At 71.6% G+C, this 54,627-nt stretch carries 56 protein-coding genes and 1 tRNA gene (2 of these 57 only partly in view); 19 read left to right on the top strand and 38 right to left on the bottom strand.

Going from position 1 to position 54,627, the window contains the following annotated elements:
- On the bottom strand, window positions 1-1,202 hold the 5' portion of the coding sequence (locus tag ACFO9I_RS04560; RefSeq protein ID WP_379178252.1) for a 3-hydroxyacyl-CoA dehydrogenase family protein. Its footprint begins 613 nt before the window's first position; the window shows 1,202 of its 1,815 coding nt (coding positions 1-1,202); its start codon is at window positions 1,200-1,202; the stop codon falls past the left edge of the window.
- Between the two features lie 145 nt (window positions 1,203-1,347).
- Here ACFO9I_RS04560 and nucS point away from each other — a divergent pair, with 145 nt between their 5' ends.
- Together nucS and ACFO9I_RS04570 are read left to right on the top strand one after the other, a co-directional pair.
- Window positions 1,348-2,022 carry an endonuclease NucS gene (gene nucS, locus ACFO9I_RS04565; RefSeq protein ID WP_379178254.1) on the top strand — a complete coding sequence of 225 codons (675 nt, stop codon included), beginning with the start codon at window positions 1,348-1,350 and terminating at the stop codon, window positions 2,020-2,022.
- 50 nt (window positions 2,023-2,072) lie between these two features.
- Complete coding sequence (locus ACFO9I_RS04570; RefSeq protein WP_379178256.1) at window positions 2,073-2,807, top strand: class I SAM-dependent DNA methyltransferase; 735 nt, start codon at window positions 2,073-2,075, stop codon at window positions 2,805-2,807.
- Here ACFO9I_RS04570 and ACFO9I_RS04575 read toward each other — a convergent pair.
- Window positions 2,758-3,477 (bottom strand): ArsR/SmtB family transcription factor, encoded by a 720-nt coding sequence (locus ACFO9I_RS04575; protein ID WP_379178258.1) that lies wholly within the window; start codon window positions 3,475-3,477, stop codon window positions 2,758-2,760. The genes ACFO9I_RS04570 and ACFO9I_RS04575 overlap by 50 nt on opposite strands.
- Before the next feature lie 64 nt (window positions 3,478-3,541).
- On the opposite strand from ACFO9I_RS04575, the gene ACFO9I_RS04580 reads away from it, so the two are divergent.
- Genes ACFO9I_RS04580 through ACFO9I_RS04590 form a run of 3 tightly spaced genes read left to right on the top strand, consistent with a single transcriptional unit; the run spans window position 3,542 to window position 4,855 of the window.
- Window positions 3,542-3,988 carry a hypothetical protein gene (locus ACFO9I_RS04580; protein WP_379178260.1) on the top strand — a complete coding sequence of 149 codons (447 nt, stop codon included), beginning with the start codon at window positions 3,542-3,544 and terminating at the stop codon, window positions 3,986-3,988.
- A gap of 25 nt (window positions 3,989-4,013) precedes the next feature.
- Window positions 4,014-4,502: a GNAT family N-acetyltransferase gene (locus tag ACFO9I_RS04585; RefSeq protein ID WP_379178262.1), complete on the top strand. Its 489-nt coding sequence runs from the start codon at window positions 4,014-4,016 to the stop codon at window positions 4,500-4,502.
- 32 nt (window positions 4,503-4,534) lie between these two features.
- Window positions 4,535-4,855: a DUF952 domain-containing protein gene (locus ACFO9I_RS04590; protein ID WP_379178264.1), complete on the top strand. Its 321-nt coding sequence runs from the start codon at window positions 4,535-4,537 to the stop codon at window positions 4,853-4,855.
- On the opposite strand, the gene ACFO9I_RS04595 is transcribed toward ACFO9I_RS04590, so the two are convergent.
- Window positions 4,852-5,337: a SixA phosphatase family protein gene (locus tag ACFO9I_RS04595; RefSeq protein ID WP_379178266.1), complete on the bottom strand. Its 486-nt coding sequence runs from the start codon at window positions 5,335-5,337 to the stop codon at window positions 4,852-4,854. The two genes, ACFO9I_RS04590 and ACFO9I_RS04595, sit on opposite strands and share 4 nt — an antisense overlap.
- On the bottom strand, window positions 5,330-6,268 hold the full coding sequence (locus ACFO9I_RS04600; protein WP_379178268.1) for an FAD-dependent oxidoreductase: 939 nt from the start codon (window positions 6,266-6,268) through the stop codon (window positions 5,330-5,332). The genes ACFO9I_RS04595 and ACFO9I_RS04600 overlap by 8 nt, the downstream gene beginning before the upstream one ends.
- Before the next feature lie 75 nt (window positions 6,269-6,343).
- Between ACFO9I_RS04600 and ACFO9I_RS04605 the strand changes: the two genes are divergently transcribed.
- The 3 genes from ACFO9I_RS04605 (at window position 6,344) to ACFO9I_RS04615 (ending at window position 9,879) form a co-directional block, all read left to right on the top strand.
- Window positions 6,344-8,161 (top strand): right-handed parallel beta-helix repeat-containing protein, encoded by a 1,818-nt coding sequence (locus ACFO9I_RS04605; protein WP_379178270.1) that lies wholly within the window; start codon window positions 6,344-6,346, stop codon window positions 8,159-8,161.
- Window positions 8,151-8,705, top strand: a complete 555-nt coding sequence (locus ACFO9I_RS04610; RefSeq protein ID WP_379178272.1) for a hypothetical protein — start codon at window positions 8,151-8,153, stop codon at window positions 8,703-8,705. Before ACFO9I_RS04605 ends, ACFO9I_RS04610 begins: the two co-directional genes overlap by 11 nt.
- A gap of 100 nt (window positions 8,706-8,805) precedes the next feature.
- Complete coding sequence (locus ACFO9I_RS04615) at window positions 8,806-9,879, top strand: alpha/beta fold hydrolase (RefSeq protein WP_379178274.1); 1,074 nt, start codon at window positions 8,806-8,808, stop codon at window positions 9,877-9,879.
- Window positions 9,880-9,903: 24 nt separating this feature from the next.
- On the opposite strand, the gene ACFO9I_RS04620 is transcribed toward ACFO9I_RS04615, so the two are convergent.
- From ACFO9I_RS04620 to ACFO9I_RS04640, 5 genes are all read right to left on the bottom strand, one after another.
- The gene (locus ACFO9I_RS04620) at window positions 9,904-10,428 is read right to left on the bottom strand and encodes a ferritin (RefSeq protein WP_379178276.1); all 525 of its coding nucleotides are present in this window, start codon (window positions 10,426-10,428) and stop codon (window positions 9,904-9,906) included.
- Between the two features lie 37 nt (window positions 10,429-10,465).
- Window positions 10,466-10,684, bottom strand: a complete 219-nt coding sequence (locus ACFO9I_RS04625) for a hypothetical protein (protein ID WP_379178278.1) — start codon at window positions 10,682-10,684, stop codon at window positions 10,466-10,468.
- Between the two features lie 29 nt (window positions 10,685-10,713).
- Window positions 10,714-11,328, bottom strand: a complete 615-nt coding sequence (locus ACFO9I_RS04630; protein ID WP_379178280.1) for a histidine phosphatase family protein — start codon at window positions 11,326-11,328, stop codon at window positions 10,714-10,716.
- A gap of 17 nt (window positions 11,329-11,345) precedes the next feature.
- Window positions 11,346-13,370 carry a protein meaA gene (locus tag ACFO9I_RS04635; RefSeq protein WP_379178282.1) on the bottom strand — a complete coding sequence of 675 codons (2,025 nt, stop codon included), beginning with the start codon at window positions 13,368-13,370 and terminating at the stop codon, window positions 11,346-11,348.
- Window positions 13,371-13,445: 75 nt separating this feature from the next.
- Window positions 13,446-13,745, bottom strand: a complete 300-nt coding sequence (locus tag ACFO9I_RS04640) for an STAS domain-containing protein (protein WP_379178284.1) — start codon at window positions 13,743-13,745, stop codon at window positions 13,446-13,448.
- 148 nt (window positions 13,746-13,893) lie between these two features.
- Between ACFO9I_RS04640 and ACFO9I_RS04645 the strand changes: the two genes are divergently transcribed.
- The 4 genes from ACFO9I_RS04645 to ACFO9I_RS04660 all read left to right on the top strand — a co-directional run bounded on the left by ACFO9I_RS04645 (window position 13,894) and on the right by ACFO9I_RS04660 (window position 16,928).
- The gene (locus tag ACFO9I_RS04645; protein WP_379178286.1) at window positions 13,894-14,466 is read left to right on the top strand and encodes a cob(I)yrinic acid a,c-diamide adenosyltransferase; all 573 of its coding nucleotides are present in this window, start codon (window positions 13,894-13,896) and stop codon (window positions 14,464-14,466) included.
- 75 nt (window positions 14,467-14,541) lie between these two features.
- Window positions 14,542-15,333, top strand: a complete 792-nt coding sequence (locus ACFO9I_RS04650; protein ID WP_379178288.1) for an ABC transporter substrate-binding protein — start codon at window positions 14,542-14,544, stop codon at window positions 15,331-15,333.
- A 37-nt stretch (window positions 15,334-15,370) separates the two neighbouring features.
- Window positions 15,371-16,171 (top strand): amino acid ABC transporter permease, encoded by an 801-nt coding sequence (locus ACFO9I_RS04655; protein WP_379178290.1) that lies wholly within the window; start codon window positions 15,371-15,373, stop codon window positions 16,169-16,171.
- 4 nt (window positions 16,172-16,175) lie between these two features.
- On the top strand, window positions 16,176-16,928 hold the full coding sequence (locus ACFO9I_RS04660; protein WP_379178292.1) for an amino acid ABC transporter ATP-binding protein: 753 nt from the start codon (window positions 16,176-16,178) through the stop codon (window positions 16,926-16,928).
- Window positions 16,929-16,938: 10 nt separating this feature from the next.
- On the opposite strand, the gene ACFO9I_RS04665 is transcribed toward ACFO9I_RS04660, so the two are convergent.
- Together ACFO9I_RS04665 and ACFO9I_RS04670 are read right to left on the bottom strand one after the other, a co-directional pair.
- Window positions 16,939-17,148, bottom strand: a complete 210-nt coding sequence (locus tag ACFO9I_RS04665; protein WP_379178294.1) for a hypothetical protein — start codon at window positions 17,146-17,148, stop codon at window positions 16,939-16,941.
- Window position 17,149: 1 nt separating this feature from the next.
- Window positions 17,150-18,328 (bottom strand): MFS transporter, encoded by a 1,179-nt coding sequence (locus ACFO9I_RS04670; protein WP_379178296.1) that lies wholly within the window; start codon window positions 18,326-18,328, stop codon window positions 17,150-17,152.
- Between the two features lie 109 nt (window positions 18,329-18,437).
- Between ACFO9I_RS04670 and ACFO9I_RS04675 the strand changes: the two genes are divergently transcribed.
- Together ACFO9I_RS04675 and ACFO9I_RS04680 are read left to right on the top strand one after the other, a co-directional pair.
- The gene (locus ACFO9I_RS04675; RefSeq protein WP_379178298.1) at window positions 18,438-19,160 is read left to right on the top strand and encodes a hemerythrin domain-containing protein; all 723 of its coding nucleotides are present in this window, start codon (window positions 18,438-18,440) and stop codon (window positions 19,158-19,160) included.
- Between the two features lie 66 nt (window positions 19,161-19,226).
- Window positions 19,227-19,955, top strand: a complete 729-nt coding sequence (locus tag ACFO9I_RS04680; protein WP_379178300.1) for a VOC family protein — start codon at window positions 19,227-19,229, stop codon at window positions 19,953-19,955.
- Here ACFO9I_RS04680 and ACFO9I_RS04685 read toward each other — a convergent pair.
- Complete coding sequence (locus ACFO9I_RS04685; protein ID WP_379178302.1) at window positions 19,952-23,308, bottom strand: BTAD domain-containing putative transcriptional regulator; 3,357 nt, start codon at window positions 23,306-23,308, stop codon at window positions 19,952-19,954. The two genes, ACFO9I_RS04680 and ACFO9I_RS04685, sit on opposite strands and share 4 nt — an antisense overlap.
- Before the next feature lie 164 nt (window positions 23,309-23,472).
- Here ACFO9I_RS04685 and ACFO9I_RS04690 point away from each other — a divergent pair, with 164 nt between their 5' ends.
- Window positions 23,473-24,882, top strand: a complete 1,410-nt coding sequence (locus tag ACFO9I_RS04690) for an FAD-binding oxidoreductase (RefSeq protein ID WP_379178304.1) — start codon at window positions 23,473-23,475, stop codon at window positions 24,880-24,882.
- Between the two features lie 3 nt (window positions 24,883-24,885).
- Here ACFO9I_RS04690 and ACFO9I_RS04695 read toward each other — a convergent pair whose 3' ends face one another.
- From ACFO9I_RS04695 to argS, 24 genes are all read right to left on the bottom strand, one after another.
- Window positions 24,886-25,341, bottom strand: a complete 456-nt coding sequence (locus ACFO9I_RS04695; RefSeq protein WP_379178306.1) for a DUF2550 domain-containing protein — start codon at window positions 25,339-25,341, stop codon at window positions 24,886-24,888.
- 111 nt (window positions 25,342-25,452) lie between these two features.
- Window positions 25,453-25,863 (bottom strand): F0F1 ATP synthase subunit epsilon, encoded by a 411-nt coding sequence (locus ACFO9I_RS04700; protein ID WP_379178308.1) that lies wholly within the window; start codon window positions 25,861-25,863, stop codon window positions 25,453-25,455.
- Window positions 25,863-27,317 (bottom strand): F0F1 ATP synthase subunit beta, encoded by a 1,455-nt coding sequence (gene atpD / locus ACFO9I_RS04705; protein ID WP_379178310.1) that lies wholly within the window; start codon window positions 27,315-27,317, stop codon window positions 25,863-25,865. Before atpD ends, ACFO9I_RS04700 begins: the two co-directional genes overlap by 1 nt.
- A 3-nt stretch (window positions 27,318-27,320) precedes the next feature.
- Entirely contained in the window at window positions 27,321-28,232 is a 912-nt protein-coding gene (locus tag ACFO9I_RS04710) for a F0F1 ATP synthase subunit gamma (RefSeq protein ID WP_379178312.1), read from the bottom strand.
- A 3-nt stretch (window positions 28,233-28,235) separates the two neighbouring features.
- Window positions 28,236-29,873 carry a F0F1 ATP synthase subunit alpha gene (atpA, locus tag ACFO9I_RS04715; RefSeq protein WP_379178314.1) on the bottom strand — a complete coding sequence of 546 codons (1,638 nt, stop codon included), beginning with the start codon at window positions 29,871-29,873 and terminating at the stop codon, window positions 28,236-28,238.
- A 58-nt stretch (window positions 29,874-29,931) separates the two neighbouring features.
- Window positions 29,932-30,762 carry a F0F1 ATP synthase subunit delta gene (locus ACFO9I_RS04720; RefSeq protein WP_379178316.1) on the bottom strand — a complete coding sequence of 277 codons (831 nt, stop codon included), beginning with the start codon at window positions 30,760-30,762 and terminating at the stop codon, window positions 29,932-29,934.
- Window positions 30,762-31,295: a F0F1 ATP synthase subunit B gene (locus ACFO9I_RS04725; protein WP_379178318.1), complete on the bottom strand. Its 534-nt coding sequence runs from the start codon at window positions 31,293-31,295 to the stop codon at window positions 30,762-30,764. The genes ACFO9I_RS04720 and ACFO9I_RS04725 overlap by 1 nt, the downstream gene beginning before the upstream one ends.
- A 59-nt stretch (window positions 31,296-31,354) precedes the next feature.
- Entirely contained in the window at window positions 31,355-31,600 is a 246-nt protein-coding gene (locus ACFO9I_RS04730) for a F0F1 ATP synthase subunit C (RefSeq protein ID WP_379178320.1), read from the bottom strand.
- Window positions 31,601-31,678: 78 nt separating this feature from the next.
- Entirely contained in the window at window positions 31,679-32,467 is a 789-nt protein-coding gene (gene atpB / locus ACFO9I_RS04735) for a F0F1 ATP synthase subunit A (protein ID WP_379178322.1), read from the bottom strand.
- Window positions 32,464-32,934 (bottom strand): hypothetical protein, encoded by a 471-nt coding sequence (locus ACFO9I_RS04740; protein ID WP_379178324.1) that lies wholly within the window; start codon window positions 32,932-32,934, stop codon window positions 32,464-32,466. Before ACFO9I_RS04740 ends, atpB begins: the two co-directional genes overlap by 4 nt.
- 9 nt (window positions 32,935-32,943) lie before the next feature.
- Window positions 32,944-33,162: an AtpZ/AtpI family protein gene (locus tag ACFO9I_RS04745; RefSeq protein WP_379178326.1), complete on the bottom strand. Its 219-nt coding sequence runs from the start codon at window positions 33,160-33,162 to the stop codon at window positions 32,944-32,946.
- Between the two features lie 273 nt (window positions 33,163-33,435).
- Complete coding sequence (locus tag ACFO9I_RS04750) at window positions 33,436-34,575, bottom strand: glycosyltransferase family 4 protein (protein ID WP_379178328.1); 1,140 nt, start codon at window positions 34,573-34,575, stop codon at window positions 33,436-33,438.
- Window positions 34,576-34,590: 15 nt separating this feature from the next.
- The gene (locus tag ACFO9I_RS04755; protein ID WP_379178330.1) at window positions 34,591-35,265 is read right to left on the bottom strand and encodes an L-threonylcarbamoyladenylate synthase; all 675 of its coding nucleotides are present in this window, start codon (window positions 35,263-35,265) and stop codon (window positions 34,591-34,593) included.
- Between the two features lie 5 nt (window positions 35,266-35,270).
- Window positions 35,271-36,116, bottom strand: a complete 846-nt coding sequence (gene prmC / locus ACFO9I_RS04760) for a peptide chain release factor N(5)-glutamine methyltransferase (RefSeq protein ID WP_379178332.1) — start codon at window positions 36,114-36,116, stop codon at window positions 35,271-35,273.
- Window positions 36,113-37,186: a peptide chain release factor 1 gene (prfA, locus tag ACFO9I_RS04765; protein ID WP_379178334.1), complete on the bottom strand. Its 1,074-nt coding sequence runs from the start codon at window positions 37,184-37,186 to the stop codon at window positions 36,113-36,115. Before prfA ends, prmC begins: the two co-directional genes overlap by 4 nt.
- Before the next feature lie 71 nt (window positions 37,187-37,257).
- On the bottom strand, window positions 37,258-37,479 hold the full coding sequence (rpmE, locus tag ACFO9I_RS04770) for a 50S ribosomal protein L31 (RefSeq protein WP_379178336.1): 222 nt from the start codon (window positions 37,477-37,479) through the stop codon (window positions 37,258-37,260).
- A gap of 112 nt (window positions 37,480-37,591) precedes the next feature.
- Complete coding sequence (locus ACFO9I_RS04775; RefSeq protein WP_379178338.1) at window positions 37,592-39,133, bottom strand: sensor histidine kinase; 1,542 nt, start codon at window positions 39,131-39,133, stop codon at window positions 37,592-37,594.
- A gap of 10 nt (window positions 39,134-39,143) precedes the next feature.
- Window positions 39,144-39,515, bottom strand: coding sequence for a response regulator transcription factor (locus ACFO9I_RS04780; RefSeq protein ID WP_379178340.1), 372 nt, complete (start codon window positions 39,513-39,515; stop codon window positions 39,144-39,146).
- 113 nt (window positions 39,516-39,628) lie between these two features.
- Window positions 39,629-41,587 carry a transcription termination factor Rho gene (rho, locus tag ACFO9I_RS04785; protein ID WP_379178342.1) on the bottom strand — a complete coding sequence of 653 codons (1,959 nt, stop codon included), beginning with the start codon at window positions 41,585-41,587 and terminating at the stop codon, window positions 39,629-39,631.
- 291 nt (window positions 41,588-41,878) lie between these two features.
- Complete coding sequence (thrB, locus tag ACFO9I_RS04790; RefSeq protein ID WP_379178344.1) at window positions 41,879-42,793, bottom strand: homoserine kinase; 915 nt, start codon at window positions 42,791-42,793, stop codon at window positions 41,879-41,881.
- Between the two features lie 3 nt (window positions 42,794-42,796).
- Window positions 42,797-43,897: a threonine synthase gene (gene thrC / locus ACFO9I_RS04795; protein WP_379178346.1), complete on the bottom strand. Its 1,101-nt coding sequence runs from the start codon at window positions 43,895-43,897 to the stop codon at window positions 42,797-42,799.
- The gene (locus tag ACFO9I_RS04800) at window positions 43,894-45,201 is read right to left on the bottom strand and encodes a homoserine dehydrogenase (RefSeq protein ID WP_379178348.1); all 1,308 of its coding nucleotides are present in this window, start codon (window positions 45,199-45,201) and stop codon (window positions 43,894-43,896) included. Before ACFO9I_RS04800 ends, thrC begins: the two co-directional genes overlap by 4 nt.
- A 7-nt stretch (window positions 45,202-45,208) precedes the next feature.
- On the bottom strand, window positions 45,209-46,615 hold the full coding sequence (gene lysA / locus ACFO9I_RS04805; protein ID WP_379178350.1) for a diaminopimelate decarboxylase: 1,407 nt from the start codon (window positions 46,613-46,615) through the stop codon (window positions 45,209-45,211).
- Window positions 46,616-46,630: 15 nt separating this feature from the next.
- Complete coding sequence (gene argS / locus ACFO9I_RS04810; protein WP_379178352.1) at window positions 46,631-48,310, bottom strand: arginine--tRNA ligase; 1,680 nt, start codon at window positions 48,308-48,310, stop codon at window positions 46,631-46,633.
- Window positions 48,311-48,435: 125 nt separating this feature from the next.
- On the opposite strand from argS, the gene ACFO9I_RS04815 reads away from it, so the two are divergent.
- From ACFO9I_RS04815 to ACFO9I_RS04825, 3 genes are all read left to right on the top strand, one after another.
- Window positions 48,436-48,510, top strand: a tRNA-Arg gene (locus ACFO9I_RS04815).
- Window positions 48,511-48,753: 243 nt separating this feature from the next.
- Window positions 48,754-49,134: a cupin domain-containing protein gene (locus ACFO9I_RS04820; RefSeq protein ID WP_379178354.1), complete on the top strand. Its 381-nt coding sequence runs from the start codon at window positions 48,754-48,756 to the stop codon at window positions 49,132-49,134.
- Window positions 49,135-49,182: 48 nt separating this feature from the next.
- Window positions 49,183-49,641 (top strand): hypothetical protein, encoded by a 459-nt coding sequence (locus ACFO9I_RS04825; RefSeq protein WP_379178356.1) that lies wholly within the window; start codon window positions 49,183-49,185, stop codon window positions 49,639-49,641.
- A gap of 30 nt (window positions 49,642-49,671) precedes the next feature.
- On the opposite strand, the gene ACFO9I_RS04830 is transcribed toward ACFO9I_RS04825, so the two are convergent.
- Both ACFO9I_RS04830 and ACFO9I_RS04835 read right to left on the bottom strand, forming a co-directional pair.
- Window positions 49,672-50,595: an LCP family protein gene (locus ACFO9I_RS04830; RefSeq protein ID WP_379178358.1), complete on the bottom strand. Its 924-nt coding sequence runs from the start codon at window positions 50,593-50,595 to the stop codon at window positions 49,672-49,674.
- Window positions 50,592-51,311 carry a hypothetical protein gene (locus ACFO9I_RS04835; protein ID WP_379178360.1) on the bottom strand — a complete coding sequence of 240 codons (720 nt, stop codon included), beginning with the start codon at window positions 51,309-51,311 and terminating at the stop codon, window positions 50,592-50,594. Before ACFO9I_RS04835 ends, ACFO9I_RS04830 begins: the two co-directional genes overlap by 4 nt.
- Before the next feature lie 146 nt (window positions 51,312-51,457).
- Here ACFO9I_RS04835 and ACFO9I_RS04840 point away from each other — a divergent pair, with 146 nt between their 5' ends.
- Window positions 51,458-54,627 carry the 5' portion of a multifunctional oxoglutarate decarboxylase/oxoglutarate dehydrogenase thiamine pyrophosphate-binding subunit/dihydrolipoyllysine-residue succinyltransferase subunit gene (locus tag ACFO9I_RS04840; protein ID WP_379178362.1) on the top strand. The gene runs 607 nt beyond the window's last position, so only the first 3,170 of its 3,777 coding nucleotides appear in the window; the start codon lies at window positions 51,458-51,460; its stop codon lies off the right edge, out of view.

A 54,627-nucleotide genomic window follows, 5' to 3' on the forward strand; every position in this document is an offset into this window, starting at 1 on the left:
TCCGCGAGGTCGTCGAGGCTGGTCGTGCCGGACACCCTCGCGAGCACCTCGGACTTGGCCTCCTCGGTCGCCTTGCCGCGCTGGATCTGCTTGTCGAAGTTGCGGGTGATCGTGGCGGTCACGCCGTCGACCTTGTCCTGCGAGCGGCCGACGAAGAGCACGTCGTACCCCGCCTTGGCGAAGACCTCGACGATGCCGCTGGCCATGGTGCCCGTGCCCACGACACCGACGGTCCGGATGTCGTGGCGCAGCTGCGGCACGTCGTCCGCGCCCGGCGTCTGCGCGTCGGCGACCACGACCGGGCTGTCCGGGCCCTCGTAGGTGTAGAAGCCGCGACCGGACTTGCGGCCCAGCAGGCCGGCGGTGACGTACTGCTTGAGCAGCGGCGCCGGCGCGTGCAGGCGGTCGCGACCCTGCTTGTACATCGTGTCCAGGATCTCGTACGCCGTGTCGAGGCCGATCAGGTCGAGCAGCGCGAGCGGGCCCATCGGGTAGCCGCAGCCGAACCGCATCGCGGCGTCGATGTCCTCGCGGGAGGCGTACTTGCCCTCGTACATCGACACGGCGTGGTTGAGGTAGCCGAACAGCAGGGTGTTGGCGATGAAGCCTGCCTTGTCGCCGCAGACGACGGGGTTCTTGCCCAGCCGCTCCACCAGCGCGGTCACGTCCTCGAGGACGGACGGCTCGGTGACCACGGTGCGCACGATCTCGACGAGGTTCTGCACCGGAGCGGGGTTGAAGAAGTGGATGCCGACCACGCGGCCGGGGTGGGCGTTCGCCGTCGAGATCTCGGTGACCGACAGCGAGGAGGTGTTGGTCGCGAGGATCGCGTCCGGGGAGACGATCGCCTCGAGCTCGCGGAAGATGCCCTTCTTGACCTCGAGCGACTCGACGACGGCCTCGACGACGAGGTCGGCCTGCGTCAGGTCCTTGATCTCGGTGGTGAGGGTGATCCGGCCGAGGATCTCCGCCTGCTCGGCCTCGGTGATCTTGCCCCGCTTCACCGCCCGGGCGGTGGAGTGCTCGAGGTGCTGGCGACCACGGTCGAGCGCGTCGTCGCTCACCTCGACACCGACCACGGCGATGCCGTTGCGGGCGAAGACCTCGGCGATGCCGGCACCCATGGTGCCGAGTCCGACGACACCGACGGTGCGGAACTCACGGGTGGCGGGAGCGGCGTTCTCGGGGGGCGTGCTCGTCATGCCCGGCATCGTGTCACGCGCCACACGGGGGCCGCACCGTGAGTTAGTTCACCCGCCGGTAACTTGTCGGCGGCGTCAGCCGCGCCACCTCACAGGGCGGGCCGGGAGGTCGGCGGACCTGGGGTCCACGGTAGATTCGTCGCCCGTGAGACTCGTGGTGGCGCGCTGTCAGGTGGACTATGCAGGGCGGCTGACCGCCCATCTCCCGATGGCGACCCGGGTGCTGATGATCAAGGCCGACGGCTCGGTCCTCGTGCACTCCGACGGCGGCTCGTACAAGCCGCTGAACTGGATGTCGCCGCCGTGCACCCTGCGCGAGGGCGTCACCGACGAGGGCCAGGTCGAGTGGACCGTCACGAGCAAGACAGACGACACCTTGCGGATCCTCCTCGAGGAGGTCCACCACGACTCCTCGCACGACCTGGGCGTCGACCCGGGGCTGCAGAAGGACGGCGTGGAGAAGCACCTCCAGGCCCTGCTCGCCGAGCACCCTGCCAGTCTCTCCCCCGGTCTGACGCTGGTCCGCCGGGAGTACCCGACCGCGATCGGCCCCGTCGACCTGATGTGCCGCGACGCCGAGGGGCTCAGCGTCGCCGTGGAGATCAAGCGCCGCGGCGAGATCGACGGCGTGGAGCAGCTGACCCGCTACCTCGAGCTGCTCAACCGCGATCCCCTGCTCGCGCCGGTCCGGGGCATCTTCGCGGCCCAGGAGATCAAGCCCCAGGCACGCGTGCTCGCCACCGACCGCGGCATCGCCTGCGCCGTGGTCGACTACGACGCCCTGCGCGGCATCGACGACAGCGAGCACCGGCTCTTCTGAGGCGATAAACCGGTGGCCCGGCGCGGACCCGGGGCACCACGATGTCCGCCATGCTCCCCAACTACTTCGACGGTGACGTCGCGAAGCGCTACGACGACCCGGACGACGTGATGTTCTCGCCGGAGGTGCTCGGCCCCACCGTGGACCTGCTCGCCGACCTGGCCGACGGCCGCGCCGTCCTGGAGCTGGCGATCGGCACCGGTCGGGTCGCGCTGCCGCTGAGCGAACGAGCCGTGCGCGTCCACGGGATCGAGCTCTCGGCGGCGATGGTCGAACAGCTGCGGGCCAAGCCCGGCGCCGAGAAGATCGACGTGGCGATCGGCGACATGACGACCACCCGGGTCGAGGGCCGCTTCGGGCTCGCCTACCTGGTCTTCAACACCATCGGGAACGTGACGACCCAGGACGGCCAGGTCGCCGTCTTCGAGAACGCCGCCGCCCACCTCGAGCCCGGCGGCCTCTTCCTCGTCGAGAACCTCGTGCCGATCGTGCAGAAGCTGCCGCCCGGCGAACGGTTCGCCGTGTTCGACCACACCGACAAGCACCTGGGCATCGACGAGTACGACGTCGCGACCCAGCGCACCTGGTCACACCACTACTCGTCCACCGACGGGGAGACCTACCACCGGCGCTCGATCCCGTTCCGCTACGTCTGGCCGGCCGAGCTCGACCTGATGGCCCGCATCGCCGGTCTGCGGTTGCGCGAGCGCTGGGCGGGCTGGGACCGCAGTCCCTTCACGGCCGAGAGCCCGAGCCACGTGTCGGTGTGGGAGAAGCCGAGCTGAGCGAGCACCCGAGGGCCGCCAGGCCCGCCGAGCCGGCCGGGGTCAGCCGAAGCGCCCGGGAGTCCGACGACCGGCGGACGAACCACCCGCCCACGACCAGCGCCTCGGTGATCGACGCGGCGAGGCCGCCGGCGAGGTGGGACCGGCGCTCCGTCCAGTCCAGGCACGGCCGGGCGAAAGTACGCCGTCGCGCGCGGGTGGCCGCCACGTCGACACCCAACCCGGCCAGCCCGGCCTCGCCTGCGGCGGTCACGTCGTACGCCTCGGACAGCCAGCCGCGTGCGAGGAGCGCGTCGTGCAGCTCGACCCCGCAGCGACCGGCGAGGTGGTCGTAGCAGGTGCGCGCGAACCCCAGCGCCTGTGCGTGACCGGACTGCCGCAGCGACGTGACGGGCCTCGGAGGCGCGACGTGCGACAGCGCCTCCAGCGCTGCCCCCACCTCGGGGCCGGCAAGCCGGTAGTAGCGGTGCCGCCCCTGGGCGACGACCTCGACGAGGCCGCCCTCGAGCAGCCGCGCCAGGTGCTCGCTCGCGGTCGACCTTCCGACGCCGGCGACGCGGGCGAGCTCGCCGGCCGCGAGCGCCCGACCTCCCATCAGGCTGTCGAGCATCCGGGCCCGGCTCGGGTCCCCGATGAGGGCGCCGACGGCGGCGAGGTCGGTGTCGTGCACCGGTCGAGCGTACGGCCGCCACGTTTCGGTCGGCGCCGACACGTCCCGCTCCTACGGTGCCGCCATGGAGAACCCCGGAGAGCAGGTCGAGTCCGCTGTCGAGCACTGCCTGGAGGTCGCCGCGACCTGGCTGGCCTGGGACGGTCACCCCCGGGTGAGCGAGGACGGCGGGCGTGTCTACACCCCGCACAAGGCAGTACGCCGCATCGCCGACCACCTCATCGACCACCTCGCCGAGATCGAGGCGCTGCTCGCCGGGGTGGACACGATGCCCGACGGGTGGCACGCCAGCCTGGTCACGCTCGAGTCCGACTGGGCGAGGTTCACCGAGCTCGACCTGGACGAGGCCCGGCAGCGGCTGCGCCGGCTCGGACGCACGGTCTCGCTGCGCCTGGCCGCCGCAGGCCCGGACGCGTGGGACCTTCCCCGCGGGGACAACTGGTCCCTGCGCGAGATCGCCCGCCACCTCACCGGCATCCGCTGGTACGCCGACCAGGTGGGCCGCCTCTGAGCGCGGGCCCGGGTAGGTTGTGCCGATGCTCGAGCTGGTGCTCCCTGACGTCGCCCGCCACGCGGCATGGCTCGCGTCCCACCGGGAATGGGGGCCCGGCTTGCACGAGGACGGGTTCGGCATCGCCGCGGACGACGACGTCGAGAGTGCCGACGGGTTCGCCGCGTGGGTGGGTCGACAGAGGTCGCTGCCTGCGGCCCGCGCATGGTGGATCGTCGACGGCGGCACGGTGCTGGGAGGCATCGCCCTGCGCACGGGGAGCAACGACACGGTACTGAGACTCGGGCACGTGGGCTACGGCATCCGTCCGTCCGCTCGCGGACGGGGCATCGCCACGTGGGCGCTCGGACAGGTGCTCCCCCACGCGCGGGCGGCAGGCCTGAGCCGTCTGCTGCTGGTGTGCCTGGCCGACAACGTGGGCTCGATCAGGACCATCGAGCGACACGGCGGGGTCGTCGAGGAGCCCGACGACCGCGGCGACGCCGTCGTGCGCCGCTACTGGATCGCTCTGTGACCGATCGCCGGCACGTGAGGCACGATGCACCGGTGCGCATCTTCCACATCGCCACCGCGACCGACTGGGAGTCGGCGCAGCAGTCCGGCGCCTACACGACCTCGACCCTCGGCGTGACCCTCGAGGAGGAGGGCTACATCCACGCCAGCCGGGCCGACCAGTGGGAGGGGGTCAGGGCGGCGTTCTACGCCGACGTGACCGAGCCGCTGGTGCTGCTCGAGATCGACACCGACCTCCTCGAAGCGCCCGTCGTCGAGGAGGTTCCGGCCCCCGGCACGACCGAGACGTTCCCGCACGTCTACGGCCCGATCCCGCCCTGCGCGGTGGTGGGCGTGCGTCCCCTGGACGGCTAGCCGGCCGGTGGCCGGCCGGAGGCCCGCAGCGTGGCGCTCCCGGGGCCGGCCTCGTCCCACTGGCCGGTCACCGTGAGCACGGCGAGGGCCGAGGTCTTCATCGGCACCCACTCCCCCGCCAGCATCGAGGCCAGGTCCTCCAGCCCGGGGTTGTGCGCCACCAGCACGACCACGTCGAGGTCCGGGTCGAGCCCGCGCACCACGTCGAGCAGCTCCTCGGCGTCCGCGGCGTACACCCGCTCGTCCAGGGTGGCCTCCGGCGGCGCGGCGAGCTCGGCAGCGACGAGCTCCCACGTCTGCCGGGCCCGGGTGGCCGGGGAGACCACGGCCAGGTCGACGTCGCCCACGTGCGTCGCCAGCCACCGACCGGTCCGGGGCGCCTGTCGTCGGCCGCGGTCCGCGAGCGGGCGGCGGACGTCGGGCTCGCCGCCCGACCAGTCGGACTTGGCGTGCCGCAGCAGCACGAGGGTGCGCTCAGGCATGGTCGCCGCCGTTCGCGACCAGCGCCGCGACTTCGTCCGCACACCCCCAGCTCAGCGTCACCCCGGCTCCGCCGTGGCCGTAGCAGTGCACGACGTGGCCGACCCGCTCCAGGCGGACCGCCGGGCGCACCGGCCGCAGCCCCACCTTGTGCCGGAGCACCTTCGCGTCGCGCAGCGCCGGCACCAGCCGGGCCGCACGATCGAGGATGAGCCGCGCGGTCTCCGGGGAGGGCGTCCGGCTCCAGTCGCCCTCCTCGTCGGTGCCACCGATGACGATGTCGTGCTCGCGAGGCACGACATAGGTCGGTCCGGCCGAGTCCAGCCACCACCGGTCCAGGCCGAGCTGCTCGACGTAGAGCACCTGGCCCCGCACCGGCACCACGGTCCGGTCCGCACCCAGCAGGCGGGCCCCCAGGCCGGAGCAGTTCACGACCACGTCCGCTCCCTCGGGAAGCGCCCGCAGGTTGAGCCGGGTCACCGTGCCCCCGAGCCCCTCCACCTGCCCCACCAGCCAGCGCAGGTACACCGGCATCTCGACCACCGGCGTGGTGAACGTCCAGCCGTCCACGTAGCCCGGCGGCGGCGAGACGACCCGCTCGAGCGCCGGCACCGCCGACCGCCACCACGGATCGCCCTGGCGGCGGGTGAGCACCTCGCTGCCGCGCACCATCCGGACGCCGGCCTCGGGCGACCCCGCGTACTCCACCGGCGCGGCGAGCGCGTCGAGGACGGCGTACGACGTGGCCGCCCACGCGGTGACCTTGTCCTGGGGCAGGGCCCGGTAGGGGTACCAGAGCGCGGCCGCCACGGCCGAGGTCGTCTCCAGGGGCAGGTCCCGGGCGACGACGTCGACCCGGTGCCCCGCCTCGAGCAGCCGCACCGCACAGGTCAGCCCCACGACGCCGGCCCCGACCACGATCACCCTGCTCATGGACCCGAGTCTGTCCTACTCACGCGTAACCCACATCACAACGGTCTCGTTGGGAGGGCGACGAAAGGACCGCACATGCGTCGACCCACTGGTCTCCTGCTCGCCCTGCTCGTGGTGTGGGGGGTGGGCGTGGCCCCGCCGGCCGACGCCCACGAGGAGCGTCCCGCCGTGTTCCCCGACGGCACCGGCCACCGTCCGTCGTTCCTCGGCTGGGACAACCCGCGGCAGCGCGTGGTCTGCAAGCCGGGCAGCCAACGCCGCATCGAGGCGATGCCGGAGGGCGCGGTCAAGCGACGCAACGAGCGGCTCCTGCGGTCCTGCCAGTTCCACTCGATCCAGACCGCGATCAACTCGATCAGCAAGCGGCGCACCTCGGTCTACGTGCTGCCCGGCACCTACCACGAGAGCAGGTGGGCGAAGCTGCGGCGCAGCAGGTACTGCTCGCACCTCGAGACCTCCTCCAAGGCGCCGCTGCTCTCGGCGGAGTACATCGGCAGCCTCTCCTCCCCCGACACCGGCGCGAAGGAGGGCACCAACGGGAGGTCCAACCCGATCGCCCTCTCCTACGCCGACCAGCGCGCCTGCCCGCACAACCTCAACCTGATCGCGATCTTCGGCGACCGGACCCCGGGCGACAAGGACATCTCCTGCGACAGCCGGTTCTGCGGCACCCAGCTCGTCGGCACCGGGCGGCGGATCACCGACGTCACCGTCGACAACCGCTTCCAGAAGCTCAACGGCATCCGTGCCGACCGGGCCGGCGGTCTCTACCTGCGCAACATGACCTTCGAGCAGGCCGAGTTCAACTCGATCTACGTGCTCGAGACCGACGGCTTCGTCCTCGACCGGGTGATCGCCCGCGGCAACGACGAGTACGGCATCCTGGCCTTCGCCAGCGACCACGGGCTGATCCAGCGTTCCGAGGCCTACTTCAACGGTGACTCCGGCATCTATCCCGGCTCCGGGTCCGACCTCAACGCCGACAACACCGACTTCGAGCCCACCCGCTACGCGATCGAGATCCGCCGCAACAGCAGCCACGACAACACGCTCGGCTACTCCGGCACCGCCGGCAACTCGATCTGGGCCCACCACAACGACTTCTTCGACAACGCGACCGGCATCGCCACCGACTCGTTGTTCCCGGGCCACCCCGGGCTCCCGCAGGACCACGCACGCTGGAACCGCAACCGGGTCTTCTCCAACAACTCCAACTACTACACGAAGTACGTCGACACCGGGATCTGCGAGAAGCCGATGAGGGACCGCGGCTACATCCACGGCACCGTGTGCCCCGTGGTGCCGGTCCCGGTCGGCACCGGGGTCCTGATCGCGGGCGGCAACTACGACTCGACCGACCACAACTGGATCTACGACAACTGGCGCAACGGCACCATGCAGTTCTGGGTCCCGGCCGCGCTGCGCGACGACTACGACCCGGCGCACCAGAACGACACGTCCAACCACAACCACACGTTCGCGAACCACATGGGCATCGCCCCGGACGGCAGCGAGCACCCCAACGGCCTGGACCACTGGTGGGACGATCAGGGCGTGGGGAACTGCTGGGAGGACAACGTCTACGCCGGTGGCAGCGGGAGCGACAACTTCACCGTCCCGCCCCCGTCCTGCGCGGACGGCGGCTCGGTGCTCGCGCCGGGGGTTCCCGTCAAGGACGCCGGGTTCCTCACCTGCAGCCAGTACGACCGTGGCGACCCCACTTGGCGGCACCCGGCCGGCTGCAGCTGGTTCGACAGTCCGGCGGAGCCCGGCACCGGCACGGCCGCCACGGACCGCGACGCGCTGGTCGCGGCGCCGGTCGTCGCGATGCTCGGGGCCCTGCTGACGGCCATGGGCCTGGCCCGGCGCCGGCGAGGCAGCCGTGCTGCGTAGGGCCGGCCTGGCCGGGGCCCTGCTGACGGCACTGCTCACCGGCGGCGGCGTCGCCGTCGCCGGCGACGGCCCGTCGCTCACCACCGGCGGTCCCACCTCGGTCAGCGGCACGCAGGCCACGACGGTGTTCCGCATCGGCGACCACACGGTCCGCCAGGTGCGGTACGCCGACGGCGGGACGCTGCGCTACACGTTCCGGGTGACCAACCGGGGCCGGTTCCCGGTCACGGTCCTCGGCCTGGCGGACCGGCAGCCGGAGTCGCGGCTGTTCACCGCCACCGGCCTGACCGGGACCGACGGCGGCGACGACGTGCGCCTGGGCGCCGGCGAGAGCCGCGAGCTCACGCTCGAGCTGCGAATGGGTGGGTGCGAGAGCCTCTCCGCCCGGGCCGGCGCCTTCGTCGACGAGGTGGTGCTGCGCACCGAGCGGGCCGGGGTGCTCCGCGACGACGTACGGCTCGACCTCCCCGAGGAGGTCCACACCGGGTCGCCGCGCGAGGCGTTCTGCCCCCGGTCGACGGCCACGTCCCGACCCCCCGGCTGAGACGCGGACCACACCGGCGCCGACGACCGACGTACCGCCGGTATGGCATCATCGGCAGGGCCACACCTTATTGACGACGATTCAACAAGGAGCTCTCCCCGTGCGCCGTCCGTCCCGACCCGCCGCCCTCGGGGCCGCGCTGACCTCGCTGGTCGCCTCCGTCCTCGTCGCGACCACCCTCACGACCCTCTCCCCCACGCCCGCCGCGGCGGACCCGGGCGGCGAGGTGGTCTCCCGCGCGGTGACGATCGACGTCGAGAACACCAACGGCACGTCGGTCGCCTGCCTGCCGGACAACAAGTCCTACGCGCTCCACGCGAGGCTCGTGGGACCGCGTCGCGAGGTGCTCGGCGCCAACGTCCCCCGGATCAACGTGCTGGTGCACGACCTGGCGACCGGATCGTGGTTCTGGCACCTGACCCGCCGCCCGGCGTACGACTACGCGGGCAGGCTCGCCGCGGCCGGCGAGACCTCGCTCGTGGTCGACCGGCTGGGGTACGGCGCGAGCCGGCTGCCCGAGGGCGACGCCACCTGCCTGGGCGCGCAGGCCGACATGCTCCACCAGGTCGTCCAGCACCTGCGCTCCGGGAGCTACCGGTTCCGGGACAGCGCCCGGGCCACCCCGGCCGTCCACCACGTGGTCCTGCACGGCCACTCGGTGGGCGCCGCGATCGCCCAGGTGGAGGCGGCCACGTTCGACGACGTCGACGGCCTCGTGCTGATGTCGTGGACCGACAGCGGCCCCTCGTCCCGCGCCGTGGACGAGGCCTCGCGCCAGTCGACGGCGTGCCTGCGGGGCCAGGACTACGTGCGCTTCGGGCAGAGCCGGAGGGACTACCGCTCGCTGCTCTTCCGGACGGCCCCCTCCCGCGTCCAGCGCACCGCGCTCGCGCACCGCGACGAGAATCCCTGCGGCGACGCCCTGAGCCTGGCCCAGATGGTCACCACCTCGACGCTGACCGCGGGCCGGGTCGAGGCGCCGGTGCTGCTGCTGTTCGGCGGCAGGGATGCGCTCAACCGGGACGGCGCCACGCAGCAGCAACGCCAGGCCTACTCCTCGTCGGTGGCGGTCAGCTCCCGCACGATCGCGGGCGCCGGCAGCGCCCTGCCCCTGGAGCGGTCCGCACCCCGGACGCGGGCGACGGTGCTGCGCTGGCTGGACCGCCTCGACTGAGCGGGGCCGCCACCGCCCGGTGGCTCAGGCCCCGGCCTGGCGGGGCGCGGTCGGGTCGGTCTCGGGACCGCTCTGCTCGCGCGCGACGTACTCCTCGATGTTCTCGATGTCACCGCGGTTGCGGGTCACGACCGCGAGCAGGTCGCTCATCGTGGCGACCTCCTCGACCTGCTCCTTGACGAACCACTGCAGGAACTGCTCGGAGGCGAAGTCGGACTCCTCGCGCGCGGTCTTGAGCAGCGAGACGATCTGCTCGGTGACGCGCTTCTCCTGGGCCACGGCGAGCTGCACGGGCGCCGCCACGTCGTCGAAGGTCGGCGTCGGCGCCTCGACGCCGGGAATGACGACGTCGGCGTCGGTGTCGAGGAGGTACTGCACCATCATCATCGCGTGCGCGCGCTCCTCGAGCGCCTGCTCGTAGAAGAACGCGGCCATCCGCGGCATGGTCTGCGCGTCGTAGTAGACCGCGCACGCGAGGTACTGGTTGTGGGCGGCGAGCTCGTTGCCGATCTGGGCGTTGAGCTGCTCGACGAAGCGTGCGGCGGGCACGTGGTCTCCTCTGGGGATCGGTGGCGAGGATCGCCGGTCAGGCGGCCCTGGACATCTTCTTGGCAGGCTTGCCCGCCGCGTCGACCTTGACCAGCTTGCGCTTCTTCACGGTGTAGCCCTCCGGCAGGGTGCCCTCCTTGAGCATGCGCAGGGGGCACCGCTTGCAGCGGTCCTTGGAGACGCAGCACTTGGACTTGGGCAGGCGCGCGACCTGCCCCTTGCCCTTGGCCTTGTCCTTCTTCTTGCTCTTGCCCACGACTGGCACTGTATACGACTAAGGTTTGCCTAACCTATGTCGCGTCGACCGTCCCACGTGGTGAGCCGCCAGCCCTCCGCGTCGGCCTCGAGCTCGACCGCGGCGCAGTTCGGCAGGGACAGGCCGCGCACGCGCTCGGCAGCGATGCCGACCAGGGGCGGCAGCGCGGCCAGGATCGCGCCCCCGTGGCTGACGACCAGGGCGGTCTCGCCGCGGTGCTCGTCGGCGACCTCCTCGAGCACCGTCGTCACCCGGCCCACGAACGCGTCGATCCGCTCGCCGCCGCCGATCGTGGCATCGCGGTCACCCTCGACCCACGCGTCGAACGCCGCACCCACGTGGGCGCGCTCGTCGGCGTGGGTGCCCGCGATGGCGCCCACGCCGTACTCCCGCAGCCCCTCGCGGACGACCACGTCGACGTCGAGGCGCGCGGCCACGATCTCCGCGGTCTGCACCGCGCGCGACAGCGAGCTCGTCCAGACCCGGGCGATCCGCTCCCCGCGCAGCCGGTCGGCGAGCGCCCGCGCCTGGGCCCGCCCCTGCGGGGTCAGGCAACCACCGTCGTCGGTGACCAGGTCGGTCTCGTACTCCGCCTCTCCGTGTCGGGCGACGAAGACGCGGGCCGGGCACTGCAGCGAGCTCATGCCGGGACGGTATCCGCTCAGTCCAGGTCGTTGGCCCGACGGATGACGTCGACGATCCCGCCCATGATCTCGGTGAGCCCGAAGTCCTTGGGCGTGTAGACCGCCGCGACGCCCATCTCGACCAGCCGGCGACCGTCGGAGTCGGGGATGATCCCGCCGACGATGACCGGGACGTCGCCGAGACCTGCCTCGCGGAGCCCGTCGAGCACGGCCGGCACCAGCTCCATGTGGGACCCGGACAGGATCGACAGGCCGACGCAGTGCACGTCCTCGGCGACCGCGCCCGACACGATCTGCTCGGGGGTGAGCCGGATCCCCTGGTAGATGACCTCGAAGCCGGCGTCGCGGGCACGGACCGCGACCTGCTCGGCACCGTTGGAGTGACCGTCGAGGCCGGGCTTGCCGACCAGCAGCCGCAGCCGCCCACCCTTGTTCCCGGCCAGCTCCTCACCCGTGGCCTTGACCCTGGCGCGCACCTCCGCGAGCTCGGCCCCGGCGTCGGCCACCCCGACCGCGCCGCTGACCCCCGTGGGGGCGCGGAACTCGCCGAAGACCTCGCGCAGGGTGCCGGCCCACTCACCCGTCGTGGCGCCCGCCCGGGCGGCCGCCAGCGTGGCGGCCATCAGGTTGGCGTCGGTCTTGGCGGCCTCGGCGAGCGCCGCGAGCGCGGCGGCCACCTCGGCCTCGTCGCGCTGCGCCTTCCAGGCCGCCACGCTGTCCAGCGCAGCCTGCTCGGCCTCGGGGTCCGCGGTCTGGATGGCGGTGTCGAGGTCCGCGGTCAGCGGCGAGGGCTCGGTCGTCTCGAAGGCGTTGACGCCGACGATCTTCTCCTCGCCGTTCTCGATCCGGGCCCGGCGGGCGGCGTGCGCGCTGACCAGCTCCTGCTTCATGTACCCCGAGTCGACGGCGGCGATCGCGCCGCCCATCGCCTGGACGCGGTCGATCTCGGCGCGGGCGCCCTCGACCAGCTCGGCGACCTTCTTCTCGATCACCGGGGAGCCGTCGAAGATGTCACCGTACTCCAGCAGGTCGGACTCGAACGCGAGCACCTGCTGCAGCCGCAGCGACCACTGCTGGTCCCACGGCCGCGGCAGGCCGAGCGCCTCGTTCCAGGCGGGCAGCTGCACCGCGCGCGCCCGGGCGTTCTTCGACAGCGTCACGCCGAGCATCTCCAGCACGATCCGCTGGACGTTGTTCTCGGGCTGGGCCTCGGTCAGGCCGAGCGAGTTGACCTGCACGCCGTACCGGAACCGTCGCATCTTGGGGTCCTGGACTCCGTACCGCTCACGGGTGATCTCGTCCCAGAGCTGGACGAAGGCCCGCATCTTGCACATCTCCTCGACGAAGCGCACTCCGGCGTTGACGAAGAAGGAGATGCGGCCGACGACCCTCTCGAAGTCGTCCTCGGAGACCTGCCCGGACGCCTTGACCTGGTCGAGGACCGCGATCGCGGTGCACAGCGAGTAGGCCAGCTCCTGCGTCGGCGTGGCCCCCGCCTCCTGCAGGTGGTAGCTGCAGATGTTGATCGGGTTCCACTTCGGGATCCGGTGGACGGTGTAGGCGATCATGTCGCTGATCAGCCGCATGGAGTGCTCGGGCGGGAACGCGTAGGTCCCGCGGGAGAGGTACTCCTTGATGATGTCGTTCTGGGTGGTGCCGGCCAGCTGCGCGGCGACCTCCTCGGCCGAGAGCTCCGGGTTCTGCTCCTCGGCCACCACCTGGTAGAGCGCGAGCAGCCACATCGCGGTGGCGTTGATCGTCATCGAGGTGTTCATCTCGACGAGCGGGATGTCCTCGAAGAGCCTGCGCATCTCACCGAGGTGCGGGACCGGGACGCCGACCTTGCCCACCTCGCCGCGCGCGAGCGGCGAGTCCGGGTCGTAGCCGGTCTGGGTCGGCAGGTCGAAGGCGACCGACAGCCCGGTCTGTCCCTTGGCGAGGTTGGTCCGGTAGAGGGCGTTGGACGCCGCGGCCGTCGAGTGGCCGGCGTACGTGCGCATCACCCAGGGCCGATCTTTCTGGGGACGTTCCGTCTCGGTCATGGTCCGAGAGTAGGACCAGAACTACCGGGAGGTAACCGGGCGGGCGTGTGGGATGTCCGACACGGGAAGGCCCGGTCAGGCGGGTGTGGCGGCCCGCTCGATCTCGACGACGCGGATCAGCCGGGAGAGGTGCAGCAGCCGCCGCACGGCGGGGCCGCACCCGCGCAGGGTGAGGTGGTGACCGGCGGTCCGGGCCTCCCGGGAGGCGACCGCGAGCACCTTCAGGGCGGTCACGTCGACCGCCCCCACCCCGGTGAGGTCGATGACGACGTCCTCGTCGTGACCCTCGAGGAGGTCGTAGATGGCCTGGCGGACCTCCCACGTGCTGCGCACGTCGAAGTCGCCACTGAGCACGAGCGTCGGACCGTCGGTCATGATGTCCATCGTCTGCCGTTCCCCCAGGGCCCAGAGATACCCCGGCTTCCTCGCTGTCGATGACTCTCTGTACCCACTATGACGCGCGTCACCCCCGTTCGGTTGCACCGGGTCGCGAGGAAATTCGTGTCGCGTCTACTCTCCGTGCATGGTCAACCTCACCCGGATCTACACGCGCACCGGCGACCACGGCGAGACCCGCCTGGGCGACATGAGCCTCACCTCCAAGAACGACCTGCGCCTCCAGGCGTACGCCGACGTCGACGAGGCCAACGCCCACATCGGCGTGGCGCTGGCCCAGGGCGGGCTGGAGGACGACGTGGTGGCGGTGCTGACCACGATCCAGAACGACCTGTTCGACGTGGGGGCGGACTTCTGCACGCCCGTCGTCGAGAAACCGGAGTTCCCCCCGCTGCGGATCGAGCAGGCCTACGTCGACCGCCTCGAGAAGTGGTGCGACCAGTACAACGAGGACCTGCCCAACCTGCGCTCCTTCATCCTCAACGGTGGCACCCCCGGCGCTGCCCTGCTGCACGTCGCGCGCACCGTCGTACGCCGCTCCGAGCGGTCGGCCTGGGCCGCCTTCGCCGAGCACGGCGAGACCATGAACGAGATCGCCATCCACTACCTGAACCGGCTCTCGGACCTGCTGTTCATCCTGGCCCGGCACGCGAACCGCGAGCAGGGCGACGTGCTGTGGGTGCCCGGCGGGGAGCGCTGACGCAGACCCCCGACCTTGGGGAAACGGGCCGATCGACCCTGACCTCGGGGCTCCGGCGCGCTCTAGCGTGCCGACATGAGGACTCGTGCATTCCGCGTGCTCGCGGTCGTGCCGGCGCTGGCCCTGGTGCTCGCGGCGTGCGGTGGCAATGGTGGTGGTGAGACCACGAAGAGTGGGGCCCAGCTGATCAGGAGCGGAACGCTCACGGACTGCTCGGACGTCCCCTACCCGCCGTTCGAGGACTTCGACAAGGGCTCCCCCACCGGCTTCAAGGGCTTCGACATCGACATCCTGACCGAGATCGCCAAGGGTCTCGACCTCAAGCTGGTCGTCACGGACTCCGCCTTCGACCCGCTGCAGAGCGGGCTGGCCCTGAACTCCGGGCAGTGCGACATCGTCGCCAGCGCGATGACGATCACCCCCGACCGCAAGCAGAACCTCGACTTCAGCGACGGCTACTACGACTCCAAGCAGTCGCTGCTGGTCCCGACCGGCTCCTCGATCAAGAGCATCGACGACCTGTCCGGCAAGAAGGTCGGCGTCCAGCAGGGCACCACCGGCAAGAGCTACGCCGAGGAGAACGCCCAGGGCGCCGACATCGTGAGCTTCCCCAGCGACGCGGAGATGTACCAGGCGATCAAGGCCGGGCAGGTCGACGCGCTGCTCCAGGACCTGCCGGTCAACCTCAACCACCAGCAGGACGGTGGCTTCGAGATCGTGCAGACCTACTCCACCAACGAGGAGTACGGCCTGGCGATCAAGAAGGGCAACACCGCGCTGGTCGACGACGTGAACGCACAGCTGAAGAAGATGCACGACGACGGCACGTACGACGAGATCTACAACAAGTACTTCGCGACGAAGTGACCACGCGGTCGGGCACCGGAGCTCCGGAGGGGGTCTCGTGAGACGCACCACCCGACGCCGGCTGACCAACGGCGTCCTCTACGCGATCCTCGTGCTCGCCGTCCTGCTCCTCGGCGCGCTCGTCGACTGGGGCGCCGTCCGCGCGAACTTCTTCGACAAGGCCGGCTGGGAACGCGGGGGCAACTGGGGCGACCTGATCACCATCGGCGTGAAGAACACGGTCATCTACACCGTCATCGCCTTCGTGTTCGGCTTCGCGCTGGCGATCCTGCTCGCCCTGATGAAGCTGTCACCGGTCGCGCCGTACCGCTGGCTGGCGACGGCGTACATCGAGTTCTTCCGGGGGCTGCCGGCGCTGATCGTCATCCTGGTGATGGGGTTCGGCGTACCGATCGCGTTCAACTGGCGACCGCCGGGCGGCCTGGTCGGCGCGGGCCTGATCGGGCTGATCCTGGTGGCCGGCGCCTACATGGCCGAGACCCTGCGCGCGGGCATCCAGGCGGTGCCGAAGGGGCAGACCGAGGCGGCACGGTCGCTGGGCATGGGAGCCGGCCGGACGACGGTGTCGGTGGTCCTCCCCCAGGCCTTCCGGATCGTCATCCCGCCGCTCACCAACGAGTTCGTGCTGCTGATCAAGGACACCGCGCTGCTGTTCGTGCTCGGCGTCCAGGTGGACCAGCGCGAGCTGACCACGGTCGCCAGGGACCTGCTGACCTCGGGTCCCACGGCGGGCACGTCCACCAGCCTGATCCAGGCCGCGCTGCTCTACCTCGTCATCACGCTGCCGCTCACCCGCCTGGTGGCAGCGCTCGAGAAGCGACAGCAGAGGGCACGGTGACGACATGACGGCTCCGGTGGAGCAGAGCGGCCGGGCGATCGAGGTCCGCGACCTGCACAAGTACTTCGGCGCCAACGAGGTGCTCAAGGGCATCGACTTCCACGTCGAGCACGGCCAGGTGGTCTGCGTGATCGGCCCGTCCGGGTCGGGCAAGTCGACGCTGCTGCGCTGCGTGAACCGGCTCGAGGACCCGACCTCCGGCACGATCCTGGTCGAGGGAGTCGACATCACCGACCCCGAGACCGACCTGGACCAGGTGCGCAGCCGGATCGGCATCGTCTTCCAGTCGTTCAACCTGTTCCCGCACATGAACGTGATGCGCAACCTGTGCATCGCCCAGCAGCGCGTCCGCGGTCGCAGCAAGGAGGAGGCGATCGAGGTCGCCCGGTCGAACCTCTCCAAGGTCGGCCTGGCCGGCAAGGAGGACGCCTACCCCGCGCACCTGTCCGGCGGCCAGCAGCAGCGGGTGGCCATCGCCCGGGCCCTGTCCATGGACCCCGACATGATGCTGTTCGACGAGCCGACCTCGGCGCTGGACCCCGAGCTGGTGGGCGACGTGCTGGCGGTGATGAAGAAGCTCGCCTCGGAGGGCATGACGATGATGGTCGTCACCCACGAGATGGGGTTCGCCCGCGAGGTCGGCGACAAGCTGGTCTTCATGGACGACGGCGTGATCGTCGAGGAGGGCGACCCGGTCGAGGTGCTCGCGAACCCCCAGCACGAGCGCACCCGCTCGTTCCTCTCCAAGGTGCTGTAGCCGCGGTCCCTCACCTCAGGGCGTAGGAGAGCATCGCGACGACGGCCGCCGCCGTGCACCCCGAGGTCACCAGCATGGTGCCCAGCACCGTCAGCGTCGCACCCCGGACCGCCTGGGCACGATCACCGCCGGAGGCGAACCGGCGTCCCCGCCGTATGACGCAGACCCCACCGAGGACGGACCCCAGTCCGAGGACGCCCGGGACCAGCCACCACGGCACGTCAGCCCTCCACGGTCTCCGCGACCCGGGTGGTGCGGGGCGACCGGACCGCGGTCACGCTGAGCGCGGCCGGGACCATGAGGGCGGCCACCGCGAGCAGCGACTCCAGCGTGCCGACGCGGTCCCCCAGCTGGCCGAGCAGCGGTGGGCCCGCCAGGAAGGCGGCGTACCCGATGGTCGACACCACGCTCACGCGAGCGGCTGCCCGCACAGGATCGTCGGCGGCGGCGCTCATCCCGACGGGGAACCCCAGCGAGGCCCCGAGCCCCCACAGCACGATGCCCAGGCCCACGAGCAGCCCGTGGCCGCCCCACACGACGAGCAGGATCCCGGTCGCGGCCGCCGCACTGGTCGCCCACAGCACGGGGGCGCGGCCCCACCGGTCCAGGAGGACCGGGCCGACCATCCGGCCGGTGGTCATCGCGGTGACGAAGACCGCGAAGCCCAGGACCCCCACCCAGTGCCGGGTGCCGTAGCCGTCGATGACCGCCAGCGACAGCCAGTCGTTGGCGGAGCCCTCGACGGTCGCGAAGGCCAGCACCATCACCCCCACGGCGAGGGTCCGCGGCTCCCGCCACGCCGACCGTGCCACGGAGCGGGCCTCCTGCGCAGGGGTCGGCGGCAGGAACGAGCGGCCGAGCACCACCACGATCACGAGCGCGAGCAGCCCGGTCCCGCCGAGGTGGACCGCAAGGGGCGCGTGCACGGCAGCCATCGGGATGCCCACGGCGGCGCCGACGATGCTGCCCAGGCTCCAGCCGGCGTGGAACCGGGGCATGACCGTGCGCCCGAGCCGTCGCTCCACCTCGGCGCCCTCGACGTTCATCGCGACGTCCCAGACGCCGGTCCCGAGGCCGTAGGCGAAGAAGCCCGCAGCCGTGGCCGGGACCGAGCCCAGGGCGGCGACACCGAGGCCGGCTGCCCCCAGCCCGACCGCCGTCAGCAGGCCGCCGAGGCGTACGACGGCGGCGGCCGACGTCCGCTCGATCAGGTGCCCGCTCGAGGGCAGCGCGAGGACCGAGCCGGCCGCGATCGCGAGCAGGAGCAGGCCCAGCGACCCGTTGTCGAGCCCGAGGCCCGAGCGCAGGTCGGGGATCCGCGACACCAGGGTCGCGAAGCAGAGCCCGTTGAGGGCGAAGGTCAGCGCGACGGCGTTGCGCGCGGCGGTCACCTGGGGCACCCGCCCAGTCCATCCCACCTCGGCCACCATCTCCAAGTCCGTCCCAAGCCGGTCTCAAGCGCCGGAGCGGATCGTGGTCCCACCGACAGCGACACGTGAGGAGCCGATCATGACTGCGACGCCACAGCAGGCCACCTGGCCGCGACAGCTGCGCCTCCCCGGGCAGGCCGACGCGCCCGAAGGGCCCGTCGACCTGTCCATGATGTACCTGATGCACCACGCGTTCCGGCGCGACCTCGCGGCGTTCGCGCGCGCGGTGCCCCGCACGCCGATCACGGAGCCGGCCACCTGGCGGGCCCTGCTGCGTCGGTGGGAGGTGTTCTCCGAGGCGCTGCACCACCACCACCGCGGGGAGGACACCTGGCTGTGGCCGGCGCTCGTGGCGAAGGCGGACGCCGACGAGCGGCAGGTGCTGACCGCGATGGCGGCCGAGCACGACGAGATCGACCCGCTCCTCACCGGCTGCCTGGCGGGCCTGCGGATGCTCGCCGGCGGCCACGCCAGTCCGGACGACCGCGCTGCGCTGGCGGTCCGGCTCTGCGCGGCCCGCGAGAGCCTGGGGCGCCACCTCGCCCACGAGGAGCGCGACGCGATGCGGATCCTGCAGCGGCACCTCACCCCGGAGGAGTTCGAGGCCGTCGACGCGCGGTTCGTGGAGGACCTCGAGCCGCGGCGGCTGCTCGCCCTGGTGCCCTGGGCCCTCCACGAGGTCCCCACGGACGTACGCCGCGACCTGCGCCGCAGGGCCCGGCCCGCCCAGCGCGTGGTGTGGCGGCTGACCCGACGCCGGTTCGAGCGCCTCGACCGGCGCGCGTTCCGGTACGCCGGCTGAGCGCCGGACGTCTCCCCGGCACAATCTCGTTGCGGGCCGGCTCGCGGGCCACCTAGCGTCGTGCGGGTGACCACGCACCTCCACGCCCTCTGCTTCGACGCGACCGACCCGGTGGTCCTCGCGCGTTTCTGGGCCGGCGTCCTGGGGCGGGAGCTGACCGACGACCCCGGTGACGGTCTCACCGTCCTGCCCGACGACGACTCCGGGTTCCGGATCCGGTTCCGTCCCACCCGGGAGCTGCGCACGGGCCCCAACCAGCTGCACCTCCACCTGACCAGCAGCTCGCTCGACGACCAGGCCCGGACGGTGGCCCGGGCGCTCGAGCTCGGCAGCCGGCACCTCGACGTGGGCCAGCTGCCGGAGGAGGGGCACGTCGTGCTGGCCGACCCCGAGGGCAACGAGCTCTGCGTCATCGGGCCGGGCAGCAGCTTCCTCGCCGGCTGCGGGTTCCTCGGCGAGCTGGCCTGCGACGGTTCCCCGCAGGTCGGCCACTTCTGGAGCGAGGCACTGGGCTGGCCGCTGGTCTGGGAGCAGGACCAGGAGACCGCGATCCAGTCGTCCCTCGGCGGGACCAAGATCGCCTGGGGCGGCCCGCCCGAGGCGCCCTACCCCGGCAGGGACCGGCTCCGCCTCGAGCTCGCACCACTTCCCGGCGGCGACCAGCAGGCGGAGGTCGACCGGCTCCTCTCCCTGGGGGCGACCCGGGTGGACGGGATCCGGGACGACAACGGCCGGGTGCCGATGGCGGATCCGGAGGGCAACGACTTCAGCCTCCTGAGCCCTCCGCCGTCCTAGAAGCCGTGGGTCTCCCGGATCCCGGCGAACCACCTGGCGAACAGGGGGATGTCCCACTCCTCGGCGAGCGCGGCCGCGGTGTCGGCGTGCCGGGTCGCGATGTCGGTCTCGCCGGTGGCCGCCGCGGCCATCGCGAGATAGGCGTCGACCGGGCCGCTGGCGAGGTTGGAGCCCGCTCCGCAGCTCTGGCCCGCGCAGCGCGCCAGCAGGTCGTAGCAGCGGCCGGCCAGCTCGGCGTCGCCGAGGTGGAGCGCCAGCTCGGCGGCGTGCCCCCAGCTCAGCGGGGCCGAGTGGCCACCGTGGTCGAGGTTGTCCCGGTGCTCGGCGTGCATCGCCCGCGCCCGGTCCTGCTGGCCACCACGCCAGAGGAAGACCGCCAGGGTGGTCCACATCTCGTAGCCCTCGTTCAGCTCCTCCAGCGCGGGCACGGCGTCGAGCGGCCGCCCGTCCCAGAGCCGGACGGCGATCACGGCCGCGGCCCGCGCCTCCTCGCCGTGCTGGTGTGAGATGCGGCCGGCGACCTCGCGGATCCGGGCCGCGGTCTGCTCGCAGTCGTCGAAGCGCCCCGCCATCGCCTGCCAGGGGAGGTCGAGGCCGTCAACGATCATCTCGGCGTAGGAGATCCGCAGCCGGCGGGCCTCCGTGCGCGTCAGCTCCATCGCCTCGAGCATCTCCGTCCGCCGGCCCAGCTCGCAGAGCACGACGGTGCGCAGCGTCGCCGAGACCACCAGCGCCCGCTCGTCGCCGAGCGACCGGGCCAGCTCCAGCGCCTCGGTGGCCAGGCCGAGCCGCTCCTCGGTGGTGTCGGCGTGCCAGAGGGCCATGAACGCGATCTGGTCGGCGGACAGCAGCAGGGCGGGGTCCCCGAGCCGGCGGGCCATGGCGAGCGCCTCGTCGCAGAGCGCCCGCCGCTCCTCGAAGGACGTCTGGGCCCACAGCTCGTTGCCGAGCGCGAGCATCGCCAGGCAGCGCAGCTCGCCGTCCTCCGGCGAGAGCCGCTCCAGGCTGCCGCGCAGCGCCGAGACCACCACGTCGTTGACCTGCCCCGGCGGCGCCGAGCGCCACAGGCCGTCGCGCGAGGTGGCGATGGCCGCGCGCGCCACCGCCTCGGGGTCGCGCATCTGCTTGCCCACCCCGATCGCCTGCTCGACCGCCCCGACGAGCGCGGGCAGGTTCGCCGACCAGCGGTAGGCGTCCATGAGCGCGAGCAACGCGTCGTACCGGTCCCGCAGGCTGGCCCCGCTGTCGTCGTCCATGGCCCGGAGGGCGAGCTGGAGCAGGTCCGCCGCCTCGTCGTAGGCGTGCAGCCGGCGGACGACGACGGCCGCGGCGAGCGCCGCGCGCCAGGCCCGTGAGGCGTGGGCCGGTCCGGACTCCAGCCAGTGCCGGGCCACCTCGGTCTCGCGGCCGCCCATCACCTCGAGCACGCCGGCGACCCGGGCGTGCACCCGTGCGCGCCGGCTCGCGGACATGCCGGCCCGCAGCGTGTCCCGGACCAGGGCGTGCGAGAAGAGGAACCGGTCGATGCCGTCCTCGCGGACCAGTCCGGCGGCCTGGGCCGGCTCGACCACGTCGAGCAGGTCGTCCTCGTCGATCCCGGTGGTCGCGGCCAGCGTCGGGGTGTCGAACTGGCGTCCGATCACCGCGGCGGTCCGCAGCGCCTTCACGGTGTCCTCGGGGAGCTTCGCCAGCCGGCGGGTGAGCACCTCGGTGACCGCGGTGGGCATCGTTGCCGCGAGCCCGTCGAGGTCGGCCCGATCCCCCGCCAACCGGGCGAACTCGACCAGGAAGAAGGGGTTGCCGTCGGTGCGCTCGCGCAGCTGCCGGGCCACGTCCTCGGAGACGGGCGCGTCGCTGACCCGCTGCAGAAGCTCCAGCACCGCCGGCGCCGGCAGCCCGTCCAGGGCCACCCGCACCGCGTGCCGGCGGGCGAACGACTCCGCGACGTCGGCCAGCACCCCGGTCGGCTCGGGGTGCGGCCGCCAGGTGGCGACCACCAGGAGCCGCTCGTCCCCGCCCGGGTCGGCCGTCTCGACCAGCAGCCGGAGCACCCGCAGCGTCGAGGGGTCGGCCCAGTGCAGGTCGTCGAGGACGACCACCGTCGTGCGCTCCCGCGCGGCCTCGCGGACGGCGTGGACGATGCGCTCCCAGGCGCGGAACTGGGCGCCCTCGTCCTCGGGCTGGTCCGCCTCGACCGGCGACCCACCGGGACCGTCCGGGGCGAGGGCCCCCAGCACGGCCGTCCACGGCCACAGCGGAGGAGCACCGTCGTCCTGGGAGCAGCGGCCCACGAGCACCCGCGCCCCCCGGTCCCGCGCGCGCAGCGCCAGCTCCGCGGCCAGACGCGTCTTGCCGATGCCGGGCTCGCCGGTGAGCACGGCGTACGACGGGGTGCCGGCCTCGGCGCCGGCCAGCGCCTGCTCGAGGCCGGCCAGGTCCTCCTCGCGCCCGGCGAGGGGCCAGGGCGCGACCGGTTCGGGCAGGGGTCGGGCCCGGACCGGCTCAGGTGCGGGCGCGGTCCCGGCCACCGGGGCTGCCCCGGCCTCCGGCGCGACCCACTCCAGCTCGGGATCCTGGCGCAGCACCGCGGTCTGCAGCTCGCGGAGCTCGGCAGAGGGCTCGAGCCCGAGCTCCTCGTCGAGCACCTCGCGGAGCTGGCGCAGCACGTCCAGCGCGTCCGCCTGGCGACCGGACCGGGTCAGCGCCAGCGCCCGCAACGCCCAGAGCCGCTCGCGCAGCGGGTAGGCCTTGGTGAGCGCCTCGAGCTCCGCCGCCACCGTGGCGTGCCGGCCCAGGGCGAGCTGGACGGTCGCGCGGTCCTCGAGCGCCACCGTGCGCAGCTGCTCGAGGCGGGCGCGCTCGGCCACCGCGGCGTCGGCGTCGCCCAGCTCGGCGTACGGCGTGCCGCGCCAGCGCGCGAGCGCCTCGTCGAGCCGCGTGGAGACCTCGGTCAGCTGGCCGGCCGACAGCGGCGACGGCCCGCGCCCGGTGAGGGGCTGCAGCCGCTTGTTCTCGGTCGTGACGACGGCCTCGAAGCGCGCGGCGTCGATCGCCTCGTCCGGCACGCGCAGGGCGTAGCCGGGCGCCACCGTGACCAGGACCGTGGCGGGCGCACGGCGCTCGCGCTCCGGCTCGAGGACCCGCCGGAGCTGGGACACGTAGGCCTGCAGCGTGGCCGTCACCCCGGGAGGGGGCCCCTCGCCCCAGAGCAGGTCGACGATCGCGTCCACCGACACCGGCCAGCCGCGCGAGAGGGCGAGGGCGGAGACCAGGGCGCGCTGCTTGGGCGTGCCGAGGTCGACCGGCGACCCGTTCAGCATCACCTCGACGGGTCCGAGGACTGCCACCTCCACGTCGGCAGCATAGGGACGTCGAGGACACCCCGCGTCCCCTTTGTGGGCCAAGGACCCACGCGGGACCGGGCCCGGGCCTGGGCTCCAAGTCGGCTCGAAGTCTCCTCCAAGTGTCCGGCGGCACGGTTGCACCACCGATCACCAACGAAGGAGCAACCCCTGTCATGACCATCGAGCTGACCCAGTCCCCCGCCTCCGCGCTCCGCGGCCTGCTCGGCGACCGCATCCACCTCCCCGGCGACCCCGGGTACGACGCGGCCCGCACCCCCTGGAACTTCGCTGTCGACCAGCGCCCGGCAGCGGTCGCCTTCCCCCGGACGGCGGCGGAGGTGTCCGCGGTCGTGCGCGCCGCCGCTGACAGCGGCCTGCGCGTCGCCCCCCAGAGCACCGGGCACAACGCCGGACCGCTCGCGGCCCGTGGGCTCGACGACGTCGTGGTGGTGCGCACCTCCGAGATGGGCACCGCGATCGCGGACCCGGCTCGCGGCATCGTGCGCGTCGAGGGCGGTGCCCTCTGGGAGCCCGCGGTCGAGGCGGCCGCCGCGCACGGCAAGGCGGTACTGCACGGGTCCTCCCCCGACGTCGGCATCGCCGGCTACTCCCTCGGCGGCGGCATCGGGTGGTACGCGCGCAAGCTCGGCCTCGCCACCAACAGCCTGACCGCGGTCGAGCTGGTCCTCGCCGACGGCAGCCTGGTCCGGGCCGACGCGCACACGGACGCCGAGCTGTTCTGGGCGCTGCGTGGGGGTGGCGGCAGCTTCGGGGTCGTGACCGCTCTCGAGTTCCGCATGTACGACGTCGAGACCGCGTACGCCGGGTTCCTGATGTGGGACCTGGAGCAGGTCGAGCCCGTGCTGCGCACCTGGGCCGCGTGGGCGCCGGGCGCACCCGACGAGGTCACCACGTCGTTCCGGGCGATGCGGCTGCCCCCGATGCCCGACCTGCCCGAGTTCCTGAGCGGTCGCGAGCTCGTCGTGATCGACGGCGCCGTGCTGGGCTCGGACGAGCTGGGCCGCGAGCTGCTGGCGGAGCTGCGGGCCCTGCGGCCGGAGATGGACACCTTCGCCCGGGTCCCGGCCAGGTCGCTGGTGCGGCTGCACATGGACCCCGAGGGCGGAGCGCCCTTCGTCTCCGGCAGCGCGATGCTCGAGTCGTTCCCCGACGCCGCCGTCGACGCGTTCCTGGCCGAGGTCGGACCGGGGGTGGAGACGTCGCTGCTGATGGCCGAGCTGCGCCAGCTCGGGGGTGCACTGGGCCGTCCGCACGAGGGAGGTGGCGTCCTCACCCATCTCGACGCGTCGTTCGTCACGTTCGCCGGCGCGATGGCGATGACCCCGGAGATGGGAGCGCAGGGTCACGCGGACGCCGCGCGGCTCGGCGACGCCCTGGCGCCGTTCGCGAACGGAAAGGAGTACCTCAACTTCGCCGAGAACCCGGTCGACCCGCGGGCGGCGTACGCCGACGGGGTCTGGACCCAGCTGAAGGGCATCCGCAGCGCCGTCGACCCGCACGGCGTCTTCGCCGCGAACCACCCGGTCCCGCGGCTGTGGGAGGACGGCGCACCGACGGCGTGAGGCCTACGCCGGGCGCGGGCCCCGGGTCCAGTCGGTCCCGGGCGGGCCGGCCTCGAGCCACGACTGGAAGCCCATCAGCGAGGACGGGTTCATCGCGAGCTCCACGTCGCCGGTGGGGGTGGTGCACCGGATCACGACGTGGTCGGGATACAGCGACATCTGCTCGACGCCCTCGGGCTGGCGGCGCCCGTCGAAGGAGAGGGTCTGGCGCTGCCAGACCCTCTTCGGGCGCGGGGAGAGGGAGAAGATCCGGAACCACTCGAGCGTCTCGCCCGAGTAGCGACCGAGCCCGAGAAGCCAACCGCGCCCGGCCCTCTCGGGACGGACGCGGTAGCTGACCTCGAAGGTGCCGCCGTTGCGGGACAGCACACGGCGCCGCACGATGAGCGCGACGCCGTAGAGCAGGACGAGGAGGAGCAGGGCGCCGGCTGCGTCGAGCAGCCACTGCCACACCGGCATCCGTCGCCTCCTCCTCACACCTCGTCCGCGAAGGTGCTCACCCTAGCGGGCAGCAAGAACAGAGCCGGCCCCGGGTCAACCCGGGGCCGGCTCCGTGTTCGACGGTGTCGGTCAGGAGGCCTTCTCGGCCGCCCGGACCCGCGCCTCGGCGCGCTTGAGGCGCTCCTCGGCGTCCTCGCTGTCGCTGTCGGCCTCGGCCGCCTCCAGGTCGGCACGGGCCTGCTCCACGTTGATCTCGTGGGACAGGGCGGTGTGCTCGGAGAGGATCGAGACCCGGTTGTTGGCCACCGAGAGGAAACCCCCGTCGACGGCGGCGACCAGGTCGTCGCCCTCCACCGCGCGGATCTCCACCACGCCCGGCACGAGCAGCGACAGCAGCGGCGCGTGGTTGCGCAGCACGCCGACGTCGCCCTCGGTCGTGCGGGCGATCACCATCGTCGCCTGGCCGGACCACACGGTCCGGTCGGCGGCGACGAGCTCCACCTGCAGCTGGTCGCCCCGCTCTGTCGTCGACTGGGCCATCAGAGGTTCTTCTGGATCTCGGCCCACTTCTGCTCGACGTCGTCCAGACCGCCGCACATGAAGAAGGCCTGCTCGGCCACGTGGTCGTACTCGCCGTCCGCGATCTTGTTGAACGCCTCGATCGTGTCGGCGACCGGAACCGTCGAGCCCTCGATGCCGGTGAACTGCTTGGCGACGTAGGTGTTCTGCGACAGGAACCGCTGGATGCGGCGAGCCCGGGACACGATGATCTTGTCCTCTTCGGAGAGCTCGTCGACACCGAGGATCGCGATGATGTCCTGGAGCTCCTTGTTGCGCTGCAGGATCTGCTTGATCCGGATGGCGCAGTCGTAGTGCTCCTGCCCGATGTACTGCGCGTCGAGGATCCGCGAGGTCGACGTCAGCGGGTCCACCGCCGGGTAGATACCGAGCGAGGCGATCTCGCGCGAGAGCTCGGTGGTCGCGTCGAGGTGGGCGAAGGTGGTCGCCGGAGCCGGGTCGGTGTAGTCGTCCGCCGGCACGTAGATCGCCTGCATCGAGGTGATCGAGTGACCGCGGGTCGAGGTGATCCGCTCCTGCAGGGTGCCCATCTCGTCGGCGAGGTTGGGCTGGTAGCCCACCGCGGAGGGCATGCGGCCGAGCAGCGTCGACACCTCGGAACCCGCCTGGGTGAACCGGAAGATGTTGTCGATGAACAGCAGCACGTCCTGGCTCTGCACGTCGCGGAAGTACTCCGCCATCGTCAGCGCGGACAGCGCGACCCGCAGGCGGGTGCCCGGCGGCTCGTCCATCTGGCCGAAGACGAGGGCGGTCTGGCCGATGACGCCGGCCTCCTCCATCTCGACGATCAGGTCGTTGCCCTCACGGGTGCGCTCGCCGACACCGGCGAACACCGACACACCACCGTGGTCCTTGGCGACTCGCGCGATCATCTCCTGGATGAGCACGGTCTTGCCCACGCCCGCGCCACCGAACAGGCCGATCTTGCCACCCTGGACGTACGGCGTGAGCAGGTCGATGACCTTGATGCCGGTCTCGAACATCTGGGTCTTCGACTCGAGCTGGTCGAAGGCCGGCGCCTTGCGGTGGATGCCCCAGCGCTCGCTGACCTCGAGCTTCTCGTCGCCCTCGAGGTTCAGGCACTCACCGAGTGCGTTGAACACGCGGCCCTTGGTGACGTCGCCGACGGGGACCGTGATCGGCCCGCCGGTGTCCTTCACCTGGGCGCCACGCACCAGGCCGTCGGTCGGCTGCAGCGAGATCGCGCGGACCATGCCGTCACCGATGTGCTGGGCGACCTCGGCCGAGAGGATCTTCTTCTCCCCGCCGAGCTCGAGCTCGACCTCGAGCTTGTTGTAGATCGCGGGCATCGAGTCCACGGGGAACTCGATGTCGACGACCGGACCGATGACCCGGGCGATGCGACCGACGCCAGCGGAGCCGGTCCCCTGGGTCTCTTCGACAATGGCAGTCATTTCTCACTCACTCCCGGCTTGTGCGTCGGCCAGCGCGTTGACGCCACCGACGATCTCGCTGATTTCCTGGGTAATGCCGGCCTGGCGGGCCTGGTTGGCGATTCGGGTGTACTTCTTGATGAGCTCGTCGGCGTTGTCCGTGGCGGACTTCATCGCCTTCTGGCGGGCGGCCAGCTCGGAGGCGGCCGCCTGCAGCAGGGCGAAGAAGATCCGGCTCTGGACGTACTGCGGGAGCAGCCCGTCCAGCACGTGCTCGGCCGAGGGCTCGAACTCGTAGAGCGGCAGCACCTCGTCCGACGACGGCTTCTCCTCGCCCTCGACGACCTCGAGCGGCAGCAGCCGGACCGCGGTCGGCTCCTGGACCAGCATCGAGCGGAAGCGCGTGTAGACCACGTGCACCTCGTCGACGGCGTGCTCGCCCTCCTCCTCGAGGAACGCGCCGATCAGCGACGTGCCGATGTCGCGGGCGACGTCGTACGACGGCTGGTCGGAGAACCCGGTCCAGGACTGGACGACGGGACGCCCACGGAACCGGTAGTACGCCTCGGCCTTGCGGCCGCACAGGTAGGTGCTGATCTCCTTGCCCTCCTCGCGGAGCTTCTCCGCGAGGCGCTCGGCCTCCTTGAGCACGCTCGAGGAGTAGGCACCGGCCAGGCCCCGGTCGCTGGTCACGATGAGCACGGCGGCCCGCGTGGGGTTCTCCGGCTCCCGCGTCAGCGGGTGGTCGACGTTGGAGTACGTCGCCACCGCCGACACGGCACGCGTCAGCTCCCGGGCGTACGGCGCGGCCGACTGGGCCCGGTTCTGCGCCTTGATGATGCGGGACGCAGCGATGAGCTCCATGGCGCGCGTGATCTTCTTCATCGACTCCGTCGACTTGATCCGCGCACGGTACTCACGCACCGAAAGAGCCATGGGTCAGCCCCGCTTCTGCTTGACGATCTGCTCCTGGTCCTCGTCCTCCAGCGCCTCGGCCTCGGGCTCGTGGCCGACCTTGATCGAGCCACCCTCCGAGGTCTCGAACTGGTCGAGGAAGGAGTCGTAGGCACCCTCGAGCGCCTGCGCGGTGTCGTCCTCGAACTTCAGCGTCTCGCGGATGGAGGACAGGATGCCCTCGTGCGAGCGACGCAGGTAGTCGAGGAACTCGTGCTCGAAGCGCAGCACGTCGTCGGCCGGCACCTTGTCGAGGCGGCCGGTCGTGCCGGTCCACAGCGAGACGGTCATCTCCTCGAGCGGGTACGGCGAGTAGGCCGGCTGCTTGAGCAGCGCCATCAGGCGCTGGCCGCGGTCGAGCTGCTGGCGCGAGGCGGCGTCGAGGTCGGACGCGAACATCGCGAAGGCCTCCATCGCGCGGAACTGCGCGAGATCCACCTTGAGCGAGCCGGTGACGGCCTTCATCGCCTTGGTCATCGCCGAGCCACCCACGCGGGACACCGAGACACCGACGTCGATCGCGGGCCGCTGGTTGGCCGCGAACAGGTCCGACTGCAGGAAGATCTGGCCGTCGGTGATCGAGATGACGTTGGTCGGGATGTAGGCCGACACGTCGTTGGCCTTGGTCTCGATGATCGGCAGGCCGGTCATCGAGCCCGCGCCCATCTCGTCGGAGAGCTTCGCGCAGCGCTCGAGCAGGCGGCTGTGCAGGTAGAACACGTCACCCGGGTAGGCCTCACGACCCGGCGGGCGGCGCAGCAGCAGCGACACGGCGCGGTAGGCCTCGGCCTGCTTGGTCAGGTCGTCGAACACGATCAGGACGTGCTTGCCGTCGTACATCCACTGCTGGCCGATGGCCGAGCCGGTGTAGGGGGCGAGGTACTTGAAGCCCGCGCTGTCCGAGGCCGGGGCGGCCACGATCGTGGTGTACTCCAGCGCGCCGGCCTCCTCGAGGGCGCCACGCACCGAGGCGATGGTCGAGCCCTTCTGACCGATCGCGACGTAGATGCAGCGGACCTGCTTGGTCGGGTCGCCCGACTCCCAGTTCTGCTTCTGGTTGATGATCGTGTCGATCGCGATCGTGGTCTTGCCGGTCGCGCGGTCACCGATGATCAGCTGACGCTGGCCACGGCCGATCGGGGTCATCGAGTCGATCGCCTTGATGCCGGTGGCGAGGGGCTCGTGCACCGACTTGCGCTGCATGACCGTGGGCGCCTGGAGCTCGAGCGCACGACGTCCGGCGGACTCGATGTCACCGAGGCCGTCGATCGGAGTGCCGAGCGGGTCGACGACGCGGCCCAGGAAGTTGTCACCGACGGGGACCGAGAGGATCTCGCCGGTACGGCGCACCGTCTGGCCCTCCTCGATCTTGTCGAAGTCACCGAGGATGACCACACCGATCTCGCGAGTGTCGAGGTTCAGGGCGATGCCCAGGGTGCCGTCCTCGAACTCCAGCAGCTCGTTGGCCATGGCCGAGGGCAGACCGGTCACGCGGGCGATGCCGTCACCGGCCTCGGCGACGGTGCCGACCTCTTCCCGGCTGGCGGCCTCGGGCCGGTAGTCGGCGACGTACTTCTGCAGCGCGTCGCGGATCTCCTCCGGACGGATCGTGAGCTCCGTCATTGTCGTCCCTACTCTCTTGTCTCTTCGAAAAACTCGGTGTGTGGGTGGCGGTTGCCGGTCAGCCGACCAGACGCCGGCGGGCGTCGTCGAGGCGACTGGAGATGGTGCCGTCGATGACCTGGTCACCGATCTCGACGCGGATGCCGCCGAGCACGGAGGGGTCGACCACGACGTTGAGGTGCACGGGCCGGTCGTACTGCCCGGCCAGGGCCCCCGCGAGCCGCTGCTGCTCGGCGTCGCTGAGCGGCGTGGCCACCCGGACGAGCGCGACCAGGCGGTTGCGGCTCTCCGCCGCCACCTTGGAGTACTCCTCGACCGCACGCGCCACGGTGAGGTGGACGCCGCTGACGGCACGCTCGGCGAGCCGCAGCGCACCGCTGCTCACCTTGCCCTCGAGCAGCGAGCGGACCAGGCCCCGCTTGTCGGACACCGAGCGAGCCGGGTCCGAGAGCGCGTCGCGCAGGCTGGGGTTGTCGGCGACGAGCCGGCCGAAGCCGAACAGCTCGTCCTCGAGCCGGTCACCCTCGCCCGACGCGTCGGCCGACTTCACCAGCGCCACGACACCGAGCCGCTCGAAGGCCGTGGCCAGGTCCAGGCTGCTCGCCCAGCGCATGCCTGCGGCCTGACCGATGATCTCGGTGGCGGCCTTGTCGAGGTGCGCGCCGAAGACGCCGGTGGCCAGCGCCGACTTGGCCTCGGCCTGGGTCGACGGATCGGTCACCGCGCGGCGGAGTGCCGGCTGGTCGCGCAGCACGTCCGCCGCGGCGAACAGGCTCTCCCCCACGGCCGCGCCGTCGGCGCCACCGTCGAGGGTCGAGCCCAGCGCCTCGGTGAGCCGCGCGAGCGACTCTCCCGACGAGCCCTGGAGCACCGCGGAGGAACCAGCCATCAGTTGGCCCCGCTCTTGGTGTCCAGGTCGGCGAGGAAGCGGTCGACCACGCGGCTCTGGCGAGCCTCGTCGTCCAGGGCCTCCCCGACGATGCGTCCGGCGAGCGTGGTGGCCAGCGTGCCCACCTCGTTGCGCAGCGACGCGACGGCGGCCTTGCGGTCCGCCTCGATCTGGGTGTGGGCGTGCTCGACGATCCGCTGGGCCTCGGCCTGCGCCTGCTCCCGCATCTCGGCGATGATCGCCGCACCCTGCTCACGTGCTTCCTCGCGGATGCGAGCGGCCTCGTGACGGGCGTCCGCGATCTGCGACCGGAACTCCTCCTCGGCCTCGTGGGCCTCGGTCTTCGCCTGGTCGAGGTCGGCGAACTGCTGGCGGATCGCCTCCTGGCGGGCCGTCATCGCCTTGTTGATCGGCGGGATGACGAACTTGGCCAGGATCCAGACCAGGATCGCGAACGCGAACAGCTCGACGAAGAACGTGCCGTTCGGCACGAGGAAGTTGCTCTCCTTCGCGACGATCGCTTCGGTTGCCATCGATTGGTTCCTTTGCTCTGGGGCTGTGCTTCGAGTGGTGCCCTAAGGCCCGGGTGGGATCAGGCGAGGACGAAGACGAACAGCGCCATGAACGCGAGGTTGATGAAGAACATCGCCTCGACCAGACCGACGGTCAGGAAGAAGATCGTCTGGAGGCGACCCTGCGCCTCGGGCTGACGGGCGACGCCCTGGATGTAGGACGAACCGGCCAGACCGTCGCCGATGCCGGCGCCGATGGCGCCGCCGGCCAGGGCAAGGCCACCACCGACGAACGCGCCGGCGGTCTGGACTGCGGTGTCACTCACTGCCATTGATATGCCTCTCTTGGTGTACGCCGACATCCGGCGCAGCTGGGTTACCTCTGGTGCGCCCGACCGTGACGGTCAGTGCGCGAGCTCGGGGGTTTCGTGGGACTCGGACTCGTGGTCGTCCTCGTGGTCGTGACCGGCGCCGGCCATGCCGAAGTAGAGCACGGTCAGCAGCGCGAAGATGAACGCCTGGATACCGCCGATGAACATGTCGAACAGCTTCCAGACCAGGTTCGGCGCCCACATCGCGTAGAAGGGGATCAGGCCGATCAGCGCCAGCATGATGCCACCGGCGAAGATGTTGCCGAAGAGTCGCAGCGCGAGCGTGATCGGCTTGGTCAGCTCCTCGAGGATGTTCAGCGGGAGCAGCACCGGGAAGGGCTCGAGGAAGTGCTTGAAGTAGCCCTTCACACCCTTCTCCTTGATGCCGTAGATCCACACGCCGACCATCGCCATGATCGCCATCGCGTAGGTCAGGTTGGTGTCCGCGGTCGGGGCCGGGAGCAGGTGCACGTCGTGGTTGATCTCGGTCGGCAGCAGCTCGAGCCAGTTCGCGAACAGGATGAAGAAGAAGAGCGCGACCGCGAGCGGCACCACGAACGGGTTCAGGCGGCCGAGGTTGGCCTCGACCTGGGTGTTGACCTCGCCGACCACGGACTCCCACAGGATCTGGATCTTGGTGGGGACGTGGCTCGGGTTCTTCTTCGTCAGCGCCGAGCGGGCGATGAAGCCCAGGATCAGGACCAGGGCCCCGGCGACCAGCGTCGAGATGATCGTGTCGATGTTGAACGTGATGCCGTTCCACTCGACGGTCTTGTGCTCGCCGATCGTGATGTCGGCAGAGAGGGGCAGCAGGCCGGTCACGGCTTCTTCAACTCCTTCAGCAGCGGGATCGTGGTCATCACCAGGGCGATGAGCCGGAAGATGGCCAGGCCGAGCAACAGCCCGATGCCGTCAGGCCAGAAAGCGACGGCGATCCCGACCGCGACCACGGTCAGGACGAGGAGCCGGACGAAGGTGGCCGCCGCGAGCTTGCCGCGGGTGACCTCCTCGCCCGACCGGATGGTCTTGAGCAGCCACATCTCGGTGGCCAGGTGGTTGACCAGCCCGAGGAGCACGCCGGTGGAGATGCAGCCGGCGAGGGTCCACCGGTCGAGCTGGCCGGCGATCCAGTACGACGCGACGCACAGGACCACGGCGACGCCGATGGTCTTGCGCTGGTCGCGCAGCACCTGCAGCAGCACGGGGCCGCCCGCAGGAGTGGTGGTCTCGGAAGTCGTCATCGCCTTGCTCACGTCGAGGTCGGGGTTCGTGGTCAGCTGGTCGCTCATCGGGCGAGGTCACCCCCGCAGCGCGGCACGGACCCGGAGCCAGAAGCCGACGCAGCCTGCGACGACACCGATGCCGATCCCCACGAGCGTGAACGTCGGGGACGTGCCGGCAGCGTTGTCGGCGAGGAGACCGAGGACCATGCCGGCGACGACGGCGCCTGCGAGGAGTCCCCCGAGGCCTGCGAGGTCGCGGCCCCGCAGGTTGTTGTCGGAGTTCTCATCGACCATCCACCCAAGTCGCTTTCATCGGCAGGCTTGTAGACGTCGACGCGGAGGGCGCTCGAACGGGCCCACCCAGGTACGTCTGACGACGGCGTGAAACTACCACAGCGGGACCGGCCGACGAACCCGGGGACCGGGGTGGTCCCGGTCGTCCCCCGGGTGGTCCCGGAGGGGGTGCTGTGAAGCGCGGTCGTCATGGTCGGCGGCCGTTCTGTCAGGGGTCTGCTGGGCGCTTGTGAAAACTAGCACAAAGTCCGGACGCGGCAGCAACCGGGGTCCTCACCCCTCCTCCGGGACCGCCTCCACGGGCCGGTGCACCCGCGGCACCACGAAGGTGAGGGTGACCGTCACCAGCGCCATCGCGGCCAGCGAGATCCACATCCAGCGGCCGGTGTAGAGGCTGGCGAGCACGGTCCCGAACGCGACCAGGCCGGCCCACAGCCACATGATCAGGACCGCACGACGCTGCGAGTGGCCGATCTCCAGCAGCCGGTGGTGGAGGTGCTGCTTGTCGGGGGCGAAGGGCGACCGGCCGGCCCGGGTGCGGCGTACGACCGCGAGCACGAGGTCGAGCAGCGGGATGACCATGATCGAGATCGGCAGCAGCACCGGCAGCAGGGTGGGCAGCAGGCTGGCCCGGGACCCGGAGGCGCCCTGGGTGATCTGGCTGCCGGAGAACTGGCCGGTCAGGGTGATCGCGCTGGCCGAGAGCACCAGGCCGATCAGCATCGACCCGCTGTCGCCCATGAACAGCCGGGCCGGGTTGAAGTTGTGCACCAGGAAGCCGGCACAGGCCCCGGCCAGCGCCGAGCTGAGCAGCGCCCCGGTGGTTGCCAGCGAGACGTTGTTGATGTTCGCCAGCTGGTAGCAGTAGGCCCAGAACGCCAGCGCCCCGATGCCGACGATCCCCGCGGCGAGCCCGTCGAGCCCGTCGACGAAGTTCACCGCGTTGACCGTCGCCACCACGATGAAGCCGGTCAGCAGCGCGCCCTGCGACGCGTCCAGCGCGAACTGGGTGCCGTCGGGCATCGGGAGGAAGACGTACTGGATCCCGAACACGATCAGGAACCCGGCCGCCAGGACCTGACCGCCGAGCTTGGTGAGCGCGTCGAGCTCGAAGAGGTCGTCCAGCACCCCCACCGCGCAGATCAGCGCACCCGCGATCAGCACGATGCCGGCGTCGCGGAAGACGAACGGGCCGCTGGTGGAGAGGAACGGCAGCTGCTGCGCGACGACGTACGCCGCCACCAGCCCGCCGAGCATCGCCAGCCCGCCGAGGTACGGGATCGGCTCGTCGTGGACGTCCCGGTCCCGCACCTGGGCCACCGCACCCGTGCGCAGCGCGATCTCGCGAGCCACGACGGTGAGCAGGTAGGTCACCGTGGCGGCGACCAGGAAGACGAGGACGTACTCACGCACGGGACACCATGCCCGTCAGCCCTCGTCCACCAGCGGGGTGCCCAGGGGCTCGAGGACCTCGTTGAGCCGGTCGAGGGAGAGCGCGCCGCGGCGCAGCACGCGGCCGCGGGGGCCGGTCACGTCGACGATGGTGGAGGCCTCGCCACCGGGCGACTGCGCCTGACCGACGGGGCCGGCGTCGACGATCACGGCCACCTCGGAGCCGAGCATCTGCTCGGCCTGGTCGGCGTCGGTGGCCGCGGGCATGCCGGTCTTGTTGGCGGAGCTGACCGCCAGCGGGCCGGTGCGCTCGAGGATCTCGCGGGCGACCTCGTGGTCGGGCATCCGCACCGCGACGGTCCCCCGGGTGTCGCCGAGGTCCCACCGCAGCGAGGACTGCTGGTGGCACACCAGCGTCAGCGGGCCGGGCCAGAACGCCTCGACCAGCGCGCGGGCGTACGCCGGGATGCTGACCGCGAGCGCGTCCAGCGTGGTCGCGGCGCTGACCAGGACCGGCGGCGGCATCTCGCGGCCACGGCCCTTGGCGGCGAGGAGGCCGCGCACGGCGACGGGGTCGAACGCGTCGGCGCCGATGCCGTAGACCGTGTCGGTCGGCAGCACCACCAGCTCGCCGCGTTGGACCGCCAGGCTGGCGGCCGCGACGGCGGCCTCGCGTTCGTCCTCGGTGCTGGTCGGGTAGCGCTGGCTCACGGAGGTCATCGTGCCAGTCGCGCGGTCACGAAGCGCGGGCGACCTGCCAGGTCGAGGTGGTCGCGGACCTCGGTCCAGCGGCCGGTCCCGGCGAAGACCGCGGGCGCGGACTCGCCCTGCACGTCTGCGTGCTCGAAGCCGACCACTCCCCCGGGCCGGAGCAGGAGCGCGGCGCGGCCCTCCAGCACCCGGATCGCGTCGAGCCCGTCGGCACCGGAGAAGAGCGCCAGGTGCGGGTCGTGGTCGCGCGCCTCGGGCGCGACCGACTCCCAGGCGTCCAGCGGGATGTACGGCGGGTTGCAGGTCACCACGTCGACGGTGCCGGCGAGGTCGTCGAAGGCGGAGGCCATGTCGCCCTGCCGCAGGTCGACGCCGGTGCCCTCGAGGTTGCGCGCTGCCCACGCGTGCGCCGGCTCGTCCAGCTCGACCGCGTGCACCCGGGCGCCGGGCACCTCGTCGGCGAGGGCCTTGGCGACCGCTCCCGAGCCCGTGCACAGGTCGACGAGGACGGGCTGCTCCCGCAGGCACGCCTGCTCGACGGCCCAGCCGGCCAGCAGCTCGGTCTCCGGGCGCGGGACGAACACCCCGGGGCCGACCAGGAGCTCGACGTGCCGGAAGTGGGCGACGCCGGTCAGGTGCTGGAGCGGCTCGCGGGCGGCCCGGCGCGCCACCAGCGCGGCGTACCTCCCCAGCACCCCCGGCGGCACGTCGTCGACGAGCACCAGCCGGGACCGCTCCGTGCCCAGCACGTGGGCCAGCAGCTCGGAAGCGTCGTGCTCGGGACTGGCCACCCCGGCCGCGGCCAGCGTGCGCACCGCGTCGGCGAGCACGGCCCGGCGCGGGCTGCTCACTTCTCGAGCGCCTCGAGCCGGGCGGCCAGGTCGGCCTGGACACAGGAGTCGAGGACCGGCTGGAGGTCGCCGTCGAGCACCTGGTCGAGGTTGTAGGACTTGTAGCCGGTGCGGTGGTCGGAGATGCGGTTCTCCGGGTAGTTGTAGGTGCGGATCCGCTCCGAGCGGTCCACGGTGCGGACCTGGCTGCGGCGAGCGTCGCTCGCCTCGGCGTCAGCCGCCTCCTGGGCGGCCGCGAGCAGCCGGGCCCGCAGGATGCGCATGGCCTGCTCGCGGTTCTGCAGCTGGCTCTTCTCGTTCTGGCAGCTGACCACGATGCCGGTCGGCACGTGGGTGATGCGCACGGCGGAGTCGGTGGTGTTGACGCTCTGCCCACCCGGACCGCTGGACCGGAAGACGTCGATGCGCAGGTCGTTCTCGTCGATCGAGACGTCGACCTGCTCGGCCTCGGGCAGCACCAGCACGCCGGCCGCGCTCGTGTGCACCCGGCCCTGCGACTCGGTGACCGGCACCCGCTGCACGCGGTGCACGCCGCCCTCGAACTTGAGCAGGGCGTACGGCGCCTCCCCCGGCTCGGGAGTGCCCTTCGCCTTCACCGCGACGGTGACGGACTTGTAGCCGCCCAGGTCGGACTCGGTGGCGTCGAGGATCTCGACCTTCCAGCCGCGGGTCTCGGCGTAGCGGGAGTACATGCGCAGCAGGTCCCCGGCGAAGAGCGCGGACTCCTCGCCGCCCTCCCCCGACTTCACCTCGAGGATCGCATCCTTGTCGTCGGCCGGGTCACGCGGCACCAGCAGGTGCCGCAGCCGCTCCTCGGCGGTCGCCAGCTCCCCGGTCAGCGACCCGACCTCGTCGGCGAAGGTCGGATCCTCGGCGGCGAGCTCGCGGGCCGCCTCGAGGTCGTCGCCGAGCTGCCGCCAGTGGCGCCAGGCCCCGATCACCGAGGAGAGCTGGGCGTAGCGCTGGTTGAGCCGCTTTGCCAGCCGGGCGTCGGCATGCGTCTCCGGCGCAGCGAGCTGGCGCTCCAGCTCGGCGTGCTCGGTGACGAGCCCCTCGACGGCCTCGAACATGCGGACTCCCTCCACGACAAATGACGAGCGCCGGTCCCCACGACCAGGTGGGGACCGGCGCTCGGAGGCGACTACTTCTTGTTGGCAGCAGCCTTGGCGTAGCGGGCCTCGAAGCGGGCCACGCGGCCGCCGGTGTCGAGGATCTTCTGCTTGCCGGTGTAGAACGGGTGGCACTGCGAGCAGACGTCGGCGTGGATCGTGCCGGAGGTCGCGGTGCTGCGGGTGGTGAACGACGCGCCGCAGGTGCAGGTCACCTGGGTCTCGACGTACTCCGGGTGGATGTCCTTCTTCATGGTGTCCTCTCTCAGGCTGCCGGGTCGCCTCCGCCTTCTGCGGACAGCGTGAACCGGAACCAGCAGGCAATTGTGCCACCTGTGACAACACAGCGGTAATCCGAGGCATTCCTCAGCTCTCGGTCGTCGACAGCCGCTCCTGCGGGACGTCCGGCAGGTGCTCGGCGAGGCGCAGACGCAGCACCACCGTGGTCCCCCGGCCCTCCTGGGAGTCGATGACGACCTCGCCGCCGTGCTTCTCCACGATCGTCTGCACGATCCGGATCCCCAGGCCGGTGCCGGCGATCTCGTTGACGACCGCGTTGGAGGCCCGGAAGAAGCGGCTGCCGAGCCGGTCCAGCTCGGCGGCCGGGATGCCGATGCCCCGGTCCGACACCCGGACCTCGACGAGGTCGCTGGAGTCCGCGACCTCGATGTCGACGACGCCGCCCTCGCGGCTGAACTTCACGGCGTTGGCGAAGACGTTGAGGAAGGCCCGGTGCAGCATCACCCGGTCGCCGAGCACCACCTGCGGCCGCTCCGGCACCTCGACCCGGACCTTCACACCACGACGCGCGGCGGTGATGCGGACGTCGGTGACCGCGTCCCTGACCACCGCGACCACGTCGACGCACTCCATCTCCGGTGGCCGGGCCTCGGCCCGCGACAGGGTGAGCAGGTCGTCGATCAGCTGCTTGAGCCGGCTGACGTTGCGACGCGTGGCGTCGAGCATCCGCTCGTGCCGCGGGTCCAGCCGGTCCTCGAACTCCTCGGCCACCATCTCGAGGTAGCCGCTGATGGTCGTCAGCGGCGTGCGCAGCTCGTGGGACACGTTCGACACGAAGTCGTCCCTCGCGGTGTCGAGGGTGCGCAGCTCGTCCTGGATCCGGTTCTCGACCTCCCGGGCCCGCGACTGGGCGTCGGCGAGGTCGTTGAGCGCGACCGCCACCGCCCGGACCTCCTTGGGCCCGTCGACCGGTGCGCGCACGTCCGGCTCGTTGCGAGCCATCCGCTGCACGGCTGCCTCGAGGGCGAGCAGCGGGGTCGAGAGCTCGTGGAGCAGCCGGCGCCGGCTGCGCGCGATCACGGACCAGGCCGCCAGGGCGAGCAGGACGATCGCCAGCACGGTGCCCTGGAGGCGGTACGACGCGTCGGTGCCGGCCTCGCTGATGCGCCGGTCGAAGGCCGCGGCGGTGTCCTCGCGCGCCGAGTCCGCCCGCGCGAACAGCTCCAGGCCGCGGCGGAACCGGGCCGGCTGGTAGGTCCCGGGACCCCCGGGTGCGCGCAGCCGCGGCTCGGCGTACTGCGTGATCCACGCCCGGCCGGCCCGCTCCTGCTCCGCGACCAGCCGCGCGAGCTCCTCGTCCCCCTCGGCGAACGCGCGGACCTCCCGCTCGTGCCCGGGCAGCGGGGCCGCCGCGGTGCGGTAGTCGGCCACGGCCGAGCGCTGGCCGCTGCGCGACCAGGCCGAGACCGCCGCCTGCATCTGGTTCAGGTCGAGCTGGGCGGCCTGGTTGGCCGCGGCTGCCGGCTGGAGCTCGTCGGTCAGGTGGTCGACCGAGCGGGTCGACAGCACCACGCCGGCGAGCGCGATCAGGGCCATCAGCCCGACCACCACGCCCACCCGGACGATGACAGGCGTCACCAGCCGTGCGACCGGCCGTTCCGCGCTCATCGAGGCCCGGTCAGCCGGCGCGGGTCAGCAGGGCCTCCACCCGGGAGGCGAGCTCGCGGGGGCTGAACGGCTTGGTGATGTAGTCGTCGGCACCGGAGTCGAACCCGGTCTCGACGTCGGACTCCTGGGCCCGGGCCGTCAGCAGGATGACCGGGATGTCGGCGAGCGAGGGGTCGGCCCGGATCACCCGGATCGCGTCGAGCCCGGACACGCCGGGCATCATCACGTCGAGCACGGCGAGGTCGGGCCGCGAGGCCTGGCACGCGTCGATCGCGGCGGCACCGTCGGCGACGACCACGACGTCGTGCCCGAGCGTCGAGAGCTTGAACTCGACCAGCTCGCGGATGTCGACATCGTCGTCGGCGACCAGGATCCGTGCCACGACTTCCCCTTCCGTCCTGTGTGCGTGCAGCCTAGCGGTGGAACGCCCCCGACGAGCCGGAAGCCGGCACGCTCTGCGTCGAGCGGGCCGGCCTCCGGATCAGGGAGCTGACGTCAGTCGCCCTGTCCGCCCGGGGTGGGCGTCGTCTTCTGCACCTGCATCAGGAACTCGATGTTGCTGTGCGACTTCTTGAGGCGCTCGAGCAGCAGCTCGAGGGCCTGCTGCCCGTCGAGGCCGGAGAGCACGCGACGCAGCTTCCAGACGACGGCGAGCTCCTCCTTGCTCATCAGGAGCTCCTCGCGACGGGTGCCGGACTGGACGGCGTCGATCGCCGGGAAGAGGCGCTTGTCCGCGAAGTCGCGGCGCAGGCGGATCTCCATGTTGCCGGTGCCCTTGAACTCCTCGAAGATCACCTCGTCCATCTTCGAGCCGCTCTCGATCAGGGCGGTCGCGAGGATCGTGAGCGAGCCGCCGTTCTCGATGTTGCGGGCCGCGCCGAAGAAGCGCTTGGGCGGGTAGAGCGCCGCGGAGTCCACGCCGCCGGAGAGGATCCGACCGCTGGCCGGGGCCGCGAGGTTGTAGGCCCGGCCGAGCCGGGTGATGCCGTCGAGCAGCACGACCACGTCGTGGCCGAGCTCGACGAGTCGCTTGGCCCGCTCGATCGCCAGCTCGGCGACCATCGTGTGGTCGCTGGCCGGCCGGTCGAAGGTGGACGAGATGACCTCGCCCTTGACCGAGCGCTCGAAGTCGGTGACCTCCTCGGGGCGCTCGTCGACGAGGACGACCATCAGGTGGCACTCGGGGTTGTTGGTGGTGATCGAGTTCGCGATCGACTGCATGATCATCGTCTTGCCGGCCTTGGCGGGCGAGACGATCAGGCCGCGCTGGCCCTTGCCGATCGGGGCGGCGATGTCGATGACGCGACCGATCAGGTTGCCCTGCTCGGTCTCGAGGCGGAGCCGCTCCGAGGGGTAGAGCGGGGTCAGCTTGGAGAACTCGACGCGGTGCTTGGCCGCCTCGGGGTCCGCACCGTTGACGCTCTGGATGCGCACCATCGGGTTGAACTTCTCCTTGCGCTCTCCCTCACGGGGCTGGCGCACCTCGCCGATGATGGCGTCACCGCGGCGCAGGCCGTACTTGCGGACCATCGACAGCGAGACGTAGACGTCGTCGGTGCCGGGCAGGTAGCCGCTGGTGCGCACGAACGCGTAGTTGTCCAGCACGTCGAGGATGCCGGCGGCCGGGACCAGCACGTCGTCCTCGAGGATCGTGGTGTCGGGCTCGTTGCGCTGACCGCCACCGGTGCCCGTGGTGGGGCGACCGCCGCGCTCGCGGTCCCGGTCGCGGTCGCGTCCCCGCCTGCGGCGGTTGCGGCGGCTGCCCTCGCCGGCCTGGTCGTCCCGGTTCTGCTCGCCACGGTTCTGCTCGCCGCGGTTCTGCTCGCCGCGGTTCTGCTCGCCACGGTTCTGCTCGCCACGGTTCTGCTCGCCGCGGTTCTGCTCACCACGGCTCTGCTCACCACGGCTCTGCTCACCACGGCTCTGCTCACCACGGCTCTGCTCACCACGGCTCTGCTCACCACGGCTCTGCTCACCACGGTTCTGGCTGCGGTCGCGCCCCTGCTCGGCGCGGCCCTTGTCGCGGGCCTGCTGGTCGCGGTTGTCCTCGCGGCCCTTGTCCTCGTGCTGCTGCGCGGACTGCTTGTCCTCGCGCTGCTTGTCATCGCGCTGCTTCTCGTCGCGCGGCTTCTCCTCGCGCTGCTGCGCGGGCTGCCGGTCCTCGGCCGCCGGGGTCTCACCCGAGCCGTCCGCGGTCTTCGCGGACGCCCGCCGGGCCGGGCGGTCGGCGCCGGCGTCGCGCGGCTGGCTGCGCTGGGGCGCCGCGCCCTGGGCGGCCTTGATCGCCTCGATGAGCTGGGCCTTCTTCATGGTGCCCGCGCCGGGGATCCCCATGCCCCCGGCCATCGCCTTGAGGTCGGCGATCAGCATCGAGTTGAGCCCACCACCGCGCTTCTTGGGAGCGCCGGCAGATGCCTCGGGCGCAGCGGGGGTGGAGTCGATGGTTTCCGTCACGTGAGGTCCTTCCCACGTATCAGTGCCGAGCCGGCCCGCAGGCCGGTGGCTGCTGGTCATTGCTTCCTCCCCGCCAGTGCGAAGCCGATGAGGGCTACTGGCGGCGTGCCGGACGAGGCCCGCACAGAAAGAGGAAGGAGTTTGCGCCCAGTGACGACCGATGCCATCACTGCAAGGTGCTGCGCCGAGATGTCTGACGCGCCTTCAGGGTACCACCCGCGCAGACAAATGTGGCATCGAGCACGTTCTGCGTGGCGCGGTCCCGCGGACCGCGTCGCGCCGGCTCGCTGCTCAGTCCAGGCGGACGCCGTCGCGGTCGACGGCGAGGTGATGGGCCGCCCAGCCCTCGGGCGCCCGCGCGAGCAGCCGGTCCGGCTGCGCCGCGCCCGGGTCGGGTCCGTCGGCGAACGCGAGCACGGTGGGCCCCGCACCCGAGACCACCGCCGGCACCCGGTCCGCGCGCAGCGCGTCGACCAGCGCCAGCGACCCGGGCATGGCACGGCGGCGGTACTCCTGGTGGAGGTAGTCGCGGGTGGCGCGGAACAGCTGCTCCGGCTGACCCGCGAGGGCGGCGACGAGCAGCGCCGTACGACCCGCGTCCGCCGCCGCGTCGGCGTGCGGCACCTCGGCCGGGAGCAGCCCGCGGGCCACCTCGGTCGAGACCGGGGTCGGTGGCACGAACACCACCACCCCCACCCGCGGGTCGACGGCCGAGCCCACGGCGTAGAAGCCGTCGTCGTCACGACCCGAGATCGCGAACCCGCCGTAGAACGCGGGCGCGACGTTGTCGGGGTGGCCCTCGATCCGGGCCGCGAGGTCGAACAGGGCGTCGTCGCCCATCAGCAGCGCACCGCCCGCCACCAGCCCGCGCGCCAGGCTGACCCCCGCGACGATCGCCGCCGAGGAGGAGCCCAGGCCGCGGGCGTGCGGGATGACGTTGCGGCAGGTCAGCCGCAGGCCGGGCGGCTCGGCGCCCATCTCGGCGAACGCCGCCCGCATCGCGTGGACCACGAGGTGCGACTCGTCGCGCGGGACGTCGTCCGCCCCGGCGCCCTCCACCCGGATCTCGAGCCCGCCGACGGTCACCTCGGCCTCGAGCTCGTCTCGCAGGTCGAGGGCGATACCGAGGGAGTCGAAGCCGGGACCGAGGTTCGCGGAAGTCGCGGGGACGGTGACGCGGACCGCGTCACGGACGAAGGTGGCCATGCCTCAGGCGAGCCCGGCGGCGCGTGCCGCGGCGGTGACGTCGGCATCGACCACCGTGTCGACGATGCTGCGCCCGGCGCCGGCGAACCCCTCGAGGGCGGTGGCGGTGTCCTTCAGGCCGTGCCCGGTCACGGTCACGACGACCGATGCGCCGGCGTAGGACTCCCCCGCCGCCAGCTCCTGGAGCAGTCCGGCGATGCCGGCGGCCGAGGCCGGCTCGACGAAGACCCCGTCGTGGGAGGCCAGGTCGCGCTGGGCGGCGAGGATCTGGTCATCGCTGACCGCCGCGAAGCGGCCGCCCGACTCGTCCCGCGCGGCCTCCGCGAGCTTCCAGGAGGCGGGGTTGCCGATCCGGATCGCGGTCGCCCTGGTCTCCGGGTCGGGGAACGGCTCGCCGGTCACCAGCGGCGCCGCGCCCTCGGCCTGGAAGCCCCGCATCACGGGGCGCCGGGTGGCCAGGCCGAGGTCGGCGTACTGCGTGTAGCCCAGCCAGTACGCCGAGATGTTGCCGGCGTTGCCGACCGGGAGCAGGTGGAAGTCGGGGGCGTCGCCCAGGAAGTCGACGATCTCGAAGGCCGCGGTCTTCTGCCCCTCGAGGCGGACCGGGTTGACCGAGTTGACCAGGGCCACGGGGTAGTCCCAGGACAGCCCCTTGGCCATCGCCAGGCAGTCGTCGAAGTTGCCGCGCACCATGATCACCTGCGCGCCGTGCACGATCGCCTGCGCCATCTTGCCGGCCGCGATCTTGCCCTCCGGCACCAGCACCAGCGGCTTGAGGCCGGCCTTGGCGGCGTAGGCGGCCATGGAGGCCGAGGTGTTGCCGGTCGAGGCGCAGACCACGGCCTCTGCGCCGTCGTGCTTCGCCACCGAGATCGCGGCGGTCATGCCGCGGTCCTTGAACGAGCCGGTGGGGTTGTCGCCCTCCACCTTGAGCCACACCTCGGCCCCGGTGAGGCCCGAGAGCCACTCGGAGTGCACCAGCGGGGTGCCGCCCTCGCGCAGCGTCACCGCGTGCGTGCCCTCGGGGATCTCCAGCAGGTGGCGGTACTCCTCGATCACGCCGCGCCACTGGTGGGTGCGGGTGACGGCCCGGGTCCCGGTCATTCGTGGTCCCCCTCGACGCGCATCACCGAGGTGACCTCGCGCACGATGTCCATGGAGCGGAGGTGCTGCACCGTGGCGCTGAGCTGGGCGTCGGTGGCCTCGTGCGAGACGACGACCAGCTCGGCGTCCAGGCCACGGCCCTCCTGGCGGACCGTGGAGATGGAGACACCGTTGTCGGCGAAGGCCGTCGCGACCGCGGCCAGGACGCCCGCGCGGTCGTCCACGTCGATGGCGACGTGGTAGCGGGTGCGGGTCTCTCCCATCGGCAGCACGGCCCGGTCGGCGTACGCCGACTCGCCGGCGCCGCGGGTGCCGGCGAGGCGGTTGCGGGCCACGGTCACCAGGTCGCCGAGGACCGCCGAGGCGGTGGGCGAGCCGCCGGCTCCGGGCCCGTAGAACATCAGCTGCCCGGCGGCCTCGGACTCGACGAAGACCGCGTTGTAGGCCTCGCGCACCGAGGCGAGCGGGTGGCTGCGGGGGATCATCGCGGGGTGCACGCGTACGGCGACGGCGTCGTCGCCGCCCGGGTTCGGCATCAGCTCGCAGATGGCGAGCAGCTTGACGACGCTGCCCATCTCGCGGGCCGACTGGACGTCGGCCGCGGTCACCTCGGAGATGCCCTCCCGGTGGACGTCGTTGGCGGTCACCCGCGAGTGGAAGGCCAGGGACGCCAGGATCGCCGCCTTCGCGGCGGCGTCGAACCCCTCGACGTCGGCGGTCGGGTCGGCCTCGGCGTACCCGAGGTCCTGGGCCTCCTCGAGGGCCTCGGCGAAGCCGGCCCCGGAGGTGTCCATCTTGTCGAGGATGAAGTTGGTGGTGCCGTTGACGATGCCGAGCACCCGGGTGACCCGGTCGCCGGCGAGCGACTCCCGCAGCGGACGCAGGATCGGGATCGCACCAGCGACGGCGGCCTCGTAGTAGAGGTCGCGGCCGGCCTTCTCGGCCGCCTCGAACAGCGTCGGGCCGTCCTCGGCGAGCAGCGCCTTGTTGGCCGTGACGACCGAGGCACCGTTCTCCAGCGCCGAGAGGATCAGCGAGCGGGCCGGCTCGATGCCGCCGATCACCTCGATCACCAGGTCGACGTCGTCGCGGGCCACCAGGCCCGCCGCGTCGGTCGTCAGGAGCCCCTCGGGCACGTCCACGTCGCGCGGCGCGTCGAGGCGGCGCACGGCCACCCCGACCAGCTCGACGGGTGCGCCGATGCGCGCGGCCAGGTCGTCGGCCTGCTCGTCGAGCAGCCGCACCACCTGCGAGCCGACCGACCCGCAGCCGAGCACCGCGACCTTCAACGCCCGGGTCCTCATTGCTGGGCTATCCACTGATCGCTCCCACGTCCGTTGCCAACAGGTCGTCCACAGTCTCCCGGCGAACGACGACGTGCGCCGCACCGTCCCGCACCGCGACCACCGGCGGCCGCAGCGCGTGGTTGTAGTTGGAGGCCATCGAGCGACAGTAGGCGCCCGTGCCGGGCACGGCCACCAGGTCGCCGGGAGCCAGGTCGGAGGGCAGGAACTCGTCCTTCACCACGATGTCACCGGCCTCGCAGTGCATGCCCACGACCCGCGACAGCACCGGCGCCGCGTCGGAGGCACGCGAGGCGAGCGTGCACGAGTAGTCGGCGTCGTACAGCGCGGTGCGGATGTTGTCGCTCATCCCGCCGTCGACGCTGACGTAGGTCCGGCAGGCCCCGCCGTCGAGTGCCACGTCCTTGACCGTGCCGACCTCGTAGACGGTGCACATCGACGGGCCGACGATCGCGCGGCCCGGCTCGATCGACAGCCGCGGCTGCGGGATCGACAGCGCCCGGCACTCGTGCTCGACGATCTTGGTCATCTCGGTGGCCAGCTGCGAGGGGTCGGACGGGTCGTCCTGGGTGGTGTAGGCGATGCCGAACCCACCGCCGAGGTCCATCTCGGGGAGCGTCACGCCGAGCTCCTCGGAGATGCGGGCCTGCAGGGCCAGCACCCGTCGGGCGGCGACCTCGAACCCGGAGGAGTCGAAGATCTGGGACCCGATGTGGGAGTGCAGGCCGAGCAGCTCGAGACCCGCCGCGTCCTGCACGCGGCGTACGGCGTCGAAGGCGTCGCCGGAGGTGATCGAGAAGCCGAACTTCTGGTCCTCGTGGGCGGTGGCGATGTACTCGTGCGTGTGCGCCTCGACACCCGCGGTCACCCGGATCATCACCCGGGCGGCAGCCCCGAGCTCCGCGACGACCGCGGCCAGCCGCTCGATCTCCACGAACGAGTCGACGATGATGCGCCCGACCCCGAGACCGACGGCCCGGCGCAGCTCGGCGACGGACTTGTTGTTGCCGTGGAAGCCGACGCGGGACATGTCGAACCCCGCCCGCTCGGCGACGGTCAGCTCACCACCCGAGCAGACGTCGAGGCAGAGCCCCTCCTCGGCGATCCAACGTGCGGTCGTCGTGCACAGGAACGCCTTGCCGGCGTAGAAGACGTCGTAGTCCGCGAAGGCGTCCCGGAAGGCCCGGGCCCGGGCCCGGAAGTCGGCCTCGTCGAGGACGTACGCCGGGGAGCCGTGCTCGGCCACCAGGGCCGTGAGCGGCACCCCCCCGACCTCGAGGACCCCGTCGACCTTGCGCGCGGTCGTCGACCACAGGTGCTGGACGAGCTGGTTCGGGTCGGCCGGCTGGCGCAGCCAGGACGGGCGGAGCGCGCCGTCGGCGTGCGCCCAGCCTGCTTCATGGGCGTGGGGCATGGACTACTCCACCTTCTACATGCGCTCGGGCGCCGAGACGCCGAGCAGCCTGAGGCCGTTGGCCAGCACCGTCTTCGTGGCCGCGACGAGCAGGAGGCGGGCGCGGTGCAGGTCGCCGACCTCCTCGTCACCCATCGGCAGCACCCGGCAGTTGTCGTAGAACCGGTGGTAGGCCGCCGCGGTGTCCTCGAGGTAGCGCGCCACCCGGTGCGGCTCGCGCAGCTGGGCCGCGCTCGCGACGACGCGCGGGAACTCGGCGAGGGCGCGCAGCAGCTCGCCCTCCTTCTCGTGCGAGAGCTGCGCGGGGTCGAAGCCGCGCACCATCTCCTCGGCCGATCCGGTCGGGATCCCCAGGTCGGCGGCGTTGCGCAGGATCGAGGAGACCCGGGCGTGGGCGTACTGCACGTAGTAGACCGGGTTGTCGTTCGACGCCTTGGCCCACAGGTCCAGGTCGATGTCGATGTTGGAGTCCGTCGAGTAGCGCGCCAGGGCGTAGCGGCTGGCGTCGACCCCGATCGCCTCGACCAGGTCGTCGATGGTCACCACGGTCCCGGCCCGCTTGGACATCCGCAGCGGCTGCCCGTCGCGGAGCAGGTTGACCATCTGGCCGATGAGGATCTCGAGGTTCTCGTGCGGGGTGTCCCCGAAGGCCGAGCACATCGCCATCATCCGGCCCACGTAGCCGTGGTGGTCGGCCCCGAGCATGATGAAGCAGCGGTCGAAACCGCGCTCCCGCTTGTCGAGGTAGTAGGCGAGGTCGCCGGACAGGTAGGCACCCTGCCCGTCGGACTTGATGATGACGCGGTCCTTGTCGTCGCCGTACCGCTCGGTGGCGAGCCACAGCGCGCCGTCCTTCTCATACGTGCTGCCGAGCTCGGTGAGCCGGTCGACCGCGCGCTGGACCGCGCCGCTGCGGTGCAGGTTGTCCTCGTGGAAGTAGACGTCGAAGTCCACGCCGAAGTCGTGGAGGCTCTTCTTGATCTCGGCGAACATCAGCTCGACGCCCTCGGCCCGGAAGACCTCCTGGGCAGCGTCGTCCTCGAGGTCCAACACGTCGGGACGCAGCCGGACGACGTCGGCGGCGATGTCCTCGATGTACTGCCCGCCGTAGCCGTCCTCGGGGACGGGCTTGCCCTGCGCGTTGGCCAGCAGCGACCGGCTGAACCGGTCGATCTGGCCGCCGTGGTCGTTGAAGTAGTACTCGCGGGTGACCTCGGCCCCGGCCATGGTCAGGACCCGGCCCAGGGCGTCGCCCACCGCGGCCCAGCGGACACCACCGAGGTGCAGCGGGCCGGTCGGGTTCGCCGACACGAACTCGAGGTTGATCTTCTCCCCGGCGAAGGCGTCGGAGGAGCCGTACGACGCCCCGGCCGCGACGATGTCCGCGGCCACCGCGCCCTGCGCACCCGCGTCGACGGTGATGTTGAGGAAGCCCGGCCCGGCGATCTCGACCGCCGCGACACCATCGGCCTTCTCGAGCCGCGCCTGCACCAGCTCGGCGAACGCGCGCGGGTTCGTGCCGGCCTTCTTGGCCAGCTGGAGCGCCACGTTGGTCGCGTAGTCGCCGTGCCCCTTCTGCCGGGGCCGCTCCACCGTCACCGTCGTGGGAATCCCGTCGGGCAGGGCGATCGCACCCTCGCTGGAGAGGGTCGTCAGGACGTCGACGATGGTGGCGGAGAGCTGCTCGGGAGTCACCGGGTCAGCCTAGTGGCGCCACGCGCGCCGCCCTGAACCGATCTCCCGCCTCGATACCCGGGCCGGATCGGGGAGGCGGTTTCGTGCTCTCCTCTCCCCCGCTGTATGGTCATCCCGCACCTTGAGCCCCCGTAGCTCAGGGGATAGAGCACCGCCCTCCGGAGGCGGGAGCGAAGGTTCGAATCCTTCCGGGGGCGCCACACTTCTCGAGTTGGGCCCGATTCAGTCATGAGTCGGGCCCTTTTCGGTCTTCTGCGCCGCATCCGGCCCCGCTCGACCCCGAACGCGGATCGACCCATTCCCCGGGACGTCGTCGCACGTCCACCCGTATAGACAACTCTGTTGTCCATGTGTCACCAGCGCTAACCTCGTCAACAGACAACCTTGTTGTCTTAAGGAGCAGGTCACCACCACTGGAACAGCACTCGAGAAGGAGCAGCACCATGTCCCTGCACGTCTCCCCCGACACGGCCCGGAAGGTCAGCACACCGGCCGCGACCATGGTCACCCTGGCCAGCCCCACCACCGCCCCGGCACTCGACCTCGCGGTCTGGCGCACCGAGCTCCCCGCCGGCAGCGTCGGACCGCACCACACCATCGACGTCGACCAGTTCCTGGTCGTGCTCAGCGGGGCGGTGCGCGCCGAGATCGACGCAACGTCCTACGACGTCCGGCCCGGGGAGGGTCTCAAGCTGCCGGCCGGGACGGTCCGGGTGCTCTCGGCGGGTGGCACCGAACCAGCCGTGACCCTGACGGTCGGTCACCCGGACGCGTTCGCCACCGTCGGCGGTGGCGACCCGGTCCCCGTCCCGTGGACCGCCTGACCCGTGTCGTCCCTGCGCACCCCAGCGCCCGGCGCTACGGTCGGACAGGTGCACGAGATCCCCCTGGTCCGACTGTTGTCCATGGCCGTGACCGTGGCCCTGGACGAGCTGCACCACGAGCTCAACGCGAACGGTCATCCCACGCTGCGTCCCGTCCACGGCTACGCCTTGAACGCGGTGCTCAACGGTCACAACACGGCCAGCGCCATGGCGCCGTTCCTCGCCATGACCAAGCAGGGAGCAGCGCGTGTCATCCAGCACCTGCTCGACGAGGGGTACGTCGTCCTCGCCGACGACGGCGCGGGCACCGATGCCCGCAGCAAGCCGCTCGAGCTCACCCGCCGCGGCGAGGAGGCCATCGCGCTGGCGGTCCGGGTCCAGGACCGCATCGAGGCCGACTGGGTCGACGTCGCAGGTCAGCGGCGGATGACGGAGGCACGACAGGCGCTCGAGAGGGTCGTCCGTCACGGCCGCGACCAGCTCCCCGCCGTACGACTCGGCTGGTGAGGGCCTGACTCAGCTCGGTGTCGCGACGGGTCAGCAGTGCTCGAGCGTCGCGTCCCTGCGCGCCTCGTTGCCCAGCCTCCGCCCCTGCGAGGTGTAGGGCAGCACCACGCTCGCCCCACCGATGTTGCCGATCCCGCCCTGGATGACGCAGGTGGTGATCTTGCCGGGCTCGACCTGCGCCATCGCCTGCGCCAGCCGGAACAGCTCCGTCGGGCGGAGGTCGGTGTGCATGTGCTGCATCACCGAGACGACTCCGCGCTCCATGAAGCCCGGCACCGAGGCGCGTGCCCGCACCCGGGCCTGGATGCCGCGCAGGACGCGCTGCTGGTTGGCCGAGCGGTCGAAGTCGCCGGCGGGCAGGTTGTGCCGGATCCGCGCGAACGCCATGGCGTCGTACCCGCCGAGGTGGATGCGGCCGGCCCGGAACCCCCTCGGCTTGAGGTAGGTGTCGCTGAAGGCGCGCGGGTTCTGCACGTCGATGCCGCCGATGCTGCGCACCATGGCGATGAAGTAGGGGAATCGCGTCACGAAGACGTAGTCGGGCTGGATGCCGACCAGGTTGCCGACCGTCTGCCCGAGCAGCTGCGGCCCGCCGAAGTAGAGCGAGGCGTTGATCTTCTCGTAGCCGTGCCCGGGGATGTTCACCCACGAGTCGCGGGGCACGCCGATCGAGGCGGCCGCGCCGGTCCGGGTGTTCATGCCGATCAGCTGCAGCGCGTCGCCACGCGTGCGGGTCATGTCCTGGCCCGGACGGGCGTCGGAGCCCACGGCGAGGATCCACACCACGTCGGGGCTGACGTCGGTGCCGGAGCCCTGCCTCACCTTCACCAGGGTCACCTCGGTGGACTTCACCGCCGAGTCCGGGACGACCAGCGCGGCCACGGCCAGGACCAGCCCCAGGACGAGCAGGTGCAGGGCCCTGGTGGCGCGCGAGCGGGTGCGGGCGGCGTTCATCGACCGCCTCCCTTCTGGTGGTCCTTGCCGGAGTGCTCGTGGTGCTTGCCCGCGCCGTGCTTCGACGGCTTCCCCTTCGACGGTCTCTCCTTCGGCTCGAGCTCGTCGGGGGTCCCCTTCGCGACGTCGTAGCCGAACACCTTCCAGCCGCTCGGCCCGGGCACCAGGAACAACCGGCCCCGGACGACCACCGAGCGCTCCTTCTCCCCCGTCGTGGTGAAGGCCAGCCGGAAGCGCGCGGTCGCGGCGGCTGCCCGCCCGCGGGCGGGCAGCAGGTCGACCCACACCAGCCGCCGGTGGGCCGTCACCCCGTCGATCTCGCGGCCGAGCGGCCGGTTGGTCATCAGGTCACGGTCGCGGACGGCGTCCGCGCGGGCGCCGGCGGTGAAGGCCGGGTAGGCGTCGCTGAAGTCGTGCCGTGGGTACCTGCCCCCGACGTACGCCGCGTCGAACCAGTGGTCGACGACGTCCCCGACCGCGTGGACGGCGCGTTTGCGCGCCCGCGGCGGCAGGTGCCCCGGCACCCGGCCGACCGCCACCTTCGTCCTCACCTCGGGAGCCGGCCGGCCCGACTCCGAAGCCGTGGGGGACGCTGCCGGCGCTGCGCCGTCCCCGTCGTCGTCACCGCTGCAACCGGTGGCCGCGAGTGCCACCACCAGCAGCGGGGAGAGGAGCAGGGAGAGCGGCCTCGCGGCCCGTCGCCTGGGGGTGTTCATGGTCGGCCAATCTCTCACGTCGTGTGGATCACGTGACACCCTGCCCGAAAGGCCACCCTTGCCTGAGCATTTGCTGGCGTGTGGGTCTAGCCTTGACGACTGAAACCCATCCCCGCGCGCGTACACCGGAAGAGGCGAACCAACCCGTGCCGCAGTCCTCAGGCAGCCAGTCTCCCGAACAGCCCTCCGCCGACTTCGGCGCCAACGAGTGGCTCGTGGAGGAGATGTACGACCAGTACCAGAAGGATCCCGGCAGCGTTGACCCCACGTGGGTGAAGTACTTCCAGGCCAACGGCAACGGCTCCAACGGCGCCGGCCGCAACGGTGCCGCGACCAGGACCGAGGCCAGGCCGGCGACGACCAAGGCCCCCGAGAAGCCGGCTGAGAAGCCGGCTGAGAAGGCTCCCGCGAAGCCCGCGGCGAAGCAGGCCGAGAAGCCCGCCGCAGCCCGGACCGAGGAGAAGACCCCGGCTCCGGTGGCCAAGCCACGCCCGGACGCCCAGGCGGCCGAGCCGGCCAAGGGCACGACCAGCCCGGTCCCCAAGGACAACAAGCCGGCCGCTCCCGCCGCAGCGAGCGACGAGCCGACGTTCACCGTGCTGCGGGGTGCCCCCGCCCGCACCGCCCAGAACATGGACGCCTCGCTGAGCGTGCCGACCGCGACCTCGGTCCGCTCGGTGCCGGTGAAGCTGCTCTGGGACAACCGCACGGTCATCAACAACCACCTCGCCCGCGCCCGCGGTGGCAAGGTGTCGTTCACGCACCTCATCGGCTACGCGCTCATCAAGGCGGTCAAGGCGATGCCGGAGATGAACGTCGGCTTCGACGTCGTCGACGGCAAGCCGAACCTGATCACCCCGGCCCACATCAACCTCGGGCTCGCGATCGACGTCCCCAAGCCCGACGGCAGCCGCCAGCTGCTGGTGCCGAGCATCAAGGCCGCGGAGACGATGGACTTCGCCGGCTTCTGGACCGCCTACGAGGAGATCGTGCGCAAGGCGCGCGACAACAAGCTCACGGTGGAGGACTTCAAGGGCACCTCGATCTCGCTGACCAACCCCGGCGGCATCGGCACCAGCCACTCGGTCCCGCGCCTGATGAAGGGCCAGGGCGCCATCATCGGCGTCGGCGCGATGGAGTACCCGCCCGAGTGGCAGGGCGCCTCTGACGAGGCCATCGCCCGCAGCGCGATCAGCAAGGTCATGACGCTGACCTCGACCTACGACCACCGCGTCATCCAGGGCGCGCAGTCGGGCGAGTTCCTCAAGCGCGTCCACCAGCTGCTGCTCGGCGGCGACGACTTCTACGACGAGATCTTCCGCTCGCTGCGCATCCCCTACGAGCCGATCCGCTGGTCGAAGGACATCGCGACCACCCACGACGACGACATCAGCAAGCAGGCGCGGATCCTCGAGCTGATCCACGCCTACCGGGTCCGCGGCCACATGATGGCCGACACCGACCCGCTGGAGTACCGCCAGCGCAGCCACCCCGACCTCGAGGTCGAGTCGCACGGCCTGACCCTGTGGGACCTCGACCGGGAGTTCGCGACCGGCTCGTTCGGCGGCTCGGGTCGCCCGTTCATGAAGCTGCGCAACATCCTCGGGATCCTGCGCGACTCCTACTGCCGCACCACCGGCATCGAGTACATGCACATCATGGACCCCGAGCAGCGCCGTTGGATCCAGGAGCGCGTCGAGCAGCCGCACACCAAGCCGCCGCGCGAGGAGCAGCTGCGGATCCTGCTCAAGCTCAACCAGGCCGAGGCGTTCGAGACCTTCCTGCAGACGAAGTTCGTCGGCCAGAAGCGCTTCTCCCTCGAGGGCGGCGAGACCACGATCCCGGTCATCGACGAGATCTGCGAGGCGGCCGCCGAGGCCGATCTCGACGAGGTCACGATCGGCATGGCCCACCGCGGCCGGCTCAACGTGCTGGCCAACATCGTCGGCAAGAAGTACTCCCAGATCTTCCGGGAGTTCGAGGGCAACATCGACCCGCGCACCGTCCAGGGCTCCGGCGACGTGAAGTACCACCTCGGCGCCGAGGGCGAGTTCGAGGCCGGCTCGAAGGCGAAGATCAAGGTCTCCGTCGCCGCGAACCCCTCCCACCTCGAGGCGGTCGACCCGGTGCTCGAGGGCATCGCCCGCGCCAAGCAGGACGTGCTGAACAAGGGCGCCGACTACCCCGTGCTGCCGCTGCTCGTGCACGGTGACGCGGCGTTCGCCGGGCAGGGCGTGGTCGCCGAGACCCTCAACCTCAGCCAGCTGCGCGGCTACCGCACGGGCGGCACGATCCACGTGGTCGTCAACAACCAGGTGGGGTTCACCACCTCGCCGGGCTCCTCGCGGTCCTCGCTCTACTGCACCGACGTGGCCCGGATGGTCCAGGCGCCGATCTTCCACGTCAACGGCGACGACCCCGAGGCCTGCATCCGGGTGGCGCGGCTCGCGTTCGAGTACCGCCAGGCGTTCAAGAAGGACGTCGTCATCGATCTCGTCTGCTACCGCCGTCGCGGTCACAACGAGGGCGACGACCCGTCGTACACCCAGCCGCTGATGTACGACCTCATCGAGCAGAAGCGCTCGGTCCGCAAGCTCTACACCGAGTCCCTCATCGGCCGTGGCGACATCACGATCGAGGAGGCCGAGCAGGTCCTGCGCGACTACCAGCAGCAGCTCGAGCGGGTCTTCACCGAGGTGCGCGAGGCGAGCAGCCAGCCCTCGGAGTGGACCACCGTTCCCGACTACCCCGAGAAGCCCGCGGGCGAGGCCGAGACCTCGGTGTCGGTCGACGTCCTCAAGCGCATCTCGGACGCCTACGTCACCCCGCCGGCGGGCTTCACGGTCCACCCCAAGGTGATGCCGCAGCTGCAGCGTCGCGCCGCCGCGATCACCGACGGCCCGATCGACTGGGGCACCGGCGAGATCCTCGCCTTCGGCTCGCTGCTGATGGAGGGCCGACCGGTGCGGCTCGCCGGCCAGGACTCGCGCCGCGGCACCTTCGTGTCCCGCTTCGCGACCATCATCGACCGGGTCAACGCCGACGAGTGGACGCCGCTTGCCTCGCTGACCGAGGACCAGGCCAAGTTCTACGTCTACGACTCGCTGCTCTCCGAGTACGCCGCGCTCGGCTTCGAGTACGGCTACTCCGTCGCCCGCCCCGAGGCGCTGGTGCTGTGGGAGGCGCAGTTCGGCGACTTCGTCAACGGCGCGCAGACGGTCATCGACGAGTTCATCACCTCGGGAGAGACCAAGTGGCGCCAGCAGTCCGGCGTCGTGCTGCTGCTCCCGCACGGCTACGAGGGCCAGGGTCCCGA

This window comes from Nocardioides sp. GCM10023255 (assembly GCF_042653125.1).
GTDB lineage: Bacteria > Actinomycetota > Actinomycetes > Propionibacteriales > Nocardioidaceae > Nocardioides.

What these genes read in the sequence shown, in the direction of transcription:
- ACFO9I_RS04570 (WP_379178256.1), top strand. Translation starts at nt 2,073, where the DNA reads ATGCTCCCCAACTACTTCGACGGTGACGTCGCGAAGCGCTACGACGAC.
- ACFO9I_RS04580 (WP_379178260.1), top strand. Translation starts at nt 3,542, where the DNA reads ATGGAGAACCCCGGAGAGCAGGTCGAGTCCGCTGTCGAGCACTGCCTG.
- ACFO9I_RS04585 (WP_379178262.1), top strand. Translation starts at nt 4,014, where the DNA reads ATGCTCGAGCTGGTGCTCCCTGACGTCGCCCGCCACGCGGCATGGCTC.
- ACFO9I_RS04595 (WP_379178266.1), bottom strand. Translation starts at nt 5,337, where the DNA reads ATGCCTGAGCGCACCCTCGTGCTGCTGCGGCACGCCAAGTCCGACTGG.
- ACFO9I_RS04600 (WP_379178268.1), bottom strand. Translation starts at nt 6,268, where the DNA reads ATGAGCAGGGTGATCGTGGTCGGGGCCGGCGTCGTGGGGCTGACCTGT.
- ACFO9I_RS04605 (WP_379178270.1), top strand. Translation starts at nt 6,344, where the DNA reads ATGCGTCGACCCACTGGTCTCCTGCTCGCCCTGCTCGTGGTGTGGGGG.
- ACFO9I_RS04630 (WP_379178280.1), bottom strand. Translation starts at nt 11,328, where the DNA reads ATGAGCTCGCTGCAGTGCCCGGCCCGCGTCTTCGTCGCCCGACACGGA.
- ACFO9I_RS04635 (WP_379178282.1), bottom strand. Translation starts at nt 13,370, where the DNA reads ATGACCGAGACGGAACGTCCCCAGAAAGATCGGCCCTGGGTGATGCGC.
- ACFO9I_RS04640 (WP_379178284.1), bottom strand. Translation starts at nt 13,745, where the DNA reads ATGACCGACGGTCCGACGCTCGTGCTCAGTGGCGACTTCGACGTGCGC.
- ACFO9I_RS04645 (WP_379178286.1), top strand. Translation starts at nt 13,894, where the DNA reads ATGGTCAACCTCACCCGGATCTACACGCGCACCGGCGACCACGGCGAG.
- ACFO9I_RS04650 (WP_379178288.1), top strand. Translation starts at nt 14,542, where the DNA reads ATGAGGACTCGTGCATTCCGCGTGCTCGCGGTCGTGCCGGCGCTGGCC.
- ACFO9I_RS04660 (WP_379178292.1), top strand. Translation starts at nt 16,176, where the DNA reads ATGACGGCTCCGGTGGAGCAGAGCGGCCGGGCGATCGAGGTCCGCGAC.
- ACFO9I_RS04675 (WP_379178298.1), top strand. Translation starts at nt 18,438, where the DNA reads ATGACTGCGACGCCACAGCAGGCCACCTGGCCGCGACAGCTGCGCCTC.
- ACFO9I_RS04690 (WP_379178304.1), top strand. Translation starts at nt 23,473, where the DNA reads ATGACCATCGAGCTGACCCAGTCCCCCGCCTCCGCGCTCCGCGGCCTG.
- ACFO9I_RS04695 (WP_379178306.1), bottom strand. Translation starts at nt 25,341, where the DNA reads ATGCCGGTGTGGCAGTGGCTGCTCGACGCAGCCGGCGCCCTGCTCCTC.
- ACFO9I_RS04700 (WP_379178308.1), bottom strand. Translation starts at nt 25,863, where the DNA reads ATGGCCCAGTCGACGACAGAGCGGGGCGACCAGCTGCAGGTGGAGCTC.
- atpD (WP_379178310.1), bottom strand. Translation starts at nt 27,317, where the DNA reads ATGACTGCCATTGTCGAAGAGACCCAGGGGACCGGCTCCGCTGGCGTC.
- ACFO9I_RS04710 (WP_379178312.1), bottom strand. Translation starts at nt 28,232, where the DNA reads ATGGCTCTTTCGGTGCGTGAGTACCGTGCGCGGATCAAGTCGACGGAG.
- atpA (WP_379178314.1), bottom strand. Translation starts at nt 29,873, where the DNA reads ATGACGGAGCTCACGATCCGTCCGGAGGAGATCCGCGACGCGCTGCAG.
- ACFO9I_RS04720 (WP_379178316.1), bottom strand. Translation starts at nt 30,762, where the DNA reads ATGGCTGGTTCCTCCGCGGTGCTCCAGGGCTCGTCGGGAGAGTCGCTC.
- ACFO9I_RS04725 (WP_379178318.1), bottom strand. Translation starts at nt 31,295, where the DNA reads ATGGCAACCGAAGCGATCGTCGCGAAGGAGAGCAACTTCCTCGTGCCG.
- ACFO9I_RS04740 (WP_379178324.1), bottom strand. Translation starts at nt 32,934, where the DNA reads ATGAGCGACCAGCTGACCACGAACCCCGACCTCGACGTGAGCAAGGCG.
- ACFO9I_RS04745 (WP_379178326.1), bottom strand. Translation starts at nt 33,162, where the DNA reads ATGGTCGATGAGAACTCCGACAACAACCTGCGGGGCCGCGACCTCGCA.
- prfA (WP_379178334.1), bottom strand. Translation starts at nt 37,186, where the DNA reads ATGTTCGAGGCCGTCGAGGGGCTCGTCACCGAGCACGCCGAGCTGGAG.
- rpmE (WP_379178336.1), bottom strand. Translation starts at nt 37,479, where the DNA reads ATGAAGAAGGACATCCACCCGGAGTACGTCGAGACCCAGGTGACCTGC.
- ACFO9I_RS04775 (WP_379178338.1), bottom strand. Translation starts at nt 39,133, where the DNA reads ATGAGCGCGGAACGGCCGGTCGCACGGCTGGTGACGCCTGTCATCGTC.
- thrB (WP_379178344.1), bottom strand. Translation starts at nt 42,793, where the DNA reads ATGGCCACCTTCGTCCGTGACGCGGTCCGCGTCACCGTCCCCGCGACT.
- thrC (WP_379178346.1), bottom strand. Translation starts at nt 43,897, where the DNA reads ATGACCGGGACCCGGGCCGTCACCCGCACCCACCAGTGGCGCGGCGTG.
- ACFO9I_RS04800 (WP_379178348.1), bottom strand. Translation starts at nt 45,201, where the DNA reads ATGAGGACCCGGGCGTTGAAGGTCGCGGTGCTCGGCTGCGGGTCGGTC.
- lysA (WP_379178350.1), bottom strand. Translation starts at nt 46,615, where the DNA reads ATGCCCCACGCCCATGAAGCAGGCTGGGCGCACGCCGACGGCGCGCTC.
- ACFO9I_RS04820 (WP_379178354.1), top strand. Translation starts at nt 48,754, where the DNA reads ATGTCCCTGCACGTCTCCCCCGACACGGCCCGGAAGGTCAGCACACCG.
- ACFO9I_RS04830 (WP_379178358.1), bottom strand. Translation starts at nt 50,595, where the DNA reads ATGAACGCCGCCCGCACCCGCTCGCGCGCCACCAGGGCCCTGCACCTG.
- ACFO9I_RS04835 (WP_379178360.1), bottom strand. Translation starts at nt 51,311, where the DNA reads ATGAACACCCCCAGGCGACGGGCCGCGAGGCCGCTCTCCCTGCTCCTC.